Here is a 55,872-nt window from a genome sequence, read left to right as displayed (position 1 = left end):
GGTTCTGGTTGTCACGCCCGATCACGCCGAGGTCCTGGGACACCGCCGGATCGGTGGTGATCGCGTTGTTGGCCAGCTTCGGCCCGTTGACCTGTCCCGGGATGGTCAGCACGGTGATCCTGCCGTAGGTGGCGGGATCGGAGCTGGCGCTGATGTAGGCGGCCAGATAGTCGCGCTTGAACCGGTTCATCGCGCTGGTCAGCTGATACGACGCCGTATTGTCGTTCTTCGCAATGTTTTTCGCGACGATATAGTATGGCGGCTGGTAGCTGCTGGCCGTCGGGTTCGGGTCCAGCGGCACGTCCCAGAAATCCGAGGTGGAGAAGAACGTCACCGGATCGTTGACGTGATACTTCGCCAGCAGCATCCGCTGCACCTTGAACAGGTCCTCGGGATAGCGCAGGTGCTCGGCCAACTCCGGGGTGATGTTGCTCTTGGGCTTCACGGTCCCCGGGAACACCCGCATCCAGGCCTTGAGCACCGGGTCCTGCTCGTCCTGCTGGTACAGCGTGACGGTGCCGTCGTAGGCGTCGACCGTCGCCTTCACCGAGTTGCGGATGTAGGAGACCCGCTTGTCGGGTGCGAGCCTGTTGAACGCGACCTCGTTGGAGTCCGCGGTCGCCGACTCCAGCGACGTGAGTTCGGAATACGGGTAATTGTCCAGCGTGGTGTAGCCGTCGATGATCCACACCAGTCGCTTGTTGACGATCGCCGGGTACACCGCGCTGTCCGTGGTCAGCCACGGCGCCACCGCCTCCACCCGCCGCGCCGGGTCACGGTTGAACAGGATCTTGCTGTTCGAGCCGATCACGTTGGAAAACAAGAAGTTTCGCTCGGCGAACTTCGCGGCGAACACGCTGCGCGACAACCAGTCGCCGAGCGGGACTCCACCGAGCCCGGTGTAGGTGTAGTTCTTGGTTTCGTTGTTGGTCTCGTAGTCGTATTCGCGGTCGTTGCCGTTGCGCCCGACGATCGCGTAGTCGGCCGAGGTATTGGAGATGACCGGCCCGAAGTAGACGCGCGGCTGGTCGAGTTGGGCCGGGCCGTCGGACACCACACCGCCGTTGGCGCCGACGACGTTGACCAGGAATTCGGGGTAACCGCCGTTTTGGTTGGGATCGTTGGCGACGCCGCGGACCGTGTTGGCCGGTGACGCTATGAACCCGTTGCCGTGGGTGTAGACGCTGTGCCGGTTGATCCAGTCGCGCTGGTTTTCGATCAGCCGGTCGGGGTTGAGTTCGCGGGCCGCCACCACGTAGTCACGCAACGCGCCGTTCCGGTCGACGTACCGGTCGATGGAGAGCTGGTCGGGGAAGTAGTAAAAGTTCTTGCCCTGCTGGAACTGGGTGAACGCTGGACTGACGATCGTCGGGTCCAGCAGCCGGATGTTGGACGTGGTCGCGCGGTCGTCGGCGACCTGCTGGGCGGCGGCCTGAGCGTCGCCGGTGTAGTTGCGGTAGGTGACCTGGTCGGAGGTCAGGCCATAGGCCTGCCGCGTCGCGGCGATGCTGCGGCTGATGTATTCGCTTTCCTTTTGCGCGGCATTGGGTTTGACGCTGATCTGTTCGACGATCAGCGGCCACCCCGCGCCCACGATCAGCGAGGACAGCAGCAACAGGACGAGCCCGATCGCCGGGATTCGCAAGTCCTTGAGCACAATCGCGGAGAACACCGCGGCCGCGCAGATGAGCGCGATCGCCATCAGGATCAGCTTCGCCGGCAGCACCGCATTGATGTCCGTGTACCCGGCGCCGGTGAAGGGCTTGCCACCGCGGGTGTGCGACAACAACTCATAGCGGTCCAGCCAGTAGGCGATCGCCTTGAGCACGACCAACAGCCCGACCAAAGTGACCAGCTGGATCCGCGCCGAACGGCTCAGCGCACCCGTCCGGCCGGACAGCCGGATCCCGCCAAAGATGTAGTGGGCCAACAAGTTGGCGATGAAGGCCAGGAACACCGCGACGAACAGGTAGGACAGCAGCAACCGATAGAACGGCAGCTCGAAGGCGTAGAAGCCGAGATCCTTGCCGAACTGCGGGTCCTTGATGCCGAAGTCGCCGCCGTGCAAGAACAGCTGAATTCGCACCCAATAGCTTTGCGCGATGATGCCGGCGAGCAGGCCGATCGCCACCGGGATTCCGGCGCTCACCAGTCGCAGCCGGGACAGCACCAGGGCGCGGTAGCGCGCCACCGGATCGTTGTCGTTGCTCGGCACGAACACCGGCCGCGTGCGGTACGCCACCGCCAGTCCGGCGAACACGATGCCGCCCACCAGCAGACCCGCAACCAAGAAGACCACGAACCGGGTGACCAGCACGGTGGAGAACACCGAGCGGTAGCCGAGCTCGCCGAACCACAGCCAGTCGACGTAAGCGTCGATCAGCCGGGGGCCCGCCAGCAGCAGAGCGATCACACCCAGTGCGATAAGGATCAGAATCCGGCTGCGCCGAGTCAGCTTCGGCATCCGTGCGGTGGGCCGCATCCCCACTGGCTACGCTCCCTGATCGATGGCTAGACGGTGACAACTCTACGCATGGCACTACCCGGGACCATCAAGGTTCGCTAGCAGCTTGGCGGCTGCCCACCCGACCCGATCGCGTGCAGCGCATCCACTGCCTGGCCGAGTGTGTCGACCTTGACCAGCCGCAGGCCGGACGGATTGTCCGAGCTGGCCTCATAGCAGTTCTTCGCCGGCACCAGGAACACCGTGGCCCCGGCGGCGTGCGCGGCGACCATCTTGTGGGTGATGCCGCCGATCTGGCCGACCTTGCCGTCGGACGAAATGGTCCCGGTGCCCGCGATGAAGTTCGACTTGGCGAGGTCCCCGGTGGTCAACTTGTCGACCACCGCCAGGCTGAACATCAGTCCGGCGGACGGCCCACCCACGTTGGCCAAGTTGAAGTTCACGGTGAACGGCGCCCATGGGGCGTCGAGCACCGCGACGCCCAGAAAGCCGTAGTCGCGGTCCTTGTTGGCGCCCAGCGTGATCTGTGCCACCCCGGCCGGCTCGTTCTTGCGGCGATAGTCGATCGTCACCACCTGGCCTGGCTTGGTGTTCTTGAGCAGTCCCGTGAACTCGTCGACCGTGGCCACCGGCACGCCGTTGACCGCGTCGATGGCGTCACCGGTCTTGAGCTTGCCCGCCGAGGGTCCCGGCTCGGGGACCTTGGCGACCGTCACCGCCGCCGGGTACTTGAGGTAGCCCAGGGCGGCATAGGCGGCGCTGTCCTCGGATTGCTTGAAGTCCGCGTTGTTGGCCTTGTCGACGTCCTCGCGCGACTTGCCCGGCGGATAGATGAGGTCGCGCGGCACCAGCTGCTCGGTGTCCGAAAGCCACAGCGTCAGTGCCTCGCCCAGTGTCAGGTCGTCGCGCTGGGACACCGTGGTCATATTGAGGTGGCCGGTTGTCGGGTGCGTCTGGGTGCCCTCGATCGCCACCACCTGCTTGCCGTCGACCTCGCCGAGCGTGTCGAAGGTGGGCCCGGGCCCCAGCGACACGAACGGCACCGTCACCACCGCCAGCAACACACCGAACACCAGGATCGGCACCAGCGCGACCACCAAGGTCAGGATGCGCCTGTTCACGCCGATCACACTAGACGGCGGCTGCGGCGCGGTGTTCAGCCACAACGTTCTACCGGGTTCAGCTACAAGCTGACCCGAGGTCGCGCCGTCCGACCTTGTGGTGAGTACCGTTGGGGGTATGGCTGACCTGCCTTTCGGCTTCTCCTCCGGAGACGACCCCGACAAACACGGGAAAAAAGATCCCGATTCGGGCTCGAACCCGTCCGACCCGTTCGCCGCCTTCGGCATGAGCGGTGAATTCGACATGGGCGACCTGGGGCAGATCTTCACCCAACTGGGTCAGATGTTCAGCAGCGCGGGCAATGTCGGACCCGGTGGAACCGGCTCGGGCCCGGTCAATTACGAACTGGCGCGGCGCGTCGCGACGAATTCGATCGGCTTTGTGGCGCCGGTTCCGGACACCACCAACTCGGCGATCGCCGACGCGGTGCGGCTGGCCGAGACCTGGCTGGACGGGGCCACGGCGCTGCCCGCGGGCACCACCAAGGCGCTGGGCTGGACCCCCGGCGACTGGGTCGACAACACGTTGCAGACGTGGAAGCGGCTGTGCGACCCGATGGCACAACAGATTTCGACGGTGTGGGCGGCGTCGCTGCCCGAAGAGGCCAAGAGCATGGCCGGCCCGCTCATGCAGATGATGTCGCAGATGGGCGGGATGGCGTTCGGGTCGCAGCTCGGGCAGGCGCTGGGCCGACTGTCCCGCGAGGTGTTGACATCGACCGACATCGGTTTGCCGTTGGGGCCCAAGGGAATTGCGGCGGTGATGCCCGACGCCGTCGAGTCGTTCGCCACCGGGCTGGAGCGGCCGCGCAGCGAGATCCTGACGTTTCTGGCGGCGCGTGAGGCCGCCCACCACCGGCTGTTCAGTCACGTGCCGTGGCTGTCGAGCCAACTGCTCGGTGCCGTCGAGGCGTACGCGATGGGCATGGAAATCGACATGTCCGGCATCGAAGAGCTGGCGCGAGACTTCAATCCGGCGTCACTGGCGGACCCGGGAGCGATCGAAAACCTGCTTGGGCAGGGCGTTTTCGAGCCCAAGGCGACGCCGGCGCAGACACAGGCACTGGAACGTCTGGAAACATTGCTAGCCCTGATCGAGGGCTGGGTGCAGGTGGTGGTGGCCGCCGCGCTGGGCGACCGGATTCCCGGGGCGGCCGCGCTGGGCGAAACGATGCGCCGCCGCAGGGCCAGCAGCGGACCCGCCGAGCAGACCTTCGCGACGCTGGTCGGCCTGGAGCTGCGGCCGCGCAAGATGCGTGAGGCCGCCGCGTTCTGGGAGCGGCTGACGGAGGCCGCCGGGGTCGACACCCGCGACGGCATCTGGCAACACCCCGACCTGCTGCCCGACGCCGACGACCTCGACGAGCCGGCGGGCTTCATCGATCGAATCATCGGCGGCGACACCAGCGGAATCGACGAGGCCATCGCCAAACTCGAGCGCGAGGGCCAGGGCCCCGACGGCCCGGGTGCCGACGGCGGCTCTGTGGATAACTGAGCGGACTCGCGACGCCCGGCGTGGCACAGTTGCGCGGTGACTTCGCGGTGCCAGGCCGTCCTTTCCACCTATGCGCTGGATCCCGCTTTGCCGGTGCTGCTGCGTCCCGACGGTGCGGTCCAGGTGGGTTGGGACCCGCGCCGCGCGGTGCTGGTCCGCCCGCCGGCCGGCCTTGCCGCCGCCGAGCTGGCCACGCTGTTGCGGACGATGTGGTCGCCGACCCCGCTATCGGAGTTGGAGCGCCGCGCCCTCGACCGCGGGCTGACCGACGCCGACGGTCTGCGCAGCCTCGTCGAGCAGCTGGTCGGCGCCGGCGTCGCCACCGAATGCGGGCGACCCCGCGCCCGGGCGGCGTCGGTGCGGATCCACGGTCGCGGGCCCCTCTCCGAGCTGCTGGTGGAGACCTTGCGCTGCTCGGGCGCCCGGATCGCGCACAGCAGCCAGCCGCACGCCGCCGTCTCGGCCGACGACGTCGACCTGGTGGTGCTGTCGGACTTCCTGGTCGCCGACCCGCGCATGGTGCGCGACCTGCACACCCAGGGCGTCGCGCATCTGTTGGTGCGGGTGCGCGACGGCATCGGGCTGGTGGGTCCGCTGGTGATACCGGGCGTGACCAGCTGCCTCGGGTGCGCGGACCTGCATCGCCGGGACCGCGACGCGGCGTGGCCGGCCATCTGCGCGCAGTTGCGCGAAACCGTCGGTGTTGCCGATCGGGCCACCGTGCTGGCGACCGCCGCGCTGGCGCTCAGCCAGGTGAACCGCGTGATCGCGGCAGTGCACGGGCAGGAAACGGCCGAGGCCGGCCCGCCCCAAACGCTCAATGCGACTCTCGAATTCGATCTGCACTCCGGCGCGATCGCCACGCGACCGTGGGCCAGACATCCGTTGTGCTCCTGCTGAAGCGCCATTTCCGTTGCGGCGCTTGGCCTCGTGGCCAGCCAGCGAGGACCGCCCGCCGCGCCGACCTGCGCTTACGAAGTGTGACAACGGGTGTTGTCGACGTCTCTCCACATCGCGCTGGTCATCATGGATGATGGATGCGTGGCAGACATCAAAAGGGGCCGTGCCGCGCGGAACGCGAAGCTGGCCAGCATTCCGGTCGGATTCGCCGGCCGGGCAGCGATCGGATTCGGTAAACGGCTGACGGGAAAGTCCAGGGACGAGGTTCAGGCCGAGCTTCTGGAGAAAGCCGCCCACCAACTGTTCACCGTGCTTGGTGAGCTGAAGGGCGGCGCGATGAAGGTGGGCCAGGCCCTGTCGGTGATGGAGGCCGCGATTCCCGAGGAGTTCGGCGAGCCGTACCGCGAAGCGCTGACCAAGCTGCAAAAGGACGCCCCGCCGCTGCCCGCCGCCAAGGTGCACCGCGTGCTCGATGCCCAGCTGGGCACCAAGTGGCGCGAGCGATTCACCACGTTCGACGACACCCCGGTGGCCTCGGCCAGCATCGGCCAGGTCCATAAGGGCGTCTGGGCGGACGGCCGCGAGGTGGCGGTCAAGATCCAGTACCCCGGCGCCGACGAGGCACTGCGCGCCGACCTCAAGACCATGCAGCGTCTGGTCGGGGTGTTCAAGCAGCTCGCGCCGGGTGCCGACATCCAGGGCGTGGTCGACGAGCTCATCGAGCGCACCGAGATGGAGCTGGACTACCGGCTGGAGGCCGAGAACCAGCGCGCGTTTGCCAAGGCGTATCACGACCACCCGCACTTCGCGGTGCCGCGCATCGTGGCCAGCGCGCCGAAAGTGGTGATCCAAGAGTGGATGCAGGGCACCCCGATGGCCGAGATCATCCGGCACGGCACCACCGAGCAGCGCGACTTGATGGGCACGCGCCTGCTCGAGCTCACCTTCGACGCACCGCGCCGGCTGGAGATGCTGCACGGCGACGCCCACCCCGGCAACTTCATGCTGCTTCCCGACGGCCGCATGGGTGTGATCGACTTCGGCGCCGTCGCGCCGCTACCCGGCGGGTTGCCGATCGAGCTCGGCATGACCATCCGGCTGGCCCGTGACAAGAACTACGACATGCTGTTGCCGACGATGGAGAAGGCCGGCTTCATCCAGAAAGGCCAACAGGTGTCGGTGCGTGACATCGACGACATGCTGCGTCAGTACGTCGAGCCGGTCGAGGTCGAGGTCTTCCACTACACCCGCAAGTGGCTGCAGAAGATGTCCACCATCGAGATCGATCGCTCGGTATCCCAGATCCGCACTGCCCGCCAGATGGACTTGCCGCCCAAACTGGTCATTCCGATGCGGGTGATCATGTCGGTGGCCGCGATCTTGTGCCAGCTCGACGCCCACGTGGCGATCAAGGCGCTGTCCGAAGAGCTGGTGCCCGGCTTCGCCGAACCCGACAGCGCGGTCGTCTAGGTCCGTCGCCCTAGGCGGCGGCCCCGTCCTGCCCACAACCCTTGCGGGGTCGTCCGCGGGGCCGTTTGAAGCTCAGAACCGAGCCGCGGTCGATGATTTCGCCGCCCCAGACGCCCCACGGTTCGGCCCGTTCCAACGCGGCGGCCAGGCACTGCCGCCGGACCGGGCAACTGGCGCACAGCGTCTTGGCCCGCTCGAGATCGGCCGGGGCGTCGGCGAACCACAGGTCGGGATCGCCGACGTGGCACGGCAGGGCTTGTCTGGGGACTGTCGGTGCCGACATGTCCTACCACCTACTTCCTGATCTGGGTTGCTTTGCAGTGATCCGGACCAGGTCGAAAAGTTGCCGACCTACAACTATGGCCACGGATCCTTTTGACTTCGGGTCCGTGGCCATCTGGGAGAAAACCGGGCGGGTGCTTACCTTGCCTTCGGTGGGCCCCCGACATCTACGGACGCGTCGGTCGCGGCGGCGGCGCGATGCTTACGCGCGGCCGCCGTGGCGGCGTGTGCGGCATGGAAGGCGGCCGCGGCCGAAACGGGGCGGGTCGCGCGGGCCACGCCTACACCGAACGCGTCGTTGAGCATCGTGGCCACCTTCCTTCTCCGTAGTGCCGAGTTTGCGGTTTCGAGGGTAAACGGTGACCGCCGATCACCACAACCGATTTTCTGACCAGCGGGTTTATCGGTCAGCGCCCGCGGACCAGTTCCAACACGTCGGGGCCGTACTGTTCCAGCTTGCGGGCGCCGATGCCGGGAATCCCGATCAACGCCTCCTCGTCGCCGGGCAGCAGCTCGGCGATGGCGATCAGCGTGTTGTCGGTGAAGACGACGTAGGCGGGCACCTTCTGCTCCTTGGCGATGTCCAGCCGCCAGGCCTTGAGCCGCAGCAACAGATCCTCGTCGATGTCGGCGGCGCAGGTCTCACAGCGCCGCAGCATGACGGCTGCCGGGGTGGTCAGGTTGTTGTTGCAGATTCGGCAGCGGGTCGCGGTGCCGCGGTTACGCCGGGACTTGCTCGGCGCCGCATCGGCGCGCGCGTGGGGCGCGATGCCGTTGAGGAACCGCGACGGCTTGCGACTCTGGCGCCCACCCGGGCTGCGGGCCAGCGCCCAGCTGAGCGCCAAATGTGTGCGGGCCCTGGTGATTCCGACGTAGAGCAGGCGCCGCTCCTCCTCGACCGCTTCGCTTTCGGCGCCGTGGGCCAACGCGTGCGAGATGGGCAGCGTGCCGTCGGCCAGCCCGACCAGAAACACCGCGTCCCACTCGAGCCCCTTGGCGGCGTGCAGCGACGCCAGCGCGACGCCCTGCACCACCGGTGGATGCCGGGCGTCGGCTCGCGTCCGCAGCTCTGCCACCAACCGGGGGAAGTCGAGCTCCGGCCGCTGGGCCACCTCGTCGTCGACCAGCTCGGCCAGCGCGGTCAGGGCCTCCCAGCGCTCCCGGGCCCGGGTGCCGACCGGCTCTTCGGCCGTCAGCCCCAACGGCTCCAGGATCGCACGGACCACGGCGGGCAGTGGCTCGCGCAGGGGCTCGGCGCCGCTGCGTTCGGCGGCGCGCTGCAGCGCCAGCAGGGCCTGCTTGATCTCCTGGCGATTGAAGAATCCCTCGCCGCCTCGGACCTGATAGGGAAGGCCGGCCTCGGTCAACGCCTCCTCGTAGATCTCCGATTGAGCGTTGACCCGGTACAGCACCGCGATCTCCGACGGCGGGGTGCCGGATTCGATGAGCCGCTTGATCGACACCGCGACCGCGGCGGCCTCGGCGGGTTCGTCGGGATGCTCGTGGAACGACGGCGCCGGGCCCGGCGCCCGCTGACCCACCAGGTGCAGCTTGCTGCCCGCGACCCGGCCGCGGGCCGCCGCGATCACCTGGTTGGCCAACGACACCACCTGCGGGGTGGAGCGGTAGTCGCGCTCCAGGCGGACCACGGTCGCGTCGGGGAACCGGCGGGAGAAGTCGAGCAGGAACCGCGGAGACGCCCCGGTGAACGAGTAGATCGTCTGGTTCGCGTCGCCTACCACCGTCAGGTCGTCGCGATCGCCCAGCCACGCCGACAGCACCCGCTGCTGCAAAGGCGTGACGTCCTGATACTCGTCGACGACAAAGCAGCGGTAGCGGTCCCGGAACTCCTCGGCCACCGCGGCGTCGTTTTCGATCGCGGCCGCGGTGTGCAGCAGCAGGTCGTCGAAATCGAGCAGGGTGACGTTCTCGTCGCGGACCTTGAGCGCCTCGTAGGCGGCGTAAACGGCTGCGACCCGCGCGGCGTCGAGCGGGATGTCGCGCGCGGCGGCGGCCACCGCGGCCGGGTATTCCTCCGGCCCGATCAACGACGCTTTGGCCCACTCGATCTCGCCGGCCAGGTCGCGCACGTCGTCGGTGCTGGCGTTGATCCGGGCGCGGCCGGCCGCGCGGGCGACGACGGCGAATTTGCTGTCCAGCAGCTGCCAGCCCGTGTCGCCGACCACCCGCGGCCAGAAATACCGCAGCTGCCGGTGCGCGGCCGCGTGAAACGTCAGGGCCGAGACCGCGCCGACGGAGTTACCGGCGCCCGCCGCGGCGTCGATCGTCCGCAGCCTCGAGCGCATCTCCCCCGCCGCCCGCTGGGTGAACGTGACCGCGAGCACCTGACCGGGCGCGACGTGACCGCCGGCGACCAGCTGGGCGATCCGGTGCGTGATGGTGCGGGTCTTTCCCGTTCCGGCGCCGGCCAGCACGCAGACCGGGCCGCGGGGAGCCAGCACGGCCTCGCGCTGCTCGTCGTCCAGCCCGGCTGTCAATGGATCGGCGACCGTCGGCATGGCGTCCATCTTGGCAGCGGTCGCCGACAAACCCCGCGCATCGCCACGCCCCAATCGGCGGGACTTGGCGTGTCGCCCCGGCGAGTCGGCGGATCCCACGCATCTCGCCGCGGCGCGTCTGCGCGGGACCCCCGCGCGGAATGCATGGTCGCCGGGCTACGTTAACGAGCTATGACCTCTGCCCCGCTCACCGTCTACACCACCTCCTGGTGCGGTTACTGCCATCGGCTCATGACGGTGCTGAAGTCCAACGGCATTCCCTACGAGGCGGTCGACATCGAGCACGACGCGGCGGCCGCCGATTTCGTCAGCTCGGTCAACGGCGGCAACCGGACGGTTCCGACGGTGAAGTTCGCCGACGGGTCGACTCTGACCAACCCCAGCGCCGCCGAAGTGAAGGCGAAGCTGGCCGAGGCCGGCGCCTAAGCGTCCGGTCAGTCGATCGCCGCCCAGGATTCGATGATCACCCGGGCGATCGAAATCGACCCGGGCAGCAACAGATTCGACTCCGACGAGCTGGACCAGTCCCCCGCCGCCAGCGCGGCACGCACCTCGTCGCGCGTGAACCAGGCCGCCTCGGCGATCTCGCCGTCGTTGAACGAGAATTCCTCGGCCGGGTCGCCGACGGCGTGGAAGCCGACCATCAGCGAGCGCGGGAACGGCCACGGCTGACTGCCCAGGTACCGCACGTCACGGACCGTCAGGCCGATCTCCTCGCGGATTTCCCGGGCGACGCACACCTCGAAAGATTCGCCGGCCTCGACGAATCCGGCCAGCAGCGAGAACATCCGCTCCGGCCACACCGCCTGGCGGGCCAGCACCGCGCGCTCACCGCCGTCGTGGACCAGGCAGATCACCGCCGGGTCGATCCTCGGGAACTCCTCATGTCCGGTAACCGGGTTGACGCGTGCCCAGCCCGCCCGGGCCGGCCTGGTCGGCGAGCCGTCCTCGGGGCTGAAACGCGCCTTCTCATGCCAGTTCAGCAGCGCGACGGCCGCGGACACCAGCTGACTGCTGGTGTCGTCGAAGATCGGACCGAGGCTGCGCAGATTCACCACCTCGGCGGGCGCATCGGGATCCTCCGGAGCCTGCAGCGGGCCGCGCACGCCCCAGACGTGACGGCCGTCCTCGAGGCGCCCCAGAAAAACGGCCTCCGACGGCGGCTTGTCGCCGATTTCGGCGGCCGCCCCGAGCACCACCCGACCGTTGGCGGCCAGCACCTGATTGCGCGAATCCACTCGCAGCAGCGCCGCATCCGCCCAGCCCGCGGTGGCGGCCTCGACGTCGGTGCGCAGCTGATCGGCGCGGTCGGCACCGACCCGCGACAGCAGTGGGACGCTGCGCAGCTGAAAGTCCGCTATCGCCATCAGTGGTCGGCGTTTCGGATATAGAGCAGTCGGTCGTTGGCCTCGATGGCGTCCACTTCCGGCGCGCCAATGCGCAGCAGGTGGCCGTCGCGCACCACGCCGAGCACGGTGTCGCGCAGGTGCCGCGGCGACCCGCCGACTTCGGTCTGCTCCACCTCACGCTCGGCGATGGCCAGCCCGGCGTCGGGGGTCAGCAGATCCTCGATCATCTCCACGACGCTGGGGGTGGTGGTGGCCAGGCCGAGGAGCCGCCCGGCGGTGGCCGAGGACACCACCACCGAGTCCGCGCCCGACTGCTGCAGCAGGTGCTGATTCTCGGTCTCCCGGATCGACGCGACGATCTTGGCCTTGGGCGCGATTTCGCGCGCCGTCAGCGTCACCAGCACCGCGGTGTCGTCGCGGCTGGTGGCGACGATGATCGAGGCCGCGTGCTGGGCGCCGGCCAACCGCAGCACGTCGGCTTTGGTGGCGTCACCGTGGAGCGTGACCAGGCCCGCGCTTTCGGCGTGCTCGAGCGCGCTGCGATCGGTGTCGACGACGACGACCTCGGTCTGAACCGTCTCGTCGCCGAGGATCGCGGCGACCGCCGTCTTCCCCTTGGTCCCGTAGCCGATCACGATGGTGTGGTTGCGCACTCTGCTCCTCCAACGCTGGATCTTCCACCCGCGGCGAGATCGCTCGGACAGCACTTCGAGGGTGGTGCCGACCAACACCGCCAAGAACGCGATCCGCAGCGCGGTGAAGATCAGGGTGTGCACCAGCCGCGCGGTTTCGGTGTACGGCGTGATGTCGCCGTAGCCGGTGGTCGACAGCGACACCGCGGAGAAGTACACGCAGTCCAGGAAGGTCAGCGGTTCGTTGCGGACGTCTCGGTAACCGTCGCGGTCCACATAGACGATGAGCGCCGCCGCGAACAGCACCACGAGTGCGATGGCCAGGCGGCGGGTGATGACCCGGATCGGACTGGCATGCTCCTCGGGGATGCGCACCACGCCGATCAGCTGGTGACCGCGCTGAGCGGTCAGGGTTTCGTCCAGACCGCTCAGCCTTCGGGACCTACCGTTGCCCACGGCGGTCCGTCATCGGCTTACCTTTTGCGCACGAGACACGCACGCGTCTTATGTAACCACGGCCACACCTCCACCAGTACTCGGGCGGCGCACGTCACACCTGGACCCGCCGGTCGCCGTCCGGAACCATCAGCAACCCGGCCACCTCGGCGCCGCTCGGCAGTTCCTCGGGGATCACGGTGGTGCGGGCGCGCACGTAGTAAAAGGCGGTGCGCACCGAGGATTCCGGGACGCCGGCCAGCGCCGCCCAGGCCTGGCGGTACACGGCGAGCTGGACGGCGGCCTGCCGCATCGCTTGCGGCCCTCGCGGCGGTTCACCGGTCTTCCAGTCCACCACGGTGGCGCCGCCGTCGGGATCGGCGAAGACGGCGTCGATGCGCCCGCGTACCAGTGTGCCGCCGATCGGCATTTCGAACGGCACCTCGATGGCGACGGGCACCCTTGCGGCCCAGGGTGATTCGGTGAAAGCATCCTGCAGCGCGGTCAGTTCCGCGGCGTCGCCGGCATCGCAATCTGCCGCGCCAGGCAGGTCGCCCAACTCGAACAAACACTCGGCGCCATAAAATCTCTGAACCCATGCGTGAAACGCATTGCCCAGCAACGCATGCGGCTCCGGCCGAGACGGCAACCGGTACGCCAACCGCCGCGCTGTACCGGCCGGATCACGCGCCAGCCCCACCAGGGAGCTGACCGACAACTGGCCCGGCAGGGCGTGGGGCGCCGGCTGCACCGACCGGGCACGCTCGGCCAGCAGTGCATCGACGTCGGCGGCCCAGCCGTCCACATCGACGCCGGTCTCGGTCGTGTCGGCCACCAGCGCCCGCCTCACCAGCGCGGCGCCATGCTCGACGTCGTCGCGCCGCCACCCCAGCGGGTCGGGCGGCCATACCGCTTCGACGACGTTGTCGCGTAGGGGGTTTCGCTCGCCGTCGGCGGGCGCGGGCGCCCAATGTTCCACCGTTCCGCAAGGGTCGCCGGCCGCGGCCGAATCGTCGATGACCGCCTTGATCTCGCAGAGGAAGTCAGACGGCCCGCGCGGCTTGATGCCGGTGGCCCCCCAGTGGTGCCCGGACACCAGCAGGGTGTCCTCGGCCCGCGTGATGGCCACGTACAACAGCCGTCGTTCCTCGTCGATGCGCCGCTGCTCGAGCTGGCGGCGATGCTCGGAGATCTTGTCCGACAGCTGCTTTCGGTTGGTGACGTCGGAGGTGTCCATCACCGGGATGCCCAGGGCACCGGCGGCCGCGCGATCGCCGCGCAACAGCGGCGGCAGCTCGGCGGCGTCGGTGAGCCAGGTGCTCTTCGACGCCGTCGACGGGAAAGTGCCGCCGGATAGGTGAGCCACCGCCACGACCTGCCACTCCAGCCCCTTTGCGGAGTGCACGGTGAGCACCTGGACGCGGTCGCGGGCGACCGTCAACGGCGCCGGCGCCAAACCGTTCTCGACGGTCTCGGCGACGTCCAGGAATGCCAGCAGGCCGGCCACCGAGGTGGCCGCCGATCCGATTGCGGGGTCGGTGCGTTCGGCGTAACCGGCGACGACGTCAGCGAACGTATCCAGGTGCTCGGTGCCGGCCCAGCCGGCACCGACCCCCGCTGCGGCCCGGACTTCGCAGTCGATGCCCAGCACACGCCGCACCTCGGCGACCAGGTCCGGCAGCGGGTGGCCGAGGTGGGCACGCAGGGCACTCAGTTCGGCGGCCAGAGCCGTGATGCGCTGATACCCAGGAGTCGAATATGCCTGCGCCGCACCGGGATCGGCGATCGCGTCGGCCAGGCATACGGTGTCGGCGTCGGGGCCGGCCGCTTTCGCGATCGCCTCGGGCGAGGACGCTTCGGCGGGCGGCGCGGCTCCGCCGAGTGCACGCGCACGCTGCCACAGCGCCGCGAGGTCGCGGGCACCAAGGCGCCAGCGCGACCCGGTCAGCACCCGCATCGCCGCCGCGCCGGCCGTCGGATCGGCGATCAGTCGCAGCATGGCCACCACCTCGGCGACCTCAGGGATGGCCAGCAGCCCGGCCAGCCCGACGACCTCGACGGGGATGCCGCGGGCGCGCAACGCGTCGGCGATGGGCGCGGCGTCGGCGTTGCGGCGCACCAGCACCGCGGCCGTCGGCGGCGCAGCGCCCTCGTCGCGGGCCCGCCGGTACTGCGCGTCGAGATGGTCGGCGATCCACTCCCGCTCGGCCATCACGTCGGGCAGCAATGCGCAGCGCACGGTGCCGGGCGGGGCATCCGGGCGCGGGCGCAGCGCGTGCACGGCCACCGATCGCCGCCGCGCCTGCGCCGAGACCGCGTTGGCCACCCGCAGGGTCGTCGGCGGGTTGCGCCAGCTGGTCCGCAACTCGCACATGGGGGCGGGGGTGCCGTCGGATCGGGGGAAGTCGGTGGTGAACCGCGGCAGGTTGGTGGCCGACGCGCCACGCCAGCCGTAGATCGATTGAATGGGGTCGCCGACGGCGGTGAGCGCCAGCCCGTCGTCGACTCCGCCGCCGAATAGTGCTGAGAGCGCGATGCGTTGGGCGTGACCGGTGTCCTGATACTCGTCGAGGAGTACCACCCGGTAGCGGCTACGCAGCTCCTCGCCGACTTGTGGGAACGCCGCCGCCAGCCTGGCCGCCGAGGCCATCTGCATCCCGAAGTCCATCGCCTTGGCGGCGCGCATGCGGTCGTTGAGCGCGTCGAGCAGTGGCACCAATTCGGCGCGTTCGGTCTGGGTGGCCAGCAACCGCAGCAGCCATTGGCTGGGGCCGCGGTCGCTTTGGTAGGGGCCCGCGGGCAGGGAGTGGATGAGCCGCTCCAGCTCCACGTGGGTGTCGCGCAGCTGGCCGGTGTCCACCAGGTGCTCGGCCAGTTGTCCCCACAGCCGCAGCACCATCGAGGTGACGGCCGCAGGCGTCTTGTCGGTCCGCAGTTCCCCGGGATAGGTGTTCACCACGTCGAAAGCCAGCTGCCACAACTCGGTTTCGCCGAGCAGCCGGGTGTCCGGTTCGACGGGCAGCAACAGCCCGTAGTCGCGCAGTAACGAGCCCGCGAAGGCGTGGTAGGTGCTGACCGTCGGTGCGCCGTCGGTGTCGACGGCCGCATCGCCGCCGGCGCCCGGCGCTCCCAGGCCGATACCGGCCAGCCGGGCCAGCCGGGACCGGACGCGGCGCAGCAGTTGGCCGGCGGCCTTGCGGGTGAAGGTCAAACCGAGCACCTGAGCGGGTGCCGCATAGCCGTTGGCGACCAGCCACACCACCCGCGCGGCCATGGTCTCGGTCTTGCCGGCGCCGGCCCCGGCGATGACCACCAGCGGCCCCGGCGGCGCGGCGATGACGGCGGCCTGCTCGTCGGTGGGCGGGAAAAGCCCCAGCGCGCCGGCCAATTCGGCGGGGCTGTAGCGCGGCGCGGTCACCGCGGGGACCCGTCGGCGTGGGCCGGACAGTTCGGCCGGACGGGGCAGTGCGCGCAGCCGTCGTTGCGCCGCGCGACGAACTGCGGTCCGGACGTCGCGCCGGCCGCACGCGCGATGATCTCGCGCCATTCGTCCCCGGCGGCGGTGGTCAGCGGATCCTGTTCGCGTTCAGCCACTCCCGATGCCCCGGCCTTACCGAGGTACACCAACCGCGCGCCGCCGGGCTCGACGTTGTCGGCACCGTTGCCGAGCAGTCCCTCCGCCACCGCCAGCTGATACACGGCCAGCTGGGCGTGTTGCTGTGCATCGTCCTTGCTGGCCGGGTTCTTGCCCGTTTTGATGTCGACGATCACCAGCCGCCCCGCGGCGTCGCGCTCCAGCCGGTCGACCCGGCCACGCAGTCGCACCTCGCCGCCGTCCCCGGTGCTCAGGGTTCCGTCGATCTCGACCTCGACGCCGACCTCGGTCAGCGCGCCCCGGGTCTGCGCCCGCCACTCGATGAACGCCTCCAGCATGGCGCGGTGTCGGGCCAGCTCGTTATCCGAATGCCATTGCGCCGCAACGGGCAGATGCTCCCAGGCGCGGTCCAGCTCGGCCAGCAGTTCCGATTCGCTGCGGTGCGGCTCGGCGATCAGGGCGTGCACCATCGACCCGATCGCCGAGCGCACGTCGCGCGGGTCGGATCCGCCGTGCCGCTCGGCGAGCCAGCGCAGCGGGCAGTCGCTGAGTGTCTGCATGGTCGAGGGCGTCAAGGTGACCACGTCACCACTGCCGTGCAGCGGTTCGCCGGTGCTGATCGGGGTCAATCCGTGCCATCCGGCCGGGTCGGCGCCGGGTACGCCGGCTTTGGCCAGCCGTGCCAATTGCGTTGCCGCGCAGTCGCGGGCGCGATCGTCCACCGCCCCGTCGGGCGCGCACACCACCCCACGCAGCCGGCCCACCAGCGCGGACGCGGACAACACCCGCGGCGCCGAGACCGGTTCGCTATCGGCGTCGTCGTCGGCCCACTGCGCGATCTCGGTGAAGAAGACCGACGGCAGCGCCGCCTCCAGACCCGCCCCACCGGTCTCGCTGTCGACGGCCGTCACCAGCAGCCGGCGCCGGGCCCGGCCCAGCGCCGCCACCAGCAGCCTGCGCTCCTCGGCCAGCAGCGGAGCCCGCACCGAGGCGTCCGCGCCGACCCCGTCCAGCACGTCCAGCAACCGCTGGGTGGCCAGCACGCCGCCACGCGGAACGGTGTTGGGCCACAAGCCATCCTGCAATCCCGCGATGACCACGAAATCCCATTCGTGCCCCAGCGCGGCGTGCGCGCTGAGCACCCTGACCTGCTCGGCCACGGTGGCGGGCTCGGTGGCGGCGCTCGGTAGCGCCAGCGAGGCGATGTGCTCGGCCAGACCGCGCAACGACGCACCCGAGGTGCGCGCGACATAGTCGTCGGTGACCTCGAACAACGCGGTCACCGACTCGAGGTCCCGGGTGGCCTGCGCCGCGGCGGGGCCGCCGCGCTCGCTCACCGACAGCCAGCGGCGCTGCAGCCCTGACCGGTGCCAGGCGGCCCACAGGGTGAAGCGAGGGTCGGCACCGGCGGCATGCGAGCGCGCTGCCGCGTCCAGCACCGCGCGGACCTTGCGCAGCGCGGCGAATTGCGGCCCCGCAGGCGTCGCGTCAGCGGACAGCGCCTCGGCCAACAGGTCGGCGAAGTCTCCCGGGGGGCGAGAAGGGTTGGCGCGCTGCAGGGTTCGGCGCAGCCGACGCAACGAAACCGGATCGACGCGCCCGATAGGGCCGGTCAGCAACGCCAGCGCCTGCTGCCCGTCGAGCCCGTCCGCGGTCGCCAGCAGCACGGTCAGCAGGGCCCGCGCGGCCGACTCCTCGGACAGCGGCCCGGGTACCGCGGGTGCCGCCACCGGCACTCCAGCCGCGGCCAGGGCCCGCGGCAATCGCGCGCCGGCCCGCGGCACCGACCGGACGATGACCGCCATCTGCGACCAGGGCACGCCGTCGATCAGGTGCGCACGCCGCAGCGCGTCGGCGATGGTGGCCGCCTCGGCGTGCGCCGACGCGGCCAGACGCACCGTGACGGATCCCTCCCCCGCACCGGCGCCGTCGATCCGCCGGCCGCTGCTGCCGCCGGGTAACCGGCCGGCGATGCCGCTGACCCCGCGCGCCACGGCGGGGGCGCACCGGTGCGACGTCGTCAGCGTCACCGAGCGCGAGTCGCCGCCGAGCAACCCGGCCGGTTCGCCGCCCCGGAAGCCGAACACCGCCTGGTTGGGATCGCCGGCGATCAGCGCCAGCTCGGCGCCCGCCGCGAGGACCCGAACCAGGCGCGCCGCCTGCGGGTCGAGCTGCTGGGCGTCGTCGATCAGCAGAACGCGGATCCGGCCGCGTTCGGCCGACAGCAACTCGGGGTCGACCGCAAACGCTTCCAATGCGGCGCCGACCAATTCGGCTGCGCCCAGGGCCGGTGTGGTCGCCTCCGGCGCGGCGGTCCCCACCGCCGCGCGCAGCAGCATCACTTGCTCGTACTGGCGCGCGAATTGGCCGGCCGCGCTCCATTCCGGCCGCCGGCAACGACGGCCGAGCCGCTCCAGCTCATGGGGATCGACGCCGCGTTCGGCGCAGCGGGCCAACAGGTTTCGAAGCTCGGCCGCGAAGCCGGCGGTGCTCAGCGCGGGCAGCAGCTGGGCGGGCCACGCCGTCGCGGCGCGCGGTCCGTCCTCGAGGTCTCCGGCCAGTAGTTCCCGGATGATGGCGTCCTGCTCGGCGCTGGTGACCAGCCGCGGGGGCGCCTCGCCGGCGCGTTCGGCGGCGCGCCGCAAGACCGCGTACGCGTACCCGTGCACGGTCCGCACCAGCGGCTCGCTGACGGCGGCCCGGCCTCCTATGGGTCGCGAGCGCAGCAACGCCGTCGTCAACGCGCTGCGCTCGGCCATCCCGATCCGGCCCGAACCGGTAAGCAGCAGAACCGATTCCGGCTGGACACCGGCCTCGATCCGGGCCACCGCGGCGTCGATCAGCAGGCTGCTCTTACCGGTGCCGGGCCCGCCGAGAATTCGCAGCCGTCCACGCGCCCCGGGGTCTAAGACGCTGCTCGCTTCGGCATCCCAGGTGTAGGCCATGACGGCATGACATCACGAGGGTCCGACAGATCCGCTAGCGCACGACGAACGCCGCCTGCACCTACCCTGGAGCGGGAGCGAACGACGTCCCGAAGGAGGGGGTTGAAGACCATGCACGACGACGAACGCGGCTTTCCCATCGACGAGGCGCCGGAGGGCGACGCGGTCGAACAACGCCGGCCCGCGGATTCCGATGACGAGACCGGTCTGGACATCGACTACGTCGCGGCCGGGGACCGGGAGGCCAACGAGGCCGACGTGATCGAGCAGGCCTACATCGTCTCCACCGAGGACGACCGGGATGACGACCGGTGAGGACCGCCCGCCGCTCCCGATAGTGGCGGCTGGCACCATCGACGCGTGACCGCGAAGTTGCATGTGCACCGCTACGGCCCGTCCGGTCCCGCAGAGGTCCTGGCGTTGCATGGATTGACCGGCCATGGCCAGCGCTGGGGTCATCTGTCCGGCTTTCTGCCCGGGATCGGCATCGCCGCACCGGATCTGGTCGGCCACGGCCGGTCGTCGTGGGCCACGCCGTGGACCATCGACGCCAATGTCGCGGCGTTGGCCGCGCTGCTCGACGAGCAGCCCGACACGCCCGTGGTGATCGTGGGTCACTCGTTCGGTGGCGGGCTGGCGATGCACCTGGCCGCGGCGCGGCCCGACCAGGTGGCGGGGCTGCTGCTGCTCGACCCGGCGGTGGGGCTGGACGGCGGCTGGATGCGCGAGATCGCCGAGGCGATGCTCTCCTCGCCCGACTATCCGGACGCCCAGGAGGCGCGGATGGAGAAGGTGCACGGCTCCTGGTCGGATGTGGAACCTGCCCTGCTCGACGTCGAGATCGACGAACATCTGGTCACGCTGCCCGGCGGGCGCTACGGCTGGCGGGTCAGCCTGCCGGCGATGATGTCGTACTGGAGCGAGCTGGCCCGCGACGCGGTGCTGCCGCCGGCCAAGACCCCGACCGTTCTGGTGCGGGCCAAGCGGACCACCCCGCCCTATGTCACCGACGAACTGATCGACGGCCTGGCGCAACGGTTGGGATCGGATTTCCGGCTGCTGGATTTCGACTGCAACCACATGGTGCCCTACGCCAAGCCCGACGAAGTCGCCGCGCTGACCCGCGAGCTGTTGGGAGCCCGCTGACCGTGGCGCCGGTGACCGACGAGCAGGTGGAGCGGGTGCGTGCACTGGTCGCCGCGATCCCGTCCGGTCGGGTCGCCACTTACGGCGACATCGCTTCTGTCGCAGGGCTTTCCAGCCCGCGCATCGTCGGGTGGATCATGCGGACGGATTCCTCGGACCTGCCCTGGCACCGGGTGATCACCGCCTCCGGGCGCCCCGCACGCCACCTGACGACCCGGCAGCTGGAGTTGCTGCGCGCCGAAGGCGTGCTGGCGACCGACGGCAGAATCGCGCTGCACGAGGTTCGCTACGAGTTTGCCGACGGAGGTTAGTGGCGATCGCCCGCGGGGCGGAGCCGAGCGCTGGGGGTACTCCCCAGCTCCGCGGGGACCCCACCCGCTTGCGGGGGACGGGTCGTCACGCGGCCAGGTCAGAGCACCAGCCGGACCAGCGCCGCGGTGCGGGCCAGGCCGGGGAACGCCTCGGCGGTGGACCGCGGGTGCAGCGCGTGAACCGCGAGGCGAAACATCAACGCCCGCAACAACATCTGCGGCCATTCCGGCAGGGCGTTCCAGCGTTCGATCAGGCCGTCGTCGGCCTCTCCCCAGGACAGCGCGTCGATGACGACCACGCCGGCCGCCCACGAGGCGGGCCGCCAGTACGGGGTGATGTCGGTGATTCCCGGCGCAGCGGTGCCCACGAAAAGCACTGTGCCGTAAAGGTCTCCGTGAACCAGCTGGTTGGGGCTCTTGGTCGGCTTGCGCAGGGTGGCCAGCTGGTGGATCAGCTCCACCGAGCGTTCGGCGTCCGCCGCCGGGGGAGCCACCCTTGCGCCCGGGGGCACCGCGGCCAACGGCCGTTCCTCCCAGGCCGCCCGATCGGCGGCGATGAAGATGTCGACGTCGCCCCACGGCGCGGCCGGCCCCTGGGTCAGAAAGCGGGGGCGGTCCAGTTTGCCCGTCGCCTCGTGCAGGCGTACCGCGGCGGAGACGACCTCGTCGTGGCGGGGCTCCGGCGTCCCGGCCACGAAGGTGTCCGCCCGCCACCCGGAAACGACGTAGCGCCCGTCGGTCGAACGGACCGGCCGGGCCAACCGGACGCCGTCGACGAACAGGGTTTCGCGGACCCGTGCCGACCAGGCCGCGCGCGCGTTGTCGGCCACCAGCGACAGGACCACTTCGCCGCACCGGAAGCCGCCCTCCCAGCTGGCACCCAGATAGACGGGTTTCACACCGGCCAAGCCGAACGCCGACAGCACATGATCCGGCGGTGGCTCGACTGTCACACCGGTACTCTAACGAGTCCAACAGGCGCAATCAGTCAGTACATGATCATGTCGGGTTGCATCTGCTGCGCCCATGCCACGATCCCGCCCTGCAGATGCACCGCATCGGCGAATCCGGCCTCGCGCAGCACCGCCAGCACCTGGGCCGAGCGCACCCCCGTTTTGCAATACAGCACCGGCGGGCGGTCCTGCGGCAGCTTTGCCAAACCCTCGCCGGAATTGATCGACGACTGCGGAATCAGCTGGGCCCCCTCGATGTGAACGATGTCGAACTCCACCGGCTCGCGCACGTCGATCAGGGCCAGCTTCTTGCCGGAATCCAGCCAGTCGCGCAACTCCCGTGGGGTGATGGCCGACGCGTCGTGCGCCGGGGGCTGCGGCGCCACACCGCACAACTGCTCGTAGTCGACGAGCTCGGTGATCTTCGGCCGGGACGCGTCCGACGGATCGCGGCGGATCGCGATGGTGCGGTAGGTCATCTCCAGCGCGTCATAGATCATCAACCGGCCCAGCAGCGAGTCGCCGATCCCGGTGATGAGTTTGATCACTTCGGTGCTCATCACCGAGGCGATGGAGGCGCAGACGATGCCCAGCACACCGCCCTCGGCGCAGGAGGGGACCGACCCGGGCGGCGGGGGCTCGGGGTAGAGGTCGCGATAGTTGAGTCCGCGTCCGTCCGGCGCGTCCTCCCAGCACACCGAGACCTGGCCCTCGAAGCGGTAGATCGACCCCCACACGTAGGGCTTCTTCGCCAGCACCGCGGCGTCGTTGACCAGGTACCTGGTGGCGAAGTTGTCGGTGCCGTCCACGATCAGGTCGTAGCAGCCGAACAACTCGACCGCGTTGGTCGAGTCCAGGCGGAACTCGTGCAGCCGCACGTCGACGAGCGGGTTGATGGCGACGATGGAGTCGCGCGCCGACTGGGCCTTCGACCGCCCGACGTCGGCAACCCCGTGGATGATTTGGCGATGCAGGTTCGACTCGTCGACCACATCGAAATCGACGATGCCGATCGTGCCCACGCCGGCGGCCGCCAGGTAGAGCAACGTCGGCGCGCCCAGCCCGCCCGCACCAATCACCAGGACCCGCGCGTTCTTGAGCCGCTTCTGCCCCTCCGGACCAAGGCCGGGAATGATCAGGTGACGGCTGTAGCGGGCCACCTCGTCGCCAGTCAGGTGAGCTGCGGGCGCCACCAAGGGCGGCAGCGGCGTCGACACTGCGAAACATCTCCTCGTCGGCCTAGTGGAAAGCGTCTACCACCATCACAGCAGCCCGCCGAGGCCGCGGCAACGCGCTGAGGCGCGTCAGGCGATCGGGTACGGCCAGGGATTGAACCGGCAGGTCTTCCCGTCGGCCTTGACGACATCGGGGTCGAACTGGGCGGCGTCGTTGTTCGACGTGGAGAACGTCTGCTGCATCATCACCGGGGCCAGGGCGCCCTGCTGCTCACACGCCTCGTGGTGCAGGTATCCGATGGCGTGGCCGACCTCGTGGTTGATCACGTATTGCCGGTAGGACCCGATGTCCCCTTCGAATGGCACGGCTCCCCGTATCCAGCGGGCCTCGTTGAGGAAGACCCGCGCCTCCCGGTTTGCGCCGAAAACCGGGTTGTAGCAAGAGGTTTCGAGACGGAACTCGTAGCCGCAGCCCTCGCGCACCGTGACAGGCGACACCAAGGAGATCCGAAAGTCGGGTTTGCCGTTGTCGATCCGGATGAACGCGAACTGCGGGTTGTGCGTCCAGCCCTTCGGATTGCCCAGCGTCTGCTCGACCATCTGGGCGAAGGCGTCGTCGCCGCCGAACATCGTCGGGTCGATGCCGTTCTCCACCTCGACGGTGTATCTGAACACCTTTGCGGTGCCCTGGCCGATCTGGGGCGTGGCGCCCGGCACCACGTGCCACGTCTTGTCGCCCGCTTCGGTGAACGGGCCGCCGTCGGGCAGGGTCCCGGCCGGCAGGTTGGCGTCGAACGCGGCGAGCCCGCGCGGCGGCGCGTCGATGATCGTGGTGCCCACCGCTCCGATCGCCGGCGGGCTCTGAATGGGACGGCTGGCGGTCGGCTCGGGCGCGCCGGTGCCGGTCACCGTCTGGTACAGGACCACCGCGGTGAGCACCACCAGCACGGGCAGGGCGTAGGCACGCCATCCATAGGTGGAGACGAACCGCCCCAGCCAGGTTTGTTTACGCCATTGCCGCGGCCGCTCGCGGTCGGCCCGGGCCCGCCCGGCTTCCCGCGCAAGTGGGTCGCGCAGCGCCCGCAGCGGCTCCCGCCACTCGTCGCGTAACACCGGCACGCGACCCGTGCTGCGCGGCGGCCGGGGCGAAGTCATTTCCCCAGGATTACACAGCCGCCGACCGGCGCCGTCCGTGGCGCGCCCGAATCCGCCGTCCGACACCGCTTCTGCCTGCGGCGACGACCGCGATGACGGTCGCATCGACTCCTCGGGTAGTAAGGTACCTTCCACGGGCTGCGAGCGGCTGACCCCGCCTTAACGGGCCGGCCGCCGACAATCAGATGAGGAATGGATGAGCGAACTCGCCAAGGTGCCGGCGCGCCGCGCCGTCAGAGCGGCTGACCGCGGTCGGCCGACAGACGGAGCTGCCGTTTCAAACCGGCGAGGCAACAGGTTGCCCCGCGACGAGCGGCGCGGCCAATTGCTCATCGTGGCCAGCGACGTGTTCGTCGACCGCGGCTACCACGCGGCCGGCATGGACGAGATCGCCGACCGCGCCGGAGTCAGCAAACCCGTTTTATATCAACACTTTTCGAGCAAGCTCGAGCTGTACCTGGCGGTGCTGGCGCGCCACGTGCACAATCTGGTCTCGGGTGTTCAAAACGCGCTGAGCACCACCACAGACAACCGGCGCCGACTGCACTCCGCGGTCCAGGCATTCTTCGATTTCATCGAACACGACAGCCAGGGTTACCGGCTGATCTTCGAGAACGACTACGTCACCGAACCCGAAGTGGCCGCCCAGGTTCGCGTGGCCACCGAATCCTGCATCGACGCGGTCTTCGCGTTGATCAGCGAGGATTCCGGGCTGGACCCGCACCGGGCCCGGATGATCGCCGTCGGTCTGGTCGGCATCAGCGTCGACTGCGCCAGGTATTGGCTGGACTCGGACCGCCCGATTTCCAAGGCGGACGCGGTCGACGGCACGGTCCAGTTCGCCTGGGGCGGGCTGTCACACGTGCCGCTCACCCGCTCCTAATCTCACTTGCCGGCGTGTTTGCCGGTTTCGGCGCTGATCCCGAAGCCCACCCGGCGTGCGTCGGCGATGCCGATCTCGACGTAGGCGATTCTGGTGGTGTGAATCAGGAAACGGCGGCCCCGCTCGTCGCTCAGGCGCAGCAGACCGGAGGCGTCGCTCAGCGCGGCGCTGACCAGTTCTTCGACCTCGGCGGGCGTCTGGGTGCTGGCCAGGACCAGCTCGCGCGGACTATCCGTGATACCGATCTTGACCTCCACGGTCACCCCTTCCATGGGTCTTGCAGCCTTGCGCAGGTGTTGCCGTCCCGGCCCTGTCAGCAGCAGGCTAGTGGACGCGGCTGAACCCCACCTCGCCGCGTCCCCACACTTCGCGGTCAGCGAAACCTTGGTCGCAGCCCGGTAACGATTCGCTTGCAGGTTGTCTCGGCCGCCCGCGCGCTGCCCGATCCGTGCTTTCACATGGCTAACTTCGGCAACATGGGTACCACGTGGGCGCACCTTGACGACCGGATCCGGGATTACCCCGCGGACGAGCTCGACGAGCTCGACGACGCCGATCCCTACTTGAACGCCGATTACAACTGGACGGGCTGGCCGGCCGATTCGCGCTGGCGCCCCGCCACGGCGGTGCTGGGCGCGGTGGTCGCCCTGGGCGCCATCGCCACCGCGGTCATCATCAACAGCGGCGACAGCGCGTCCACCAAGGCCACGGTGGGCGCGCCGGCTCCCCACCCGGTGACCTCGGCACCCGCGACGACGAAGGCATCCGCGGCACCCAGCGCCGCCCCGCGCCCGACCCAGCTACCGCCCGAGACCGTCACCACGGTGACCACCCCCAGCGCCGCGCCCATCGCGCCGCCGGCGGTGGCGGCGCCAACGGTCGCGCCCCCGCTCGCGGCGGCACCGCCGTCGGCCGCGCTCAACCCGCGCACCATCGTCTACAGCGTCAATGGAACCAAGCAGCTGCTCGACCTGGTGAACATCGTCTACACCGACGCGCGGGGCGTGCCGCAGACCGAGTTCAACGTGTCGCTGCCGTGGTCGAAGGTGGTGGTGCTGAACCCCGGCGTGGAGACCGAATCCGTCGTCGCGACCAGCTTCTACGGCCGGCTCAACTGCTCGGTCTTCAACGCCGCCGGTCAGCGGATCATCGCGTCCAACACCTCGAACATGGCGACCTGCGCCGGCTGAGGCCAAACGGCCGAGCCGCGCTCAGCTCAGGCCCAGTTCGTGCATGCGACGCTCGTGCGTCTGCTGCATCCGGTCGAAGAACGCGTTGAGCTGGCCCAGCCCGCCGGCGCCCGACATCACCAGGTCGACCAGCTCGTCGTGGTCGGCCAGCAGGTACTGGGCCTGAGTTATTGCTTCGCCGAACAACCGGCGTGACCACAGCGCCAGCCGGCTGCGTTGCTTGCCACTGGCCGTCACCGCGGCGCGCACTTCGGCGACGACGAATTGCGAGTGCCCGGTCTCCGACAGCGTCGCGCGAACCACGTCGGCGACCTCGGCGGGCAGACCGTGGGCGATCTCCAGGTAGAGATCGGCCGCCAGGGCGTCGCCCACATACGTCTTGACCAAGGCCTCGAGCCACGTGCTGGGCATGGTCAGCCGGTGGTAGTTCTCGAGCGCCGAGACGTATTTGGACATCGCCGACACCACGTCCACGCCGCGGCTTTCCAGGGCGTCGCGCAGCTGCTCGTAGTGCTGCATCTCGGCGGCGGCCATGCTCGCCATCGATATCCGTCCGCGCAGGTCAGGGGCCATTCGAGCCTCGTCGGTGAGTCGATAGAACGCGGCGATCTCGCCGTAGGCCAGGACTGCGAACAGCTCGTTGACGCCCGGGTGATCGGCCGACAGCCGCGGGGCGGGCGAATCGTCGATGTTCTCGGCGGCCAGATCGGCTTGGGAGGGCTGGCAGGAGGGCCGGGTCATGGCAACACTGTAGTCGGCTGACCTAGCGCAAAATGGGAGCCGGCTGTCGACCAGCTATCATGTAGGTAGATGGCGGCTTTATTCATGCCGTATTTGTTTTTCAAGCCGCTATCGGCGAAATGTGCGTGCACAGCTGGCCCGCCCTAACTGGGCCATCCCAGACTGAGCCAGGGCCGGCGACTCGGCGACGAAATCGGAGTCGGAACTCGTGCGCGCGTGACCGCGACAGAGAAATACCGACACAAACCGATACGTCACCGAGAGGCTACCTACCCACGCATGACCGCACTCACCAGCACAACTGAACTGACCCCCCAACCCACATTTGCGCAACTCGGCGTCCGCGACGAAATCGTGCGCGCGCTCGCCGAAAAGGGGATCGAAACCCCTTTCGCCATTCAAGAACTGACCCTGCCGATGGCGCTCGCCGGCGACGACCTGATCGGGCAGGCCCGCACGGGCATGGGCAAGACGTTCGCGTTCGGCGTGCCGCTGCTGCAGCGCATCACCGCCGGCACCGCCGCGCGGCCCCTCAACGGCACACCGCGGGCGCTGATCGTCGTGCCCACCCGCGAGCTGTGCCTGCAGGTCACCGATGACCTCACGCTCGCGGCCAAGCACCTGATCGCCGAGGGCGGCCGGCCGCTCTCGGTGGTCCCCATCTACGGCGGACGCCCCTACGAGCCGCAGATCGAGGCGCTGCGCGCCGGCGCCGACGTCGTGGTGGGCACGCCGGGCCGGCTGCTCGACCTGAGCCAGCAGAACCACCTGCAACTGGGCGGGCTGTCGGTGCTGGTGCTCGACGAGGCCGACGAGATGCTCGACCTGGGCTTCCTGCCCGACATCGAACGCATCCTGCGCCAAATCCCGACCGACCGGCAATCCATGCTCTTCTCGGCGACCATGCCGGACCCGATCATCACGCTGGCCCGCACGTTCATGAACCAGCCCACCCACATCCGGGCGGAAGCGCCGCACTCGGCGGCCACCCACGACACCACCGTTCAGTACGTATACCGGGCCCACGCCCTGGACAAGGTGGAGCTGGTCAGCCGGGTGCTGCAGGCCGAGGGCCGCGGCGCGACGATGATCTTCACCCGCACCAAGCGCACCGCCCAAAAGGTGGCCGACGAGCTGGCCGAGCGCGGCTTCGCGGTGGGCGCGGTGCACGGCGACCTGGGCCAGGCGGCCCGCGAGAAGGCGCTGAAGGCCTTCCGCACCGGCGAGATCGACGTGCTGGTCGCCACCGACGTCGCCGCCCGCGGCATCGACATCGACGACATCACCCATGTCATCAACTACCAGATCCCCGAGGACGAACAGGCCTACGTGCACCGCATCGGCCGTACCGGCCGCGCAGGCAAGACCGGTATCGCGGTCACCCTGGTGGACTGGGACGAGCTACCCCGCTGGTCGCTGATCGACAAGGCGCTGGGGCTGGACTGCCCCGAGCCCGCCGAGACCTACTCCAATTCGCCGCACCTCCACGCCGAGATGGGCATCCCCGCCGAGGCCACCGGCACCGTGGGCGCGGCCCGCAAGCCGCAAGGCCAGCGCCGCGGCGGTGACCGCGACGGCAGGAAGCCGGAGCAGAAGTCGGAGCGGCCCGCGCGCCGCTCCGGCACCCGCCGGCGCACCCGGGGCGGCCAGCCCGTCACCGCGCACCCGTCGGGCAACGGGGCCGCCAGCAGCAACGGCGAGGCCACCGCGGACACCGCGACCGCCTCGCCCCCGGGCAACGCGGGCTCCACCCGGCGCCGCCGCCGGCGTCGCAAGCCCGCCGAAGGGCAAGCCGCCACCGCGGCCGCGGCCGGCACGCAGAGCAACTAGAGGTTCGCGCCGACGCATGGTCAGACCCGAGCGCCGGACCACAGGCGACATCGTCGCCGCCGCGGCCATCGTGGTCGTCGTCGCCGCCATCGCGGCGCTGGTCTGGTGGAGCAGCGACGCTCGCGCCACCATCAGCCGGCCCGCGGCCTTTCCCGCACCCAACCCCACCCCGGCCCGTCAGGTGCCCGCCGGCCTGAAGCAGCTGTGGAGCGCCGCCAGCCCGGCCACCACCGCCCCGGTGGTAGCCGGCGGGGAGGTCGTCACCGCCGCCGGGCGCCAGATCGACGGGCGCGATCCCGATACCGGCCAGTCCCGCTGGAGCTACGCCCGCGACATCGACCTGTGCGGGGTCACCTGGCTGTACCGCTACGCCGTCGGCGTCTACCGCGACGAACGCGGCTGCGGCCAGGTGAGCACGCTCGACGGCGCCACCGGCCGTCGGGGGCCCGCCCGCAGCGGCTACGCCGACCCGAGGGTGCGGCTCTCCTCCGACGGCATGACGGTGTTGTCGGTCGGCGACACCCGGCTGGAGCTGTGGCGTTCGGACATGGTCCGGATGCTGGCCTACGGCGAGACCGACGCGCGGGTGAAGCCGTCGACGCGCGGACTGCACTCCGGATGCAAGCTGATCTCGGCCGCGGCCAGCTCGCAGGCGGTGTCGGTGCTGGAGAGCTGTGCGAATCAGGCCGACCTGCGGCTGGTGCTGCTGCGGCCGGGCAAGGACGACGACGAACCCCAGCAACACATCGTGGCCGAACCGGGGATCGCGCCGGATTCGGGCGCCCGGGTGCTGACCGTCGCGGAGAACACCACCGCGGTCTACCTGCCCGCGCCGCAACCTCGCGTCGACGTGATCGACCAAACCGGCGCCACCGTGTCGAGCACCCCGCTGCCCAAGCCGCCGTCGCGCTCGGCCGCGGTCTCGCACCCTGGCAGCCAGATCACCTGGTGGACCGGCGATTCGCTGATGGTCTTCGACGCGAACACGCTGGCGCTGCGCTACACCATCGCCGCGGGCGACAAGACGCCGCTGGGTCCCGGGGTGATGATGGCGGGCCGGCTGCTGGTGCCTCTCACCGACGCGATCGGGGTCTACGACCCGCTGAGCGGCGCCAACGAACGCTACATTCCGGTGGACCGGTCGACGAGCGCCCCGCCGCCGGGCAATCCGGTGTTCCCGGCCGTGATCGGGTCCCGGGTGCTCGAGCAGCGCGGTGACACCCTGGTCGCACTGGGCTAGTTAGACCTCGACGGCGAACGTCGGCAGCGGCTTGCCGCTCTTCCAATGCTTCAGCAACGCCGCCGCCAGATCGCCGTAGGCCACCGCGCCCTTGTTCTTGCGGCCGGCCATCACCGACGAGCCGGAGGCGCTGGCCTCGGCGAATCGCACGGTGCGGGGAATCGGCGGGGCCAGCACCGGCAGGTTGTACCGGTCGGCGACGTCGGCCAGGACGTCGCGGGTGTGGGTGGTGCGCGAGTCGTACAGCGTCGGCAGGGCGCCGAGCAGTCGCAGCTCCGGGTTGGTGATCTGCTGGACGTCGGAGACGGTGCGCAGGAACTGGCCGACCCCGCGGTGCGCGAGGGTCTCGCACTGCAGCGGCACGATGACCTCGTCGGCAGCCGTCAGCCCGTTGAGGGTGAGCACGCCCAGCGACGGCGGGCAGTCGATGATCACCACGTCGAACTCGTCGCCGAGTTTGGCCAGGGCGCGCTTGAGCGCGTATTCGCGACCGGCCCGCATCAGCAGCATGGCCTCGGCGCCGGCCAGGTCGATGTTGGCCGGCAGCAGCGTCATCCCCTCCGCCGTCTCGACCAGCGCGGCGTTGGGTTCGACGTCGCCGAGCAGCACCTCGTGCACGGAGACCGGTAGCTTGTCCGGGTCTTGGCCCAACGAGAAGGTCAGGCAGCCCTGCGGATCGAGGTCGACCAGCAGCACCCGTTTGTCCTCGTCCAGCATCGCCGCACCCAGCGACGCGACCGTGGTCGTCTTGGCGACACCCCCCTTTTGGTTGGCCACCGCCAATACCCGGGTCTTAGCAGCCATAGGCGCGGCTCTCCCCTCTGCGTAATCGCCATGCGCTCAACAACGCCCATCCTGGCACGTTCGCCCGCCGTGCGCTGCGGCCTGAGCAACCACCGCGCGTCGTCCGGCAGAATCGATCGATATGGGCTTGCACAACCACCGCCTGGTGCTGCTGCGTCACGGCGAGACCGAGTGGTCGAAGTCCGGCCAGCACACCGGCCGCACCGAGGTCGAGCTGACCGAGGCCGGCCGAACGCAGGCCGAACTGGCCGGCGACGTACTCCGAGAACTCAAACTCGTTGATCCCCTGGTGATCAGCAGTCCGCGGCAGCGTTCCCTGACCACCGCGCAGCTGGCCGGGCTGTCCGTCGACGAAATGTCCGAGCTGCTGACCGAATGGGACTACGGCTCCTACGAGGGCCTGACCACGGAGCAGATCCACGAGACGGTGCCCGATTGGCTGGTGTGGACGCACGGCTGCCCGGGTGGTGAGACCGTCGAGCAGGTCAGCGAGCGCGCCGACGCGGCCGTCGCGACGGCGCTGGAGCACATGGAGACGCGTGACGTCATCTTCGTCAGCCACGGCCACTTCTCCCGCGCGGTGATCACCCGCTGGGTAGAACTGCCGCTGGTCGAGGGCAGCCGCTTCGGCATGATCACCGCGTCGATCGCGGTCTGCGGGTTCGAGCACGGGGTACGGCAGCTGCGGGCGCTCGGATTGACCGGTCAGTGAGCAACCAACCGCCATTCGCGCTGTGCGGGCCGACCAGAACCCTGATTGCCGAAGGTGTGCGGCGCCGTTACGGCGAGGTGGGTGCGGCGCAGGCCGCGCTGCAATCGGGGGAAGCGCCGATTGTGTTGGGCGCGTTGCCTTTCGACGTCACCCGGCCGGCTGCGCTGTTGACGCCCGAGACGGTGGCCGCCACGAACGGACCCCCGGACTGGCCGCGCGACGGCCTGCCGCCGGTGCGGGTGGCCGAAGCCGTGCCGCCGCCGGTCGAATACCGCGACCGGATCCGCCGCTCCTGCGAGCAGCTCGCCGCGGCCGACAACCCGCTGGACAAGGTGGTACTGGCCCGCGCCCTGCGCCTGGTTGCCGATGCCCCGCTGGATGCGCGCGTGATCCTGCGCCGGCTCATCGCCGCGGACCCGGCGGCCTACGGCTACCTGGTCGACCTGACCGCCGCCGGCGGCGAGTACGCGGGCGCTGCCCTGGTGGGCGCCAGCCCCGAGGTGCTGGTGGCCCGCGGCGGTGACCGCGTCGAATGCCGGCCGTTCGCCGGCTCGGCGCCGCGCGCCGCCGACCCGGGGACCGACGCCGAGAACGGCGCCGCGCTGGCCGCCTCGGCCAAGAACCGTCACGAGCACCAGCTGGTCATCGAATCCATCAGGACCGCCCTGGAGCCGCTGTGCGACGACCTGTCCATCGCCGCCGAACCGCAGCTGAGCGGCACCGCCACGGTCTGGCATCTGTGCACGCCGATCACCGGACGCTTGCGTGACACATCAGACACCGCAATCGATTTGGCGTTGGCGCTGCACCCCACCCCCGCGGTCGGCGGGGTGCCGGCCAAGGCGGCGATGCGGCTGATCACCGAACTGGAGGGCGACCGCGGGTTCTACGCCGGGGCGGTGGGGTGGTGCGACGCCCGCGGCGACGGCCGCTGGGTGGTGTCGCTGCGCTGCGCGCAGCTGTCGGCGGACCGGCGCAGCGCGCTGGCGCGGGCCGGCGGCGGTATCGTCGCCGAGTCCGATCCCGACGAGGAACTCGCCGAAACCACAACGAAATTCGGCACGATCCTCAACGCTCTGGGAGTTGAGCGATGAGCCACCACGTCCGCCGCGCCGCGCCGCACGACGCCACCGCGATCACCGGCATGATCCACGCGCTGGCCGACTTCGAGCACGCCGCCGACCAGTGCACGGTGACCGAAACACAAATCGCCGCAGCGCTTTTCGATGACCCGCCGACCGTGTACGGCCACGTGGCCGAGGTTGACGGCGAGGTCGCGGCGATGGCGCTGTGGTTCCTCAACTACTCCACCTGGGACGGCGTCGCGGGGATTTATCTGGAAGACCTGTTCGTGCGGCCGGAGTTTCGCCGGCGTGGGCTGGCCCGCGCGCTGCTGGCCACGCTGGCCTCCGAATGCCTGCGGCGCGGATACACGCGGCTGTCCTGGGCGGTTCTCAACTGGAACGCCGACGCCATCACGCTCTACGACGGCATCGGTGGGGAGCCGCAGAACGAATGGACGACCTACCGGCTGTCCGGGGCGTCGTTGGCCGGCTTGGCGGAGTCGCCCTGATCGCCGGCGGCCCAGCGCACCGCGGCGGGACTGAACAGCAATCCCAGCACGATCAGCGCCACCGCGCCCGCCGGAATCCCGAAGCCCGGCTGATGTGATCCGACCGCCAGGTACCACGCCACCGGCAACAACAACAGCTGGGTGATGACCGCCAACCCGCGGCCCCAGCGCTTGCCGAAAATCAGCGCGCGCCCCGCGGCGATCACCCCGGCGCCGACCAAGACGAACCAACCCGCCGTTGCCAGGCCGTTGACCACATGCTGATCCGCTCCCGCGATGCCCCTGACCACCAACACCACCGCCACGATCAATGCCGCGATCCCCTGCAACACGACAATCAGGCCGGCGCGGCGAACGGCGATCGGGGCGGCTGGCGGCGTCACAGCGTCAGCGTAGCCAGGGCAGCCGCCCGGTCCCCGGCGGTTCCCCCACAGCGTGGCCTTAACTGGCCCGCCTAAGCTCGTGGCTCATGCGGGCCGTGCTGATCGTCAACCCCACAGCCACTTCCACCACCCCGGCCGGTCGCGACCTGCTGGCCCACGCGCTCAAGAGCCGCCTGCAGCTCACCGTCGAACACACCAACCACCGCGGTCACGGCACCGAGCTCGCGCAGAAGGCCGTCGCCGACGGGATCGATCTGGTGGTGGTGCACGGCGGCGACGGCACGGTGAGCGGGGTGGTCAACGGCCTGCTCGGCCGGCCGGGGCCGCTTCCGGGCGGACCGATACCCGCGGTTGCCGTGGTGCCCGGCGGTTCGGCGAACGTGCTGGCGCGGTCCCTGGGTATTTCCGCGGATCCGGTCGCGGCCACCAATCAGCTCATCCAGCTGCTCGACGACTACCAGCGGCGCCAAGCCTGGCGGCGGATCGGCCTGATCGACTGCGGCGAACGCTGGGCGGTGTTCAACACCGGCATGGGCGTCGATGCCGAGGTGGTGGCCGCGGTCGAGGCCGAACGGGACAAGGGCGGCAAGGTTTCGGCGTGGCGCTACATCCGCGCGGCGGTGCCCGCCGTGTGGGGCTACACGCGCCGCGAACCGATGCTGACGCTGGAACTTCCCGGCCGCGAACCCATCACCGGCGTCAGCTTCGCGTTCGTGTCGAACTCCAGCCCGTGGACCTTCGCCAACGAACGGCCGGTGTGGACCAATCCCGGCTGCAGCTTCGAGTCGGGCCTGGGGGTGTTCGCGCCTACCACCATGAAGACGATCCCCACCCTGCGAATCGTGCGGCAGATGTTCGCAAAACAGCCCAAGTTCGACTTCAAGCACCTCATTACCGAGGACGACCTGCCATGCGTGCGAGTTACCTCGACCGCGGGCGCAGTGGCCTGCCAGTTCGACGGCGATTACCTCGGGGTGCGCGAAACCATGACGTTCAAGGCGGTCCCGGACGCGCTGGCGGTGGTTGCGCCGCCTCAACAGAAATGGCGCTGACCTGCTCCGATAGCCGCCGAGGCGGCGTGCGAAGAGGAAATCACACCGAAGCAGCCCGTGGAGTGTAGTACAACGGAGTGAGGGCTTGGCGACTAGATGATCAAAGTGAGATAGCCCACGAGCGAACTCACGCTATTGACATCTGTTGAGCCTGTGAAACGATCAAAAGGTTGCATGCAGAAACTACGTAGGAGTCCGGACTCCTTTTCTTCTGCACGCGTTAAACAGCCGAAGAAAATGGCCGTGCGCCTTGCTGCGCACTCAGTGAGGAGTAAAGACGTATGGATTGGCGCCACAAGGCGGTCTGTCGTGACGAGGACCCGGAGCTGTTCTTCCCGGTAGGGAACAGCGGCCCGGCGCTCGCGCAGATCGCTGACGCGAAACTGGTCTGTAATCGGTGTCCGGTGACCACAGAGTGCCTTGGTTGGGCCCTGAACACTGGCCAGGACTCGGGCGTCTGGGGCGGCATGAGCGAAGACGAGCGGCGTGCGTTGAAGCGTCGCAACGCCCGGACGAAGGCCCGCAGCGGGGTTTAACCCACATAACGCAAATAGTGCGGCCTCGACGAAAGTCGGGGCCGCACCTTTGCGTGTAAGTCAGTGCGCACGCCTACAGCAGCAATCGGGTCCGCCGGCCGATGGGCACCCGTAGCACCACATCGGTGCCGCGGGCGGGCGCCTCACTCATGCCCAGCGTGCCGTCCAGCTCGGCCGACACCAGCGTCCGCACGATCTGCAGACCGAGGCTGTCGGAGTTCTCCAGGCTGAATCCCTCCGGCAGGCCTCGGCCGTCGTCGTGCACCACGACGTCGAGCCAGCGGGCGGATCGCTCGGCGCGAATCGTCACCGAGCCCTCTTCGGCCGCTGGGTCAAAGGCGTGTTCGATCGCGTTCTGCACCAGTTCGGTGATCACCATGATCAGCGCGGTGGCCCGGTCGGAGTCCAGCACACCCAGGTCGCCGACCCGGTTGATGCGGATCGGCCGGTCCACCGACGCGACGTCGTTCATGATCGGCAGGATGCGGTCGATCACCTCGTCGAGGTTGACCTGCTCGTCCACCGACATCGACAGCGCGTCGTGCACCAACGCGATCGACGACACCCGCCGCACCGACTCGATCAGGGCCTCGCGCCCCTCGGCGTTGACGGTCCGGCGGGCCTGCAGGCGCAACAGCGCCGCCACGGTTTGCAGGTTGTTCTTGACCCGGTGGTGGATCTCCCGGATGGTGGCGTCCTTGGATATCAGGGCCCGGTCGCGACGCTTGACCTCGGTGACGTCGCGGATCAGCACCGCGGCACCGGCGCTGGCGCCGTCGACTATCAACGGCAGCGTGCGCAGCAGCACGGTGGCTCCGCCGGCGTCGACCTCCATGCGCATGCTGCGCCCGCCGGCCACCAGATCACTTACGTGCTCGGCCACCTCCTGGGCCTCGAATGGGTCGGAGATCAGCGGGCGCGTGACCTCGATGAGGTTGCGCCCCTCCAGTTCGGTGGTCAGGCCCATCCGGTGGTAGGCGGACAGCGCGTTGGGACTTGCGTACGCGACGACGCCGTGCACGTCGAGGCGGATGAAGCCATCGCCCGCGCGCGGGGTCGAACGCGACATCACCACGTCCCCGACGTCCGGAAAGGTTCCCTCGGCGAGCATGTGGACCAGGTCGGTGGCGCACTCCCGGTAGGCGATCTCCAGCTGACCGGACCTGCGGTCGGCGGCCAACGCGGTCTGATGGTGAGTGAGCACGGCCACCACCTTGCCGCCATAGCGCACCGGAGACGCCTCGATGTGGGTGCCTGGCAACCACGAATCCTGTTGTCCGGCAACGTTGTTGCGCTGCGCGGTGCCCGACGCGAACGTCTCGGCCACGAGGGCCAATCGGTCGGATCCGACGGCGGTGCCTACCGCGTCGGTCTGCAGCGCCGTGGGCGCCGTGTTCGGCCGGCACTGCGCCACACAGACCAGCACGCCGTCGTCGCGCCGCACCCACATCAGGTAGTCGGCGAAGGAGAGGTCGGCCAGCAGCTGCCACTCCCCGACCACCGCGTGCAGGTGGTCCACCGCGTTGCCCGGCAACATGGTGTGTTCGGCGAGCAGGTCACCGAGAGTTGACATCGCTTACTCCCCGGGTCGTTCCCGGCGGTTGGTCGAGGGGGTCCGACGGCTAGCTGATCACCGCGATGAGGTCGCCGGCCTGAATCACGTCACCCACCGACACGCTGACCTTGCTGACCGTGCCGCCCACTTCGGCCAGGACGGGGATCTCCATCTTCATCGACTCCAACAGCACCACGATGTCGCCTTTGCCGATCTGGTCACCCTCGTTCACAACGACTTCGAGCACGCTGGCCACGATCTCGGCGCGCACATCCTCCGCCATCTTCACCCCACTCGTCTCGGCCTTCGCGCAGGCTGGCTGCTGGTCATCACGGTTCTTTTCCGCCCATCAGGCTCGGATACATCGAACCACAGCGCCGGTCGGGGCCGCGGCGCACGGGGCCCGGAGGGGCCCCGCGAGGGCGAAGACACTGCATAGGACGTCCCGTGAGAGAATGGCCGTCAAGCCAACGGGCGCGGAGCGCCCAGTTTGACAGCAATCACGGAGGTTTTCACCATGGCCAAACGAGGCCGTAAGAAGCGCGACCGCAAGCACAGCAAGGCCAACCACGGCAAGCGCCCCAACGCCTAGAGCGACGCTACTGCGTGCCCCGAATGATCGTGGTGCGCCGGATCTCGAGGCGTAGCCGCTCGCGCAACCCCTCGGGGGCCTTCTCGCCCTTGCATTTGGTGGCGATCAACGCCTTGATCCGCTCTTCGAGCCCGTAGTGCTTGAAGCAGCCGGGGCACGCCTCCAGGTGCCGGCGCAGCTGTTCGCGGGTATCCGGGCCGCATTCACCGTCGAGCAGCAGCCAGACCTGCCGGATGACCTCCGCGCAGCCGACGCTGCCGTGCGACTCGTCGTTGGGGCAGGCGTCGGGCGAGGCACCGCCCTGGCCGGAGAACTCGCTCATGACGACACCTCCTCGTGCGTCTGCTGACCGCGGTTGAAGCCCCGCTCCTTGGCAACGTCGGCCAACAGGCCACGCAACTGCCGGCGGCCGCGGTGCAGCCGTGACATTACCGTTCCAATCGGCGTATCCATGATCTCGGCGATTTCCTTGTACGGGAAACCTTCGACGTCGGCGTAGTAGACCGCCATCCGAAATTCTTCCGGCAAAGCCGCCAGCGCGTCTTTGATCTCCGAGTCCGGCAGCGCCTCGAGTGCCTCCACCTCTGCCGAACGCAGCCCGGTGGACGAATGCTCGGCGTTGGAGGCCAGCTGCCAGTCGGTGATCTCCTCGGTCGGGTACTCCGCGGGTTGGCGCTGCTTCTTGCGATAGCTGTTGATGTAGGTGTTGGTCAGGATCCGGTACAGCCACGCCTTGAGATTGGTGCCGGCCCGGAACGACCGGAAGCCCGCATAGGCCTTGACCATGGTCTCTTGCAGCAGGTCTTCGGCGTCGGCGGGATTGCGCGTCATGCGCAGCGCGCCACCGTAGAGCTGGTCCAGCAGGGGGATAGCGTCGCGCTCGAACCGCGCCGTTAACTCGGCGTCCGTCTCTTCGGGCGCTGCGGGCTCGGCAGTCTCGGGCCCCGTCGCACCATCGCGGCCATCTTCAGCATCGGCCATCTCGATCAACCCGGTCCCTTCTGCGGCGGTGTTGCCGGAGAGCACGGAAAGCGCCACCGGACTCGCAAGGAAGCCAGCCAACCGCTCCTCGCCTAACAGGCTCGTCGCCGTTGACACCACGCTGCTCCTCCCAATCTAAAGGCTGACCCCGACACCGTCCGTCCGGGCCTGCTCCACCGCATGTGAAACCGACTGGATCAACGCCTCGCACGACCTCGCTATTTCCGCAGCCCGATGTCGCTGGATACCGGTGCCTGCCGGCCCGATCGGACCCCGATCCCGGCGGTTCGGGCGTGGCGTTAGTGTGACGCCATGTCCCTGAACGGCAAGACCATGTTCATCTCCGGCGCCAGCCGCGGTATCGGCCTGGCGATCGCCAAGCGCGCCGCACAGGACGGCGCCAACATCGCCCTGATCGCCAAGACGGCCGAGCCGCACCCGAAGCTGCCCGGAACGGTGTTCACGGCGGCCAAGGAACTCGAGGAAGCCGGTGGGCAGGCGCTGCCCATCGTCGGGGACGTCCGCGACCCGGAATCGGTCGAGGCGGCTGTGGCCAAGACCGTCGAGCAGTTCGGCGGCATCGACATCTGCGTCAACAACGCGTCGGCCATCAACCTGGGATCCATCTCCGAGGTGCCGATGAAGCGGTTCGACCTGATGAACGGCATCCAGGTGCGGGGCACGTACGCGGTCTCCCAAGCGTGCCTGCCCCACATGAAGGGCCGGGAGAACCCGCACATCCTGACGCTGTCCCCGCCGGTGCTGCTGGGCCAGGAGTGGCTGAAGCCGACGGCGTACATGATGGCCAAGTTCGGTATGACGTTGTGCGCGTTGGGCATCGCACAGGAGATGCGCGAAGAGGGCATCGCGTCCAACACGTTGTGGCCGCGCACGCTGGTGGCCACCGCCGCGGTGCAGAACCTGCTCGGCGGCGACGAGGCGATGGGACGGGCCCGCAAGCCCGAGATCTACTCCGATGCGGCCTACGTCATCCTGAACAAGCCGGCCAAGGAGTTCACCGGCAACATGCTGCTGTGCGAGGACGTGCTGGTGGAATCCGGCGTCACGGACCTGTCCACCTACGACTGCATTCCCGGCTCGAAGCTCGGCGTCGACTTCTGGGTCGACGGCGTCAACCCGCCGGGGTACACGGGCCCGTAATAGCGTGGCCGCCACACCGGGCATCGCCGCCCTGGTGAAAGCCGGTGTGCCGCACGAAGTCCTGACGTTCGAGCACGACCGGCGGGAGCAGTCGTTCGGCGCGGAGGCGATCAAAGCGCTCACCGAGGCCGCCGGCGTCGAACCCGGGCAGATATTCAAAACGCTGGTCATCACGGTTCCGGGCGGGCTGGCGGTCGCGATCGTGCCGGCGAGCGCCCGGCTCTCGCTGAAGGCGGCGGCCACCGCGCTGGGGGTTGCCAAGGCATCCATGGCCGACGCCGCCGTCGCCGAGCGGGCGACCGGGTACGTGCTCGGTGCGGTGTCGCCGTTCGGTCAGCGCAAAAAGCTGGCGACCGTTGTCGATTCCGGTGCGCTGGCGTGGGATCGGGTGTTCTGCAGTGCCGGGCGCCGGGGCTGGGAGGTCGCGGTGGCGCCGCAGGATCTGGTCCGCCTCACCGGCGCGGTCACCGCCGACATCAGCAGAACGTGACGACGACCTTGTCGGCGGCCCCCGGAGTGTGGGCCAGCTCGAGCGCTTCGCCGACGTTCTCGAACGGGATCGTGTGGCTGACGATCAGCGCGTACTTCTCCCAGTTCGCGACGAGATCGATGTTCATCATGGGGCTCTGCGGCCTACCGTCACAGGTTGTGGTCGCTTTTGCGTTAGACCGTCAGGTATCCGCCGTCGACGGCGATGGTGCTGCCGGTGATATACGAGGCGGCGTCGGTACACAAGAATAGCGCCGCGCCAGCGCAGTCCCGGGGTGTACCCGGCCTGCCCAGCGGGGTGTGGAAGCCGATCTCGACGTCCATCACCTCGGGAATTCCCATGGCCGGTTTCGTGATTCGGGTGTCGATGAGCCCCGGCGCGATGGCGTTGACCCGGATCCCGTCGTCGGCCCACCGGCGGGACAGGTTCATAGTCAGTGCGATCAGGCCCATCTTCGCCGAGGCATAGCCGGGGACGAAGACCGCCGAGCGGAAAGCGGACATCGAGACCACGCTGACGACGCTCGCGCCGCCCAGCGCCTGGCTGGACTTGAGCCGTTCGTGACATCGCATCGTCAGCCGCATCGGACCGAGCATGTTCTGCGCGACCGACGCGACGTAGCCATCCGGGTCGTATTCGTCGCCGGCGGGATAGGGGCCACCCGCGTTGTTGATCAGGATATCCAGGTCCCCCAGCGAATCCGCCAGGGCGTCAACCGATTCGGCATCCTGAATCTGGCACTGCCGGTACGCGAACGCGCCCAGCTCCTTTCCGGGATAGTCCGCGGCCGACCCGCGGGTGCCGGTCACCGTGACGGTGGCCCCGGCGGCGGCGAAGCCGGTGGCGATGGCGTTCCCGATGCCGTTGGTGCCGCCGGTAACCAGCACCTGAGAGCCGGTGAAGTCGAAGTTGACGATGTTCATTCGGACGTCCTCAATTCGTTGATGGACTTATCGGGCCAGGCCATCCCAGCAATCTTCGGTGCGGCCAACAGCGCCTCGTGCGCGTCGGCGGCCGGCGGTGCATGGCCACCTTGATGTCCTCGTCGCGCGGCGAGTTGACCTCGCCCCAGTCCTCGGCAACCCCCTGGCTGACGGTGATCGCCGCGTCGGACCGGCTGTGTCGACAAAAGCGTTGCGGCGCAATGGTCTTCGAAGCCCAGTAGGCAGTTGCAGATGATCTGCCCCCGCTCGTCGGTTGCGACCGCAAGGAGTGGGAGACGCCCGGCGACATTCAGGCGCCGTCGCCTCGGGGCTTCGCGGGAGTGTCCGTCGTGGCCGAGAGATCGCCGGCTCCCGGGAGCTCCCGATGAATTTGTCGCGTCAGCCCGCCGCAGCGAAGGGACCGGCCGCGCCGGTGGGCAGGCTACGTTCGGCGTCGGCACGCGGTCCCCTAGGCCGCCGGGCGGTCGTGAGAGCGATGACTGGCGTTTCGACAACGGGAGCGCAGAAGTAGCACAGACCGGGTGCGAGTTCGGGAAAGCTGCACTCGGGGCAAAGCTCGGGGCAAAGCAGTGCACTCGTCATGAGATCGATGGTCAGGCCGACGGGTTCTCCCGCGCCACATCGGTGAGAAATAGGTATGTATGTGCCACAAAACCGTTGCTCAATCGAGTCATCACGAATCGGCGAACAACGCACCGATGACGACGTCGCGCTAAGGCAGCGCTAGAGAATTTTCATCTGTTCGGGCTGCGGCTCGGCCGGCTCGAGCAACTGCGGGCCGTTGTTGCGGACGTTGTTGACCAACGTCGACACCTCGCGCATCCGAATGGCGCGCACATCGGGTGTGCGGGCCAGCAGGTTTTCATCGATCGCGGCGTCCGGGTCCAGCCACCGGTCCCAGTCGCGTTCGGGCATCACCAAGGGCATCCGATCGTGAATCTGCGCCAGTTCCCCCGGCGCATCGGTGGTGATGATGGTGCAGCTCAGCAGTGGTGCGGCGTCTTTGGCGGGTTTCCACACCGACCACAGACCCGCCATGAACAGCGGCTCGCCGTCTTCGGAGTACATGAAAAACGGCGTCTTGAGGGTCTTCTTCCCGGCGGCATCGTCCGAATTGACCCGCCATTCGTAGTAGCCATCCATCGGGATCAGGCAGCGCTTGGATTTGGCGCTGGTCCGGAAGGCGGGCGACGTGGTGACCTTGTCCGCGCGAGCGTTGATCAGCATCGGGCCCTTGGTGTCCGGCGCGCCGTCGGCACCGGCCTTGGCCCACGGCGGCACCAAGCCCCAGCGCATCAGCCGCACCCGCCGCGTCGGCTGGTCGTCGGGCTCGGAATGCCGGCTGACGACGGTCGCGATGGTCGACGTCGGGGCCACGTTGTAGTTGGGCGCGGATGCGTCGGCGCCCGTCGCCTCGTCGATCGCCTTGATCTTCTCGGCCAGCAGGGCCGGATCGGTCGTTACCGCGAACCGTCCACACATACATTCCATAGTGGCAGAGCCACCGAATCCTATTGGTGGCAAAAACCGGCGACAGGCAATGATGGACCGATGAGTGCGTGGACGGCCCCCGTGGCATCGCAGCCCGTGCGGGCGACCGTGACCGTTCCGGGTTCGAAGTCGCAGACCAACCGGGCCCTGGTGCTCGCAGGCCTGGCGGCGGCCCTAGACCAAGGCACCCCGACCATCAGCGGGGCGCTGCGCAGCCGGGACACCGACCTGATGATCGGGGCGTTGCGCACCCTGGGCTTGCGTGTCGACGGTGACGAGACGGAGCTGACGGTCAGCGGTCGCGTCGATCCGGAGACGCCGGCGCAAGTCGATTGCGGCCTGGCCGGCACGGTGCTGCGGTTCGTGCCGCCGCTGGCGGCGCTGGCCGAGTCGGTGGTGGAGTTCGACGGCGACGAGCAGGCCCGGGCGCGGCCCATCGCGCCGCTGCTGGACGCGCTGCGCGGGCTCGGCGTCCGGATCGACGGCTCCGGCCTGCCGTTCCGGGTGCTGGGCGCCGGCTCGATCAGCGGCGGCACCGTGGAAATCGACGCCTCGGCCTCCTCGCAGTTCGTCTCGGGGTTGCTGTTGTGCGCGCCCTCGTTCACCGAGGGTCTGACCGTGCGACACACCGGTCCGGCACTGCCGTCGGCCCCGCACATCGCGATGACGGTGGTGATGTTGCGGCAGGCCGGCGTCGACGTCGACGATTCCGTTCCCAACAGCTGGACGGTTCGCCCGGGGCCGGTGGCGGCGCGGCACTGGCAGGTCGAGCCGGATCTGACGAACGCCGTTCCGTTCCTTGCGGCGGCGGTGGTCAGCGGCGGTTCGGTGCGCATCACCGGCTGGCCGGCCGACAGCGTGCAGCCCGCCGACGACATTTTGTCCGTGTTAGGCAAGTTGAATACCGTTGTGAAGCAGACCGATTCGTCTCTGGAGGTGCGCGGTTCCGAGGAGTACGGCGGCTTCGACGTCGACCTGCGCGCCGTGGGCGAGCTGACACCCTCGGTGGCCGCCCTGGCGGCGCTGGCGACGCCCGGATCGGTATCCCGGCTCACCGGCATCGCTCACCTGCGGGGGCACGAGACCGACCGGCTCGCCGCGCTGAGCGCCGAGATCAACCGCCTGGGCGGCGATTGCGAGGAAACGTCCGACGGCCTGGTGATCACCGCGACGCCGCTGCGCGCCGGGACGTGGCACGCGTATGCCGACCACCGGATGGCGATGGCGGGCGCGATCGTCGGGCTGCGGGTGGACGGGGTCGAGGTGAGCGACATCGGCGCCACCAGCAAGACGTTGCCCGACTTTCCGCAGCTGTGGGCCCGGATGCTGGGGCACGGCATGTGAGGCCCGGCGACTACGACGAGTCCGACGTCAAGATCCGCTCCGGCCGGGGGTCGCGGCCGCGGACCAAGACCCGCCCCGAGCACGCCGACGCCGAAGCCGCGATGGTGGTCAGCGTCGACCGCGGCCGGTGGGGATGCGTGCTGGGCGGCGACGTCGATCGCCGGGTCACCGCCATGCGGGCCCGCGAACTGGGCCGCACCCCGATCGTCGTGGGCGACGACGTCGACGTGGTAGGCGACCTGTCCGGGCGGGCGGATACGCTGGCCCGCATCGTGCGCCGCGGCGAGCGCCGAACGGTGTTGCGGCGCACCGCCGATGACACCGATCCGACCGAACGGGTGGTGGTGGCCAACGCCGATCAGCTGCTCATCGTGGTGGCACTGGCCGACCCGCCGCCCCGCACCGGCCTGGTGGACCGGACGCTGATCGCCGCCTACGCCGGCGGCCTCACGCCGATCTTGTGCCTGACCAAGACCGACCTCGCCCCGCCCGAGCCGTTCGCGGAACAGTTCGTCGACCTGGACCTGACCGTGGTCGCCGCCGGCCGCGACGATCCCCTGCTGGCCGTCGCGGACCTCCTCGCGGGCAAGATCACCGTGCTGCTCGGGCATTCCGGCGTCGGCAAGTCCACCTTGGTCAACCGTCTCGTGCCCGACGCGGATCGTGCCGTCGGCGACGTGACCGACATCGGCAGGGGACGGCACACCTCGACGCAGTCGGTGGCGCTGCCGCTGACCGAGCCGCTGGGCACCACCGGCTGGGTGATCGACACGCCGGGCATCCGGTCCTTCGGGCTGGCACACATCCAGCCCGACGACGTCATGATGGCGTTTTCCGATTTGGCCGAGGCCATTGCGGATTGCCCGCGCGGCTGCGGGCACATGGGCCCGCCGGCCGACCCCGAGTGCGCCCTGGACACACTGACCGGGCCCGCCGTGCGCCGGGTCGCCGCGGCGCGCCGGCTGCTGGCCGCGCTCAACCAGACTTCTTAGCCAGTCGCATGCCGAGCTCGTCTGGCGGCACCAGATGCCCTTCCGCGCAACGGATTTCGACGCTCGCCTCGGCGCCGCAGTCCAGGTGGACCAGTCGCAGGCGGTTGCGGCCGGGCAGATGATGTCTCCCCCACTCGAACATCGCCCACACCACCGGCATGAATGCGATGCCGGAGTCGGTGAGTACATACTCGTCGCGGCTGCGCTGCCCGGGCTCTCGATAGGGCTGGCGCCGTAGCAATCCCAGCTCGACCAGTTCGCTCAGCCGCGCCGAGGTGGCGGCCTTGGTGATGCCGACCCGGCGGGCGAAGTCGTCGAATCGGGTGGTGCCGTAATAGGCCTCGCGCATGATCAGCATCGCGGACTTGGTTCCGACGACGGCCATCGTCTTCTCGATCGCGCACTCGCCCACCGCCGACCAGGCGTCGCGGTCGGCCAGCGGTCCTTGCAGCAGTGTCATCTAAATCACCTCCGCGGCTGGGTTGCTTTAAGCATACCGAGGTGTTTATCTGGGTACAGCAAGCTATACCTAGATGAACAAGACTCGAGGAGGAGTCATGAACCGCGACGCCGTCATCGTCGGAGCCGTCCGCACCCCCATCGGCAAGGGCAAGGCCAGTGGCGCGCTGCACGACGTGCTGCCGGCAGATCTGCTGGCACACAGCCTGCGCGAGCTGGTGGCGCGTACCGGCGTGGATCCGGCGCAAGTCGACGACGTCATCGCCGGCGCGGTCACTCAGGTCGGTGACCAGGCGGCCAACATCGCGCGTAATGCCCTGCTGGGCGCGGGGTTCCCGGAGTCGGTTCCCGGCGTTTCGATCGACCGGCAGTGCGGCAGCAGCCAGCAGGCCATCAGCTTCGCGGCCCAGGGCGTGATCGCCGGCGCCTACGACTTGGTCATCGCCGCCGGCGTGGAGTCGATGAGCCGTGTCCCGATGGGCACCCAGGTATTGCCGGGCAGCAACCCGATGGGCGAGGACATGACCCGGCGGTATCCCGACGGCCTGGTGCCGCAGGGCATCAGCGCCGAACTGATCGCCGCGAAGTGGGGCTTCACGCGCGCCCAGCTCGACGAGTTCTCCGCCGGCAGCCACGAAAAGGCCGCCCGCGCCACCAAGGAGGGCCTGTTCGAAAACGAGCTCACGCCGATCGCCGGGCTGGCCACCGACGAGATCATCCGCCCCGGCACCACGGTCGACACGCTGGCCGGGTTGCAGCCGGCATTCTACAGCGACGCGGCCAAAGCCCGTTTCCCGCAGATCAATTGGGAGATCACACCCGGCAATTCGTCGCCGCTGTCCGACGGCAGCGCCGCGGTGTTGATCACCAGCAGCGAGGTCGCCACGAAACTTGGACTACGCCCGCTGGCCCGGATCCACACAGCCACCGTGGTGGGCTCCGACCCGCTGTACATGCTGACCGGCGTCATTCCGGCCACCGAGAAGGTGTTGTCGAAGGCGGGCCTGACGCTCGCCGACATCGACCTGTTCGAGGTGAACGAGGCGTTCGCGCCCGTCGTGCTGGCCTGGGCTCAGGACACCGGCGCCGACCTGACCAAGACCAACGTCAACGGCGGCGCGATCGCGATCGGTCATCCGTTGGGCGCCAGCGGCGCTCGCATCATGACGACGCTCGTCAACGCTTTGGAGCAACGCGGCGGCCGCTACGGCCTGCAGACAATGTGTGAGGGCGGCGGCATGGCCAACGCCACCATCATCGAGCGGTTGTGAGCGGGCGATGGCGACAATCCTTGTCACAACCGCCAACGGCGATACTGGGCGGCCGATGGTCGAGTACTTGCTCCAGCGCGGCCTAGGGGTCAGGGCGATGGTGCGCAAGGACGACGCCCGCGCGCAACGCCTTCGCGACAGTGGTGCAGAAGTGGTATTCGGCGACGCGCTCATTCTCCATGACATTCGCGCGGCGCTGGAAGGCGTGCAACGCGCCTACTTCAACTTCCCAGTGGCGGAAGGGCTGGTCGAAGCGGCCGTCATGTTCGCACAGGCCGCAAAAGAAGCAGATCTCGAATTGATCGTCAACATGTCGCACATCCAGTCGCGCCCTGCGGCCCGAAGCAAGACGACGCAGAACCATTGGCTGTCCGAGCAGATCTTCGACTGGTCGGGGGTCCCGACCACCAATTTGAGGGTCACGTTCTTCATGGAATGGCTGACATACATCGCCGAGTCGATCCGACATGGCCGATACGTCATGCCTTTCGACGGTGATAGTCGCTTCGCACCGATCGCCGGACGGGATATTGCGTTGACGGCCGCCACCATCCTCGCTGCACCCGAGGAGCACGCCGGCCGCACGTACACATTGACCGGCCCGGTCGAGTACAGCCATCGGGAGCTGGCCGCAGAGGTCGGCCGTATCCTCGGCAAGGATCTGCCGTTTCAACAGGTCACCGTAGCGACGTTCCTCGACCTGATCGGCACGCCCGACGACACGGCCAAGCTCAAACACTTCTCGGCGGTAAGAATCGACCAACAAGAGGGACGGCTGGCGGGTATCAGCGACGCGGCCCGAGAAATAATCGGACGCCCCCTCAGCACGGTGGACGACTTCATCAAAGAACATCGTTCGTTGTTCGGACGCGAGGAGGTCGAGCATGCCAGCCTCTGAAATACCCTTCGACGGCATTCGAGTGCGCTACGACAGCGACAAGAGCTACGACGAACTACGTGCTGCATTGCTCGCCGACATCGGCCAGCGGCCGGTGCCGATCAACGACATAGCGACGTCAGGCGACGACTGGAGCTCCTACCAGAAACACGTCGAATCCTACGTCGGACCAAGCGGTTTCATGCTGTTCGGCCTATTCGACCACGGCGCCTGGATCACCAGGGCCGGAATCGACCGCAAGGCATTGCGGGTGATTCTGGGCAATCCGCTGATCGCCATCACCATGCTGCGCCACGACGTCACGGCCGGCTTGTTCGCCCCGGTCGAGGTGCTGTTACTCGACGAGGGCACCGGGAGCAGCCTGACTTACGTCAAGCCGTCGTCGCTGATGGTGGTTGGGCCCAACGCGGAATTGCTCAGCGCGGCACAAGAACTCGATGCCAAGTTGGCCGCGCTGGCCACCGAGGTGACCAGCGGTTGCTGACGACCCCAATTACGTTGTGGCGCTTGGTGCATACTCCTGGCCCAGCGGACCGCAGCGGATGTCGAAACGCTGCCGCACCGTGTCGAGAACACGGCGCTGACGCTCGCGTTCCCGGCGGTGGGTGAGCAGGAACCGCGCCACGCTTGGCAGGCGGCGCGGCAGCGGGTACCACTTATCGAAATCGAGTCCGTTTTCGTCGAACACGCTCCTGGGCACGTTGTCGTAGATCAGGCTGAGGTTGTGCTGGACGAGCGCGAAGAGCACGTACGGAAAAGCCAGCGGCGCCTTCTGCCTCAGGCTCATCCAGTCGACTTCGTAGAGCTGAACCTCATTGAGTTTGTCCAAGAACAGTAGGTGGCCCAGGAAATACCCGATGAACGCGGGCAGGTGCAGTATGGCCGAGCGCACGTTGATGGAAGCGACTGCACCACTGGGCGAAACGTATGGCTCGTAGGGATAGTCGTCGGGGAATTTGACGTATCCCGTGCAGTTGACGACCCAGCTGCCCGGTTCGATCGTCTTCGTCGATCCGCTGCGGAACACCAACTCGGTCGTGTCGTTGTGATCGACCGCATCCTCGAAATAGTCCATCAGGACATCGGTTAGCCCCGCGCAGATCGTGCGGTTCTCGGCCCGCGACAACACTCCCAGCACGAAGTTGTTCGCCTGCGGGGTTAAGAACGTGCCATGGGTGGCCCGGTACCAACCTTGGACGTCTGATTCATTGGTGCCGTCGTACCGGCTACTCAATTGTGTGCCGAGGTTGCTCGTAGGTGTGCCCTTCCACCACCGCCGGATGCCGCTCGGAAACAGACTGTCGCGGCAGGAGAAGAAGGTTCCCCGGCCGGCGACGAGGTTCACCTCGCGGCCGGGGTATGCGGTGATCAACGCATGCGCGGTGTCCATCGCGGTCTTTCCGCCGCCGACGATCCACACCGGCGCATCGCTTTCGCTGATGTCGCCCGACCGGACGTCGCAGTAGTCGGGCGACACCGAATGGACGCGCGTGCTGGAGATGCGCAGCGGCTCGTTCGGCGTGATTCCGAGGCCATAGGCTTTGATCAATCGCTTGGCCTCGACGACCAGCTTCCGGCCGTCGGCAGCGCTGGCGGTGGCCCGGACGATTCCGTTCGCTTCTTCCTCCGACTCGAAGTCCCAGCCGAAGTACTCGTCCACCGGCACGCGTTCCCTGATCACGTCCACGCAGTGCCGAAAATGGTCGAGCACTTCGCCTTTGGTCGCCAAATAGGAGCGGTCCTTGCCGATCGTCCATTCGATGTTGCCCGCGGTGAACATCGGATGCGGTTGGTGCAGACGCACATACGGGTACACATCGACCCACATGCCGCCGGCACGCGGGCGTCGATCGATCAGGATCACCTTGTTGTTGCGCGACAGGTATCGACTCGCGGCGAACAGAGCATTCAGCCCGGCGATGCCTGCTCCCACGATGCACACGTCGCAGGTTTCTACCGGTGAGGGCTGGGACGCGGACATCTGGCCACCTTTCCTTGCACCCGTGACAAGTATGTGCCCGCGCCGCGGCGCGGCGACAGCGTAATCGACTACCCGAAAGCCGAGCGTCTACCCGCTTGACTGACACCCGTCATTGACGACCGTCAGCGAGTGGCGTACGGTGCTTCCATGCAGTCACCACCGACGCCGCCCGCGACCGGATCGCCGGCCGGGGGCGTCCGCGAGGCGCGACGGCTGGAAACCCGCGCCCGCCTGTTCGACGCGGCGCTGGCCGAGATCTCGCGGCGCGGCGTGGCCGCCGCCGATGTCAGCGCGATCGTTGCCGAGGCCGGCGTGGCCCGGGGGACGTTCTATTTCCATTTCCCGACCAAGGAGCACGTTCTCATCGAGGTGGAGCGCCTCGAGGAGACCCGAATCATCAGTGAATTCGGCGACACCGGCGGTGATCTGGAGGCGGTGCTCTCCGAACTCGTACCTCACGTGCTCAGTGCTGAAAGGCGCTTGGGCGAAGCCGTGTTTCGGGACATGCTCGGACTGCATTTCTCCTCTACCGGTCCCATCGAGGACGAGTTCGCGCAGCACCCGCTCGGACAATTTCTGGTGGGCGTCATAAGTCGGGCCCAGGACGCGGGACAGGTCGACTCCACCGCCGATGCAGCGGAACTCGCAACGTTCTTCCTCACCGGACTTTTCGCGCTGCTGGCCACCGGGGCCCACGACGCAACGCTGTTGCGCCATTACGTGTCAACGATTGTCAAAGGAATGGAGAAGCGATGAATCGCACGGGCATCGAGGGCTACCGGGACTTCTTGGCCAAGCGTGACGGCGAGGCCGATCTGCTCAACAGACGGCTTGCCAATCGCGAGGAGTTCTTCAACGGCCTGGAAGCCAACCCCATTCGGTCAGCCCACCCCGCGGACCGAACCACCTTCCTGCGCAACCTGCGACGCCGGCGCCCCGAACCCGGCCTCGACGAGAAGATGCTTTTCCTACTGGCGACCGCGAAGCTGAATCAGGCGGAGCGCTTCGGTGTGGGACTGGGTGAGACGTACGGGCGCAACAGCGACGAAAGCGTGCCGCCCGAGCGCGTCTACCTCGAGCTGGAGGAGCACTACCACACGAGACTGTTGGCGTACGCCCTCGACGTCTTCGATCTGACCTTCCAGGTCGTCCCGCCGCCCTTCGTCATCCGCCAGTTCGTCAAAGCGAACGTATTCCTGCCCGAACGGCTCGGTTTCTTGTTCGTCGGAGCCGCGGAGATGGCGGGATGCATCCTGTTCGATGAGTTACGACGCGCCGGCATAAGGCTTTTCGCCGACGAACCGGTAGTCGCCGAACGGATCGAACTGCTCTACAGCGAAATCCTCACCGACGAGATCGGCCACGTCGGCTACTGCGCATCACGCTGCACACCCGCGGAGCGGGCGATCATGCGCCGAATCTATCCGCTTATAGGAAGACTCTTCGCCCGTCAAACCGCGGAGATAAGCCTGCTGGTCGATCCAAAGGCGTTGCACGCACGGCTGGACCGCCCCTTCGATGTCGAGGAACTGACCGTCGGCCTGAACAACGAGACCTACCTCGTCACACACCCCTGACGGTCGCGCCGAGCGTGCATTGAGGGCGACAAATCGGCGAAATCTTCGCCCTGAGAACACGTTCGGCGCGCTGGGGTGCGCAGGCTCGGCCCGAAAGCCAACCGGCGGTTAGGCGGCCAGATCGTCGTCGGCACGGCGGGCCGCAGCCGCCTGCTTTCCACGCCGCCAACCACGCACCGCTGCGATCGCGGACTTCAGACCGCGGCGGCGGCCGGTCGCCGGATCGGTGCCGACGAAACCGGGCTCGAGCTCGGCGAACATCCGCTCACTGCGAGTCTCCGGAGCATTGTCGGCGTCGTCACGCAGGTAGGAGTTCGGCAGCGAGAGCTTGGCCAGCGTGCGCCACGTCTTGGCGTACTGGAACAGGAAAGAGCCTGTGGTGTAGGGCAAGTCGTACTTGTCGCAAACCTGACGCACCCGCACCGAGATCTCGTGCAGCCGGTTGCTCGGCAGGTCCGGGTACAGGTGGTGCTCGATCTGGTGGCACAGATTGCCGCTCATGAAACGCAGCGCCGGGCCGGCCTCGAAGTTGGCGCTGCCCAGCATCTGACGCAGGTACCACTGCCCCTTCGTCTCGCCGATCATGTCGGTCTTGGTGAATTTCTCTGCGCCGTCGGGGAAATGGCCACAGAAGATCACCGCGTTGGCCCACACGTTGCGAATCACGTTGGCAAGCGCGTTGGCCTTCAACGTGGACATGTACGTGGCACCCGGCGACACCGACGTCAGCGCCGGGAACGCGACGTAGTCCTTGAGCACCTGGCGGCCGGCCTTGGCCAAGAACTCGTCGACGCGTTGCCGGGCTTCGTCGTTGTCCATGCGCCGCTTGGCGATCTTGCCGAGCTCCACATGCTGCAGCCCGACTCCCCACTCGAAGAGCAGCGCGAGCATGGTGTTGTAGACCAGGTTGAAAACGTTGAAGCGCTTCCATTTCTGGTCGCGGGTGACGCGCAGCAGGCCGTAACCGACGTCGTCGTCCATTCCCAGAATGTTGGTGTACTTGTGGTGCACGAAGTTGTGCGTGTAGCGCCAGTGCTTGGACGACCCGCTCATGTCCCACTCCCACGTCGAGGAGTGAATCTCGGGGTCGTTCATCCAGTCCCACTGGCCGTGCATGACGTTGTGGCCGATCTCCATGTTCTCGACGATCTTGGCCACGCCCAGGGTCACCGTCCCCGCCCACCAGGCCGAGCGCCGCGAGCCGGCGGCCAGCAGCAACCGGCCGGTCACCTCCAGCGCGCGCTGGGCCGCGATGGTGCGGCGGATGTAGCGAGCGTCCCGCTCGCCGCGTGAGTCTTCCACGTCCTGGCGGATGGCATCGAGCTCAACGGCCAGGCTTTCGATGTCGGCGTCCGTCAGATGGGCGAATACGTCGACGTCTGTGATCGCCATCGTCGTCATCTCCCTGCGGTCGTTCGGTCGGTACTAGACCTACGCTATCGTAACCTACGAATGCGTAGGTTACCAATGAGTAGCATTTAAATGTCGAGGACGCAATCGCCCGAAGCCGCAGACACGCAGGTCTGCACCCTGGTCCCCGGGTCGTGCTGCTGGCCGGTCCGCAGATCACGGACGTGCCCCTCGGTCAGACTCACCACGCACGACTGGCAGATCCCCATCCGGCAGCCGAAGGGCATCTGCACACCCACGCCCTCGCCCGCGTCCATCAGCGACGTCGCCGCATCGGCAGTTACCGTGCGTCCGCTTTGGGCGAAGGTAACCGTTCCGCCGGCGCCCGCGGGTGCGGCCCTGGACACCGCGAACCGCTCGAGGTGCAGGCGCTCGCCGATGCCCGCCGCTGACCACACGCGCTCGGCCTCGGCGAGCATGCCTTCCGGCCCGCAGGCCCAGGTCTGCCGATCGCGCCAGTCCGGCACCTGCCGATCCAGCACGGACAGGTCGAGCCGACCCTGCGTGCGCGTCTCGCGCAGCTGCATCCGGTAACCGGGATGCTCGGCGGCCAGCGCGGCCAACTCGGCCCGGAACATGACATCGGATTGGGTGGGTGCCGAGTGCACGTGAGCGATGTCACCAATCTGGTTGCGGCGCACCAGGGTCCGCAGCATCGACATCACCGGCGTGATCCCGGATCCGGCGGTGAGGAACAGGATCGACGCGGGCGCCGGATCGGGCAGCACGAAGTTGCCCTGCGGGGCGGCCAGCCGGACGATGGTGCCCGGCTCGACGCCGGCCACCAAGTGCGACGACAAGAACCCCTCCGGCATCGCCTTCACGGTGATGGTCACGGTGCGGGCCGAACCGGAGCCGGACCTGCCGGACGGAGCCGAGGTGAGCGAATACGACCGCCAGCGCCAGCGCCCGTCCATGAGCAGCCCGATGCCGATGTACTGGCCCGGCTGGTAGTCGAAGTTGAAGCCCCAGCCCGGCTTGATGACCAGGGTCGCGGAGTCTTCCGTCTCGCGACGCACCTGCAGGACCCGGCCGCGCAGTTCGCGCGCCGACCAGAGCGGGTTGGCCAGATGCAGGTAGTCATCGGGCAGCAGCGGCGTGGTGATGCGAGCGGCCAGCTTGCGCAGCGCGTGCCAGCCGGGGTGCCGGTCGGCGCCGGCGACAACAGGCCGCTTGGTGTCGACGACGTTGCCCGTGATCGATGGGTTACGTCTGCCCAGGGGAAGCTCCTGCTCACGATGTGTCGTCTGACTTGCGCTCACATTGTGATCCATTCTGTGCGCCTCACGAAACCTACGGTACCGTAACCTACGGTGTCGTAGCTACCGCAGCGACGCGGATCACCTCACTTAGGCGTCACATCAGCTCCAACAGAAATGGCAGCTCCTGGTTGGCGTACCAGGCCAGATCGTGGTCTTGCGCGTCGCCGACGATCAGGTCGGCGTCCTCATCGCCCAGGTCGGCGGCGTCGACGGCCTCGATGGCCTTCGCCACCGCCGGTTCGGCCCCGGCGTTGTCGACGTAGGCGGCGATCACGTCGCCGATCCGCACCGGCCCGGACAGCCGGACCACCGCGTCGTCGAGGTCGGGACGGTAAGTGACGTCCTCGACCTCGGCGGCCAGCACCGCGCGGCGCGGCCGCAGGGATTCCGATGACGCGCCGGTCCCCTCCGCCGCTTCCGCTTCGCGGGCGGCCAGCAGCCGCAACGACGCCAGGGCCGCCTCGCGCAGCGCCACGTCGGCGAGCTCGTCGTCGTCGCCCTCGGCGTAGGCCTCGCGCAACCGCGGCGTCAGTGCGAACGCGGTGCCGTTGACCGGGCGCAGCGAGCCGTCGGCGACGAGCTGCGCCAGCATGGGCAGCGTGGCGGGGATGTAGACGACCGTCATGGTCAGATCAGCGTGGCCGCGTAGTCGTCGACGTACGTCGACAGTTCGCGCGGCGGGCGCTGGTAGTCACCGCTGACGACGGGACGCTCGGGCAGCTCGACCTTGGGCGTCTCGACATCGCGGTAAGGGACGGTGGACAACAAATGGGCCATCATGTTCAGTCGCGCGTGTTTTTTGATGTCGGATTCCACGACATACCAAGGGCTTTCCGGGGTGTCGGTGTGCACCATCATCTCATCCTTGGCTCGTGAGTAGTCCTCCCACCGGTATACCGATTCGAGGTCGATCGGGGACAGCTTCCATCGCCGCACCGGGTCGTTGAGCCGCGCCTTGAACCGGCGCAGCTGTTCGGCCTCGGAGACCGAGAACCAGTACTTGCGCAGCAGTATCCCGTCGTCGATCAGCATCTGCTCGAAGATCGGCGTCTGCCGCATGAACAGCGCATGCTCTTGCGGCGTGCAGAATCCCATCACCTTCTCGATGCCCGCCCGGTTGTACCAGGACCGGTCGAACAGCACGATCTCGCCCCTGGTGGGCAAGTGCGCGATGTAGCGCTGGTAATACCACTGCCCCCGTTCACGATCCGAGGGCGCCGGCAGCGCGGCGACGCGTGCGATTCGAGGGCTGAGGTATTCGGTGATCCGTTTGATGGCACCGCCCTTGCCCGCGGCGTCGCGGCCCTCGAACAACACCACCAGCCGCGCCCCGGATTGCCGCACCCACTCCTGCAGCTTCACCAATTCCGTTTGCAGCCGGAACAATTCGGCCTCGTAGACGTCGTCGGAGATTTTGGGCACGGCCTGTCGAGCCGACTTCTTCTTGTTCGGCGCGCCATCACTTTTCGCGGTACTCACAGCAACGAATGATAGCCGCACGCAGGGGTTTTCACCGCCGACTAGGAGCGGGACGCCTCGAGTAGTTCTTCGAGCGCTTGGTTCAGCAGCCCGGGCAGCAGGTCGACATCGCTCATGGCTTCACGGTCGGCGTTGATTCCGTAGTACAGCTCGCCGTTGTACGACGTCACCCCGATGGCCAGCGCCTGGTTGTGCAGCAACGGCGGCACCGCATAGGTCTCCAGCAACTTGGTGCCGGCGATGTACATCTGCGACTGCGCGCCCGGCGCGTTGGTGATCAACAGGTTGAACGTGCGCTTGGAGAAGCTCGGGAAACTGGTCGCCACCCGAATGCCCATGGCGTGCAGGGTCGGCGGGGCGAAACCCGACAGGGTGACGATGGTCCTGGCGTCCACCAGCTGCGCGGCCGTCGGGTTCGCCTCGGTCGCGTGCGCGATCTGCGACAGCCGCACCACGGCGTTGGGCTCTCCCACCGGCAAGTCGACGAGGAACGGCATCACCTGGCTGATCGCCTGACCGGGACCGCTGGCGTCGAGGTCGCCGTCGTCGTAGACCGGCAGCGGCGCCATCGCGCGCACCGTCGCGGTCGACGACACCGCCACCCCCCGGGACATCAGCCAGTTCCCCAGCGCGCCGGCGATGACCGCGAGGACGACGTCGTTGACGTCGCAGTCATAGCGCGCGCGCACGGTGCGGTAATCCTCGAGCCTGCCCCGCGCGACCGTGAAGCGCCGGTGCCGCGACACGGTCGCGTTGAGCGGGCTGCTGGGCGCGGTCCCCCGGGCCACGGTGCGCACCAGGTCGACGACCCGGCGGCCGGCGTCGAGCAGCTCTGTGTGGTTGGTGACCAGCCCGCCGATCATCGACCCGACGGCCTGCAGCTGCGCGCCCGGACCCGTGACCCATTCACTGATCGCGCCCAGCACCAGCCGGGTGTTGCCGGGGTCGCGCTCCGGTATCCAGATGTCCTCGGGGAAAGGGGGCGGGCGTTTCGTCCGATCGCCGATGACGTGATTGATCTCCAGCGCCGACATGCCGTTGACCAGCGCTTGATGCGACTTTGTGTAGAGGGCCAACCGGTTCTGGGACAGGCC

The 55,872-nt window shown here is 68.5% G+C and carries 55 protein-coding genes and 2 pseudogenes (1 of these 57 only partly in view); 26 read left to right on the top strand and 31 right to left on the bottom strand.

Annotated features, from left to right (window positions below):
* Positions 1-2,488, bottom strand: the 5' portion of a protein-coding gene (locus AC5Y4T_RS23255; RefSeq protein ID WP_499955649.1) for a UPF0182 family protein. Its footprint begins 494 nt before the window's first position; 2,488 of the gene's 2,982 nt are visible here — the first part of the coding sequence; it begins with the start codon at positions 2,486-2,488; its stop codon lies off the left edge, out of view.
* A 74-nt stretch (positions 2,489-2,562) separates the two neighbouring features.
* A complete protein-coding gene (locus AC5Y4T_RS23250; RefSeq protein ID WP_499920251.1) occupies positions 2,563-3,585 on the bottom strand; it encodes a YlbL family protein in 1,023 nt (340 codons plus the stop codon).
* Between the two features lie 100 nt (positions 3,586-3,685).
* On the opposite strand from AC5Y4T_RS23250, the gene AC5Y4T_RS23245 reads away from it, so the two are divergent.
* From AC5Y4T_RS23245 to AC5Y4T_RS23235, 3 genes are all read left to right on the top strand, one after another.
* Positions 3,686-5,080 (top strand): zinc-dependent metalloprotease, encoded by a 1,395-nt coding sequence (locus AC5Y4T_RS23245; protein ID WP_499920252.1) that lies wholly within the window; start codon positions 3,686-3,688, stop codon positions 5,078-5,080.
* Positions 5,081-5,116: 36 nt separating this feature from the next.
* Entirely contained in the window at positions 5,117-5,980 is an 864-nt protein-coding gene (locus AC5Y4T_RS23240) for a cyclodehydratase (protein WP_499920253.1), read from the top strand.
* A 126-nt stretch (positions 5,981-6,106) separates the two neighbouring features.
* A complete protein-coding gene (locus AC5Y4T_RS23235; protein WP_499920718.1) occupies positions 6,107-7,450 on the top strand; it encodes a macrolide-binding ATPase MABP-1 in 1,344 nt (447 codons plus the stop codon).
* Positions 7,451-7,460: 10 nt separating this feature from the next.
* Here the strand turns inward: AC5Y4T_RS23235 and AC5Y4T_RS23230 are convergent, their stop codons facing one another.
* The 3 genes from AC5Y4T_RS23230 to AC5Y4T_RS23220 form a co-directional block, all read right to left on the bottom strand.
* Positions 7,461-7,733, bottom strand: coding sequence for a WhiB family transcriptional regulator (locus AC5Y4T_RS23230; RefSeq protein ID WP_499920254.1), 273 nt, complete (start codon positions 7,731-7,733; stop codon positions 7,461-7,463).
* A gap of 137 nt (positions 7,734-7,870) precedes the next feature.
* Positions 7,871-8,038: a hypothetical protein gene (locus AC5Y4T_RS23225; protein ID WP_499950811.1), complete on the bottom strand. Its 168-nt coding sequence runs from the start codon at positions 8,036-8,038 to the stop codon at positions 7,871-7,873.
* 101 nt (positions 8,039-8,139) lie between these two features.
* Positions 8,140-10,251: an ATP-dependent DNA helicase UvrD2 gene (locus tag AC5Y4T_RS23220; protein WP_499920255.1), complete on the bottom strand. Its 2,112-nt coding sequence runs from the start codon at positions 10,249-10,251 to the stop codon at positions 8,140-8,142.
* 171 nt (positions 10,252-10,422) lie between these two features.
* On the opposite strand from AC5Y4T_RS23220, the gene mrx1 reads away from it, so the two are divergent.
* A complete protein-coding gene (gene mrx1, locus AC5Y4T_RS23215; protein ID WP_067128113.1) occupies positions 10,423-10,677 on the top strand; it encodes a mycoredoxin Mrx1 in 255 nt (84 codons plus the stop codon).
* Positions 10,678-10,685: 8 nt separating this feature from the next.
* On the opposite strand, the gene nudC is transcribed toward mrx1, so the two are convergent.
* From nudC to AC5Y4T_RS23195, 4 genes are all read right to left on the bottom strand, one after another.
* Positions 10,686-11,618: an NAD(+) diphosphatase gene (gene nudC, locus AC5Y4T_RS23210; protein WP_499920256.1), complete on the bottom strand. Its 933-nt coding sequence runs from the start codon at positions 11,616-11,618 to the stop codon at positions 10,686-10,688.
* Positions 11,618-12,688 (bottom strand): potassium channel family protein, encoded by a 1,071-nt coding sequence (locus AC5Y4T_RS23205; protein ID WP_499920257.1) that lies wholly within the window; start codon positions 12,686-12,688, stop codon positions 11,618-11,620. Before AC5Y4T_RS23205 ends, nudC begins: the two co-directional genes overlap by 1 nt.
* A 94-nt stretch (positions 12,689-12,782) precedes the next feature.
* Entirely contained in the window at positions 12,783-16,115 is a 3,333-nt protein-coding gene (locus AC5Y4T_RS23200) for an ATP-dependent helicase (RefSeq protein ID WP_499920720.1), read from the bottom strand.
* Positions 16,082-19,207: a PD-(D/E)XK nuclease family protein gene (locus AC5Y4T_RS23195; protein WP_499955647.1), complete on the bottom strand. Its 3,126-nt coding sequence runs from the start codon at positions 19,205-19,207 to the stop codon at positions 16,082-16,084. Before AC5Y4T_RS23195 ends, AC5Y4T_RS23200 begins: the two co-directional genes overlap by 34 nt.
* A 111-nt stretch (positions 19,208-19,318) precedes the next feature.
* Here AC5Y4T_RS23195 and AC5Y4T_RS23190 point away from each other — a divergent pair, with 111 nt between their 5' ends.
* Genes AC5Y4T_RS23190 through AC5Y4T_RS23180 form a run of 3 tightly spaced genes read left to right on the top strand, consistent with a single transcriptional unit; the run spans position 19,319 to position 20,664 of the window.
* Positions 19,319-19,522 carry an Rv3202a family protein gene (locus AC5Y4T_RS23190; protein WP_499920722.1) on the top strand — a complete coding sequence of 68 codons (204 nt, stop codon included), beginning with the start codon at positions 19,319-19,321 and terminating at the stop codon, positions 19,520-19,522.
* Between the two features lie 45 nt (positions 19,523-19,567).
* Complete coding sequence (locus tag AC5Y4T_RS23185; RefSeq protein WP_499955645.1) at positions 19,568-20,353, top strand: alpha/beta fold hydrolase; 786 nt, start codon at positions 19,568-19,570, stop codon at positions 20,351-20,353.
* Positions 20,354-20,355: 2 nt separating this feature from the next.
* Positions 20,356-20,664 carry an MGMT family protein gene (locus AC5Y4T_RS23180; RefSeq protein ID WP_499955643.1) on the top strand — a complete coding sequence of 103 codons (309 nt, stop codon included), beginning with the start codon at positions 20,356-20,358 and terminating at the stop codon, positions 20,662-20,664.
* Positions 20,665-20,762: 98 nt separating this feature from the next.
* On the opposite strand, the gene AC5Y4T_RS23175 is transcribed toward AC5Y4T_RS23180, so the two are convergent.
* The 3 genes from AC5Y4T_RS23175 to AC5Y4T_RS23165 all read right to left on the bottom strand — a co-directional run bounded on the left by AC5Y4T_RS23175 (position 20,763) and on the right by AC5Y4T_RS23165 (position 24,052).
* Positions 20,763-21,617 (bottom strand): TIGR02569 family protein, encoded by an 855-nt coding sequence (locus tag AC5Y4T_RS23175; protein WP_499920261.1) that lies wholly within the window; start codon positions 21,615-21,617, stop codon positions 20,763-20,765.
* A gap of 35 nt (positions 21,618-21,652) precedes the next feature.
* On the bottom strand, positions 21,653-22,834 hold the full coding sequence (gene moeZ, locus AC5Y4T_RS23170) for an adenylyltransferase/sulfurtransferase MoeZ (protein ID WP_499955641.1): 1,182 nt from the start codon (positions 22,832-22,834) through the stop codon (positions 21,653-21,655).
* Positions 22,835-22,921: 87 nt separating this feature from the next.
* Positions 22,922-24,052, bottom strand: a complete 1,131-nt coding sequence (locus tag AC5Y4T_RS23165; RefSeq protein ID WP_499955639.1) for a DUF3152 domain-containing protein — start codon at positions 24,050-24,052, stop codon at positions 22,922-22,924.
* 91 nt (positions 24,053-24,143) lie between these two features.
* Between AC5Y4T_RS23165 and fasR the strand changes: the two genes are divergently transcribed.
* Complete coding sequence (gene fasR / locus AC5Y4T_RS23160) at positions 24,144-24,830, top strand: HTH-type transcriptional activator FasR (RefSeq protein ID WP_499920264.1); 687 nt, start codon at positions 24,144-24,146, stop codon at positions 24,828-24,830.
* 2 nt (positions 24,831-24,832) lie between these two features.
* Here the strand turns inward: fasR and AC5Y4T_RS23155 are convergent, their stop codons facing one another.
* Positions 24,833-25,087 (bottom strand): DUF3107 domain-containing protein, encoded by a 255-nt coding sequence (locus AC5Y4T_RS23155; RefSeq protein WP_499920725.1) that lies wholly within the window; start codon positions 25,085-25,087, stop codon positions 24,833-24,835.
* A gap of 219 nt (positions 25,088-25,306) precedes the next feature.
* Between AC5Y4T_RS23155 and AC5Y4T_RS23150 the strand changes: the two genes are divergently transcribed.
* Complete coding sequence (locus AC5Y4T_RS23150; RefSeq protein WP_499955637.1) at positions 25,307-26,020, top strand: MmpS family transport accessory protein; 714 nt, start codon at positions 25,307-25,309, stop codon at positions 26,018-26,020.
* Positions 26,021-26,041: 21 nt separating this feature from the next.
* Here AC5Y4T_RS23150 and AC5Y4T_RS23145 read toward each other — a convergent pair whose 3' ends face one another.
* Complete coding sequence (locus tag AC5Y4T_RS23145; protein ID WP_499955635.1) at positions 26,042-26,761, bottom strand: ferritin-like fold-containing protein; 720 nt, start codon at positions 26,759-26,761, stop codon at positions 26,042-26,044.
* 279 nt (positions 26,762-27,040) lie between these two features.
* On the opposite strand from AC5Y4T_RS23145, the gene AC5Y4T_RS23140 reads away from it, so the two are divergent.
* Together AC5Y4T_RS23140 and AC5Y4T_RS23135 are read left to right on the top strand one after the other, a co-directional pair.
* A complete protein-coding gene (locus AC5Y4T_RS23140) occupies positions 27,041-28,591 on the top strand; it encodes a DEAD/DEAH box helicase (RefSeq protein WP_499920267.1) in 1,551 nt (516 codons plus the stop codon).
* A gap of 16 nt (positions 28,592-28,607) precedes the next feature.
* Positions 28,608-29,831: an Rv3212 family protein gene (locus AC5Y4T_RS23135; RefSeq protein WP_499920268.1), complete on the top strand. Its 1,224-nt coding sequence runs from the start codon at positions 28,608-28,610 to the stop codon at positions 29,829-29,831.
* Here the strand turns inward: AC5Y4T_RS23135 and AC5Y4T_RS23130 are convergent, their stop codons facing one another.
* Positions 29,832-30,635 carry a ParA family protein gene (locus AC5Y4T_RS23130; protein ID WP_499920269.1) on the bottom strand — a complete coding sequence of 268 codons (804 nt, stop codon included), beginning with the start codon at positions 30,633-30,635 and terminating at the stop codon, positions 29,832-29,834.
* 121 nt (positions 30,636-30,756) lie between these two features.
* Between AC5Y4T_RS23130 and AC5Y4T_RS23125 the strand changes: the two genes are divergently transcribed.
* The 3 genes from AC5Y4T_RS23125 to AC5Y4T_RS23115 are packed head-to-tail and all read left to right on the top strand — an operon-like array spanning position 30,757 to position 32,920.
* On the top strand, positions 30,757-31,347 hold the full coding sequence (locus AC5Y4T_RS23125; RefSeq protein WP_499955633.1) for an acid phosphatase: 591 nt from the start codon (positions 30,757-30,759) through the stop codon (positions 31,345-31,347).
* Positions 31,344-32,441 (top strand): isochorismate synthase, encoded by a 1,098-nt coding sequence (locus tag AC5Y4T_RS23120; protein ID WP_499955631.1) that lies wholly within the window; start codon positions 31,344-31,346, stop codon positions 32,439-32,441. Before AC5Y4T_RS23125 ends, AC5Y4T_RS23120 begins: the two co-directional genes overlap by 4 nt.
* A complete protein-coding gene (locus tag AC5Y4T_RS23115) occupies positions 32,438-32,920 on the top strand; it encodes a GNAT family N-acetyltransferase (protein ID WP_499955629.1) in 483 nt (160 codons plus the stop codon). Before AC5Y4T_RS23120 ends, AC5Y4T_RS23115 begins: the two co-directional genes overlap by 4 nt.
* Here the strand turns inward: AC5Y4T_RS23115 and AC5Y4T_RS23110 are convergent.
* On the bottom strand, positions 32,872-33,303 hold the full coding sequence (locus AC5Y4T_RS23110; RefSeq protein WP_499955627.1) for a hypothetical protein: 432 nt from the start codon (positions 33,301-33,303) through the stop codon (positions 32,872-32,874). The two genes, AC5Y4T_RS23115 and AC5Y4T_RS23110, sit on opposite strands and share 49 nt — an antisense overlap.
* 86 nt (positions 33,304-33,389) lie before the next feature.
* Between AC5Y4T_RS23110 and AC5Y4T_RS23105 the strand changes: the two genes are divergently transcribed.
* Positions 33,390-34,355: a diacylglycerol/lipid kinase family protein gene (locus tag AC5Y4T_RS23105; RefSeq protein WP_499955625.1), complete on the top strand. Its 966-nt coding sequence runs from the start codon at positions 33,390-33,392 to the stop codon at positions 34,353-34,355.
* 281 nt (positions 34,356-34,636) lie between these two features.
* Positions 34,637-34,891, top strand: coding sequence for a transcriptional regulator WhiB1 (gene whiB1 / locus AC5Y4T_RS23100; RefSeq protein ID WP_003874607.1), 255 nt, complete (start codon positions 34,637-34,639; stop codon positions 34,889-34,891).
* Positions 34,892-34,964: 73 nt separating this feature from the next.
* Here the strand turns inward: whiB1 and AC5Y4T_RS23095 are convergent, their stop codons facing one another.
* Positions 34,965-36,464: a sensor histidine kinase gene (locus tag AC5Y4T_RS23095; RefSeq protein WP_499955623.1), complete on the bottom strand. Its 1,500-nt coding sequence runs from the start codon at positions 36,462-36,464 to the stop codon at positions 34,965-34,967.
* Between the two features lie 49 nt (positions 36,465-36,513).
* Positions 36,514-36,729: a biotin/lipoyl-binding carrier protein gene (locus AC5Y4T_RS23090; protein WP_007773063.1), complete on the bottom strand. Its 216-nt coding sequence runs from the start codon at positions 36,727-36,729 to the stop codon at positions 36,514-36,516.
* 234 nt (positions 36,730-36,963) lie between these two features.
* On the opposite strand from AC5Y4T_RS23090, the gene AC5Y4T_RS23085 reads away from it, so the two are divergent.
* Entirely contained in the window at positions 36,964-37,038 is a 75-nt protein-coding gene (locus AC5Y4T_RS23085; RefSeq protein ID WP_011728008.1) for a 50S ribosomal protein bL37, read from the top strand.
* 7 nt (positions 37,039-37,045) lie between these two features.
* Here AC5Y4T_RS23085 and rsrA read toward each other — a convergent pair whose 3' ends face one another.
* On the bottom strand, positions 37,046-37,360 hold the full coding sequence (gene rsrA, locus AC5Y4T_RS23080; protein WP_499920281.1) for a mycothiol system anti-sigma-R factor: 315 nt from the start codon (positions 37,358-37,360) through the stop codon (positions 37,046-37,048).
* Positions 37,357-38,019 (bottom strand): sigma-70 family RNA polymerase sigma factor, encoded by a 663-nt coding sequence (locus AC5Y4T_RS23075; protein ID WP_499920728.1) that lies wholly within the window; start codon positions 38,017-38,019, stop codon positions 37,357-37,359. Before AC5Y4T_RS23075 ends, rsrA begins: the two co-directional genes overlap by 4 nt.
* A 312-nt stretch (positions 38,020-38,331) precedes the next feature.
* Between AC5Y4T_RS23075 and AC5Y4T_RS23070 the strand changes: the two genes are divergently transcribed.
* Positions 38,332-39,180, top strand: coding sequence for an SDR family oxidoreductase (locus AC5Y4T_RS23070; RefSeq protein ID WP_499920282.1), 849 nt, complete (start codon positions 38,332-38,334; stop codon positions 39,178-39,180).
* A 4-nt stretch (positions 39,181-39,184) separates the two neighbouring features.
* On the top strand, positions 39,185-39,670 hold the full coding sequence (locus tag AC5Y4T_RS23065) for an aminoacyl-tRNA deacylase (protein WP_499955621.1): 486 nt from the start codon (positions 39,185-39,187) through the stop codon (positions 39,668-39,670).
* On the opposite strand, the pseudogene AC5Y4T_RS23060 reads toward AC5Y4T_RS23065, so the two are convergent.
* From AC5Y4T_RS23060 to AC5Y4T_RS23045, 4 genes and pseudogenes are all read right to left on the bottom strand, one after another.
* Positions 39,657-39,788, bottom strand: a pseudogene (locus AC5Y4T_RS23060) (theronine dehydrogenase); the annotation flags it as partial. The gene AC5Y4T_RS23065 and the pseudogene AC5Y4T_RS23060 sit on opposite strands and share 14 nt — an antisense overlap.
* A 55-nt stretch (positions 39,789-39,843) precedes the next feature.
* Positions 39,844-40,593 (bottom strand): SDR family NAD(P)-dependent oxidoreductase, encoded by a 750-nt coding sequence (locus AC5Y4T_RS23055; RefSeq protein WP_499920285.1) that lies wholly within the window; start codon positions 40,591-40,593, stop codon positions 39,844-39,846.
* Between the two features lie 121 nt (positions 40,594-40,714).
* Positions 40,715-40,984, bottom strand: a pseudogene (locus AC5Y4T_RS23050) (MBL fold metallo-hydrolase); the annotation flags it as partial.
* A 353-nt stretch (positions 40,985-41,337) separates the two neighbouring features.
* Complete coding sequence (locus AC5Y4T_RS23045) at positions 41,338-42,096, bottom strand: SOS response-associated peptidase (protein ID WP_499955619.1); 759 nt, start codon at positions 42,094-42,096, stop codon at positions 41,338-41,340.
* A 69-nt stretch (positions 42,097-42,165) separates the two neighbouring features.
* Between AC5Y4T_RS23045 and aroA the strand changes: the two genes are divergently transcribed.
* Together aroA and rsgA are read left to right on the top strand one after the other, a co-directional pair.
* On the top strand, positions 42,166-43,449 hold the full coding sequence (gene aroA / locus AC5Y4T_RS23040; protein ID WP_499955617.1) for a 3-phosphoshikimate 1-carboxyvinyltransferase: 1,284 nt from the start codon (positions 42,166-42,168) through the stop codon (positions 43,447-43,449).
* Entirely contained in the window at positions 43,446-44,441 is a 996-nt protein-coding gene (rsgA, locus tag AC5Y4T_RS23035) for a ribosome small subunit-dependent GTPase A (protein ID WP_499955615.1), read from the top strand. The genes aroA and rsgA overlap by 4 nt, the downstream gene beginning before the upstream one ends.
* Here rsgA and AC5Y4T_RS23030 read toward each other — a convergent pair.
* Positions 44,425-44,901, bottom strand: coding sequence for a winged helix-turn-helix transcriptional regulator (locus AC5Y4T_RS23030; RefSeq protein ID WP_499920293.1), 477 nt, complete (start codon positions 44,899-44,901; stop codon positions 44,425-44,427). The genes rsgA and AC5Y4T_RS23030 overlap by 17 nt on opposite strands.
* Before the next feature lie 97 nt (positions 44,902-44,998).
* Between AC5Y4T_RS23030 and AC5Y4T_RS23025 the strand changes: the two genes are divergently transcribed.
* From AC5Y4T_RS23025 to AC5Y4T_RS23015, 3 genes are read left to right on the top strand one after another with little or no spacing between them, the layout of a single operon-like run.
* Positions 44,999-46,171, top strand: coding sequence for a thiolase family protein (locus AC5Y4T_RS23025; RefSeq protein ID WP_499955613.1), 1,173 nt, complete (start codon positions 44,999-45,001; stop codon positions 46,169-46,171).
* A gap of 7 nt (positions 46,172-46,178) precedes the next feature.
* On the top strand, positions 46,179-47,069 hold the full coding sequence (locus tag AC5Y4T_RS23020) for an NmrA family NAD(P)-binding protein (RefSeq protein WP_499955611.1): 891 nt from the start codon (positions 46,179-46,181) through the stop codon (positions 47,067-47,069).
* A complete protein-coding gene (locus AC5Y4T_RS23015) occupies positions 47,056-47,553 on the top strand; it encodes a DUF302 domain-containing protein (RefSeq protein WP_499955609.1) in 498 nt (165 codons plus the stop codon). The genes AC5Y4T_RS23020 and AC5Y4T_RS23015 overlap by 14 nt, the downstream gene beginning before the upstream one ends.
* Positions 47,554-47,562: 9 nt before the next feature.
* On the opposite strand, the gene AC5Y4T_RS23010 is transcribed toward AC5Y4T_RS23015, so the two are convergent.
* Positions 47,563-49,050, bottom strand: coding sequence for an FAD-dependent oxidoreductase (locus AC5Y4T_RS23010; RefSeq protein WP_499955607.1), 1,488 nt, complete (start codon positions 49,048-49,050; stop codon positions 47,563-47,565).
* Between the two features lie 147 nt (positions 49,051-49,197).
* Here AC5Y4T_RS23010 and AC5Y4T_RS23005 point away from each other — a divergent pair, with 147 nt between their 5' ends.
* Both AC5Y4T_RS23005 and AC5Y4T_RS23000 read left to right on the top strand, forming a co-directional pair.
* Positions 49,198-49,806, top strand: coding sequence for a TetR/AcrR family transcriptional regulator (locus tag AC5Y4T_RS23005; protein ID WP_499955605.1), 609 nt, complete (start codon positions 49,198-49,200; stop codon positions 49,804-49,806).
* On the top strand, positions 49,803-50,627 hold the full coding sequence (locus tag AC5Y4T_RS23000) for a hypothetical protein (RefSeq protein ID WP_499955603.1): 825 nt from the start codon (positions 49,803-49,805) through the stop codon (positions 50,625-50,627). The genes AC5Y4T_RS23005 and AC5Y4T_RS23000 overlap by 4 nt, the downstream gene beginning before the upstream one ends.
* Before the next feature lie 108 nt (positions 50,628-50,735).
* Here AC5Y4T_RS23000 and AC5Y4T_RS22995 read toward each other — a convergent pair whose 3' ends face one another.
* The 5 genes from AC5Y4T_RS22995 to AC5Y4T_RS22975 all read right to left on the bottom strand — a co-directional run.
* Entirely contained in the window at positions 50,736-52,019 is a 1,284-nt protein-coding gene (locus AC5Y4T_RS22995) for a fatty acid desaturase family protein (protein WP_499955601.1), read from the bottom strand.
* 86 nt (positions 52,020-52,105) lie between these two features.
* Positions 52,106-53,257: a ferredoxin reductase gene (locus tag AC5Y4T_RS22990; RefSeq protein WP_499920732.1), complete on the bottom strand. Its 1,152-nt coding sequence runs from the start codon at positions 53,255-53,257 to the stop codon at positions 52,106-52,108.
* Positions 53,258-53,393: 136 nt separating this feature from the next.
* The gene (locus tag AC5Y4T_RS22985) at positions 53,394-53,924 is read right to left on the bottom strand and encodes a DUF6912 family protein (protein ID WP_499955599.1); all 531 of its coding nucleotides are present in this window, start codon (positions 53,922-53,924) and stop codon (positions 53,394-53,396) included.
* 2 nt (positions 53,925-53,926) lie between these two features.
* Positions 53,927-54,778, bottom strand: coding sequence for a polyphosphate kinase 2 (gene ppk2, locus AC5Y4T_RS22980; RefSeq protein ID WP_499955597.1), 852 nt, complete (start codon positions 54,776-54,778; stop codon positions 53,927-53,929).
* Positions 54,779-54,819: 41 nt separating this feature from the next.
* Positions 54,820-55,872: wax ester/triacylglycerol synthase domain-containing protein (locus tag AC5Y4T_RS22975; RefSeq protein WP_499955595.1), on the bottom strand; the 1,053-nt coding region annotated here is incomplete at its 5' end.

The organism is Mycobacterium sp. NGS11 (assembly GCF_059813315.1).
This window is presented reverse-complemented; position numbering and strand designations above follow the sequence as displayed.

Coding starts and splice junctions, on each gene's coding strand:
- AC5Y4T_RS23235 (WP_499920718.1), top strand. CDS start 6,107: ATGGATGATGGATGCGTGGCAGACATCAAAAGGGGCCGTGCCGCGCGG.
- AC5Y4T_RS23230 (WP_499920254.1), bottom strand. CDS start 7,733: ATGTCGGCACCGACAGTCCCCAGACAAGCCCTGCCGTGCCACGTCGGC.
- AC5Y4T_RS23225 (WP_499950811.1), bottom strand. CDS start 8,038: ATGCTCAACGACGCGTTCGGTGTAGGCGTGGCCCGCGCGACCCGCCCC.
- AC5Y4T_RS23220 (WP_499920255.1), bottom strand. CDS start 10,251: ATGCCGACGGTCGCCGATCCATTGACAGCCGGGCTGGACGACGAGCAG.
- mrx1 (WP_067128113.1), top strand. CDS start 10,423: ATGACCTCTGCCCCGCTCACCGTCTACACCACCTCCTGGTGCGGTTAC.
- nudC (WP_499920256.1), bottom strand. CDS start 11,618: ATGGCGATAGCGGACTTTCAGCTGCGCAGCGTCCCACTGCTGTCGCGG.
- AC5Y4T_RS23195 (WP_499955647.1), bottom strand. CDS start 19,207: ATGGCCTACACCTGGGATGCCGAAGCGAGCAGCGTCTTAGACCCCGGG.
- AC5Y4T_RS23190 (WP_499920722.1), top strand. CDS start 19,319: ATGCACGACGACGAACGCGGCTTTCCCATCGACGAGGCGCCGGAGGGC.
- AC5Y4T_RS23165 (WP_499955639.1), bottom strand. CDS start 24,052: ATGCGACCGTCATCGCGGTCGTCGCCGCAGGCAGAAGCGGTGTCGGAC.
- fasR (WP_499920264.1), top strand. CDS start 24,144: ATGAGCGAACTCGCCAAGGTGCCGGCGCGCCGCGCCGTCAGAGCGGCT.
- AC5Y4T_RS23150 (WP_499955637.1), top strand. CDS start 25,307: ATGGGTACCACGTGGGCGCACCTTGACGACCGGATCCGGGATTACCCC.
- AC5Y4T_RS23145 (WP_499955635.1), bottom strand. CDS start 26,761: ATGACCCGGCCCTCCTGCCAGCCCTCCCAAGCCGATCTGGCCGCCGAG.
- AC5Y4T_RS23140 (WP_499920267.1), top strand. CDS start 27,041: ATGACCGCACTCACCAGCACAACTGAACTGACCCCCCAACCCACATTT.
- AC5Y4T_RS23135 (WP_499920268.1), top strand. CDS start 28,608: ATGGTCAGACCCGAGCGCCGGACCACAGGCGACATCGTCGCCGCCGCG.
- AC5Y4T_RS23130 (WP_499920269.1), bottom strand. CDS start 30,635: ATGGCTGCTAAGACCCGGGTATTGGCGGTGGCCAACCAAAAGGGGGGT.
- AC5Y4T_RS23125 (WP_499955633.1), top strand. CDS start 30,757: ATGGGCTTGCACAACCACCGCCTGGTGCTGCTGCGTCACGGCGAGACC.
- AC5Y4T_RS23115 (WP_499955629.1), top strand. CDS start 32,438: ATGAGCCACCACGTCCGCCGCGCCGCGCCGCACGACGCCACCGCGATC.
- AC5Y4T_RS23105 (WP_499955625.1), top strand. CDS start 33,390: ATGCGGGCCGTGCTGATCGTCAACCCCACAGCCACTTCCACCACCCCG.
- whiB1 (WP_003874607.1), top strand. CDS start 34,637: ATGGATTGGCGCCACAAGGCGGTCTGTCGTGACGAGGACCCGGAGCTG.
- AC5Y4T_RS23095 (WP_499955623.1), bottom strand. CDS start 36,464: ATGTCAACTCTCGGTGACCTGCTCGCCGAACACACCATGTTGCCGGGC.
- AC5Y4T_RS23090 (WP_007773063.1), bottom strand. CDS start 36,729: ATGGCGGAGGATGTGCGCGCCGAGATCGTGGCCAGCGTGCTCGAAGTC.
- rsrA (WP_499920281.1), bottom strand. CDS start 37,360: ATGAGCGAGTTCTCCGGCCAGGGCGGTGCCTCGCCCGACGCCTGCCCC.
- AC5Y4T_RS23075 (WP_499920728.1), bottom strand. CDS start 38,019: ATGGCCGATGCTGAAGATGGCCGCGATGGTGCGACGGGGCCCGAGACT.
- AC5Y4T_RS23070 (WP_499920282.1), top strand. CDS start 38,332: ATGTCCCTGAACGGCAAGACCATGTTCATCTCCGGCGCCAGCCGCGGT.
- AC5Y4T_RS23055 (WP_499920285.1), bottom strand. CDS start 40,593: ATGAACATCGTCAACTTCGACTTCACCGGCTCTCAGGTGCTGGTTACC.
- AC5Y4T_RS23045 (WP_499955619.1), bottom strand. CDS start 42,096: ATGTGTGGACGGTTCGCGGTAACGACCGATCCGGCCCTGCTGGCCGAG.
- aroA (WP_499955617.1), top strand. CDS start 42,166: ATGAGTGCGTGGACGGCCCCCGTGGCATCGCAGCCCGTGCGGGCGACC.
- AC5Y4T_RS23030 (WP_499920293.1), bottom strand. CDS start 44,901: ATGACACTGCTGCAAGGACCGCTGGCCGACCGCGACGCCTGGTCGGCG.
- AC5Y4T_RS23025 (WP_499955613.1), top strand. CDS start 44,999: ATGAACCGCGACGCCGTCATCGTCGGAGCCGTCCGCACCCCCATCGGC.
- AC5Y4T_RS23020 (WP_499955611.1), top strand. CDS start 46,179: ATGGCGACAATCCTTGTCACAACCGCCAACGGCGATACTGGGCGGCCG.
- AC5Y4T_RS23015 (WP_499955609.1), top strand. CDS start 47,056: ATGCCAGCCTCTGAAATACCCTTCGACGGCATTCGAGTGCGCTACGAC.
- AC5Y4T_RS23010 (WP_499955607.1), bottom strand. CDS start 49,050: ATGTCCGCGTCCCAGCCCTCACCGGTAGAAACCTGCGACGTGTGCATC.
- AC5Y4T_RS23005 (WP_499955605.1), top strand. CDS start 49,198: ATGCAGTCACCACCGACGCCGCCCGCGACCGGATCGCCGGCCGGGGGC.
- AC5Y4T_RS23000 (WP_499955603.1), top strand. CDS start 49,803: ATGAATCGCACGGGCATCGAGGGCTACCGGGACTTCTTGGCCAAGCGT.
- AC5Y4T_RS22995 (WP_499955601.1), bottom strand. CDS start 52,019: ATGGCGATCACAGACGTCGACGTATTCGCCCATCTGACGGACGCCGAC.
- AC5Y4T_RS22985 (WP_499955599.1), bottom strand. CDS start 53,924: ATGACGGTCGTCTACATCCCCGCCACGCTGCCCATGCTGGCGCAGCTC.